43 protein-coding genes and 1 pseudogene (1 of these 44 only partly in view) are annotated in these 46,926 nt (G+C 66.0%); 23 read left to right on the top strand and 21 right to left on the bottom strand.

Translation table 11 applies throughout. From position 1 onward, the window contains the following. From A5658_RS07360 to A5658_RS07295, 14 genes and pseudogenes are all read right to left on the bottom strand, one after another. A pseudogene (locus tag A5658_RS07360) lies at positions 1-221 on the bottom strand (hydrogenase expression/formation protein HypE); the annotation flags it as partial. 17 nt (positions 222-238) lie between these two features. Continuing rightward, positions 239-913 (bottom strand): SIS domain-containing protein, encoded by a 675-nt coding sequence (locus A5658_RS07355; RefSeq protein ID WP_067332762.1) that lies wholly within the window; start codon positions 911-913, stop codon positions 239-241. Continuing rightward, the gene (locus A5658_RS07350; protein ID WP_067332761.1) at positions 913-1,629 is read right to left on the bottom strand and encodes a HypC/HybG/HupF family hydrogenase formation chaperone; all 717 of its coding nucleotides are present in this window, start codon (positions 1,627-1,629) and stop codon (positions 913-915) included. Before A5658_RS07350 ends, A5658_RS07355 begins: the two co-directional genes overlap by 1 nt. Continuing rightward, positions 1,626-3,959 carry a carbamoyltransferase HypF gene (hypF, locus tag A5658_RS07345; RefSeq protein ID WP_067332760.1) on the bottom strand — a complete coding sequence of 778 codons (2,334 nt, stop codon included), beginning with the start codon at positions 3,957-3,959 and terminating at the stop codon, positions 1,626-1,628. The genes A5658_RS07350 and hypF overlap by 4 nt, the downstream gene beginning before the upstream one ends. Beyond that, positions 3,952-4,197, bottom strand: coding sequence for a HypC/HybG/HupF family hydrogenase formation chaperone (locus A5658_RS07340; protein WP_067332759.1), 246 nt, complete (start codon positions 4,195-4,197; stop codon positions 3,952-3,954). The genes hypF and A5658_RS07340 overlap by 8 nt, the downstream gene beginning before the upstream one ends. Before the next feature lie 3 nt (positions 4,198-4,200). Further along, positions 4,201-4,701: a hydrogenase maturation protease gene (locus A5658_RS07335; RefSeq protein WP_156751313.1), complete on the bottom strand. Its 501-nt coding sequence runs from the start codon at positions 4,699-4,701 to the stop codon at positions 4,201-4,203. 123 nt (positions 4,702-4,824) lie between these two features. Further along, positions 4,825-6,168, bottom strand: a complete 1,344-nt coding sequence (locus tag A5658_RS07330) for a hypothetical protein (protein WP_067332757.1) — start codon at positions 6,166-6,168, stop codon at positions 4,825-4,827. Further along, a complete protein-coding gene (locus A5658_RS07325; protein WP_067332756.1) occupies positions 6,165-6,824 on the bottom strand; it encodes a DUF6084 family protein in 660 nt (219 codons plus the stop codon). Before A5658_RS07325 ends, A5658_RS07330 begins: the two co-directional genes overlap by 4 nt. Further along, complete coding sequence (locus tag A5658_RS07320; RefSeq protein ID WP_067332755.1) at positions 6,821-7,447, bottom strand: DUF5947 family protein; 627 nt, start codon at positions 7,445-7,447, stop codon at positions 6,821-6,823. The genes A5658_RS07325 and A5658_RS07320 overlap by 4 nt, the downstream gene beginning before the upstream one ends. After that, positions 7,444-8,382 (bottom strand): NifU family protein, encoded by a 939-nt coding sequence (locus A5658_RS07315; RefSeq protein WP_067332754.1) that lies wholly within the window; start codon positions 8,380-8,382, stop codon positions 7,444-7,446. The genes A5658_RS07320 and A5658_RS07315 overlap by 4 nt, the downstream gene beginning before the upstream one ends. A 3-nt stretch (positions 8,383-8,385) precedes the next feature. Next, entirely contained in the window at positions 8,386-10,185 is a 1,800-nt protein-coding gene (locus A5658_RS07310) for a nickel-dependent hydrogenase large subunit (protein ID WP_067332753.1), read from the bottom strand. Between the two features lie 42 nt (positions 10,186-10,227). Further along, positions 10,228-11,283, bottom strand: a complete 1,056-nt coding sequence (locus A5658_RS07305) for a hydrogenase expression protein HypE (protein WP_067332752.1) — start codon at positions 11,281-11,283, stop codon at positions 10,228-10,230. 336 nt (positions 11,284-11,619) lie between these two features. Further along, on the bottom strand, positions 11,620-12,396 hold the full coding sequence (gene hypB, locus A5658_RS07300) for a hydrogenase nickel incorporation protein HypB (protein ID WP_067332751.1): 777 nt from the start codon (positions 12,394-12,396) through the stop codon (positions 11,620-11,622). 12 nt (positions 12,397-12,408) lie between these two features. Continuing rightward, positions 12,409-12,744 carry a hydrogenase maturation nickel metallochaperone HypA gene (locus A5658_RS07295; protein ID WP_067332750.1) on the bottom strand — a complete coding sequence of 112 codons (336 nt, stop codon included), beginning with the start codon at positions 12,742-12,744 and terminating at the stop codon, positions 12,409-12,411. Between the two features lie 156 nt (positions 12,745-12,900). Here A5658_RS07295 and A5658_RS27435 point away from each other — a divergent pair, with 156 nt between their 5' ends. After that, positions 12,901-13,110, top strand: coding sequence for a zinc transporter Slc39a7 (locus tag A5658_RS27435; RefSeq protein WP_082992995.1), 210 nt, complete (start codon positions 12,901-12,903; stop codon positions 13,108-13,110). 119 nt (positions 13,111-13,229) lie between these two features. After that, positions 13,230-13,457: a DUF6400 family protein gene (locus A5658_RS07285; protein WP_067332801.1), complete on the top strand. Its 228-nt coding sequence runs from the start codon at positions 13,230-13,232 to the stop codon at positions 13,455-13,457. Positions 13,458-13,689: 232 nt separating this feature from the next. Here the strand turns inward: A5658_RS07285 and mtr are convergent, their stop codons facing one another. Together mtr and A5658_RS07275 are read right to left on the bottom strand one after the other, a co-directional pair. Then, positions 13,690-15,072: a mycothione reductase gene (gene mtr, locus A5658_RS07280; RefSeq protein ID WP_067332748.1), complete on the bottom strand. Its 1,383-nt coding sequence runs from the start codon at positions 15,070-15,072 to the stop codon at positions 13,690-13,692. Between the two features lie 11 nt (positions 15,073-15,083). Then, complete coding sequence (locus A5658_RS07275) at positions 15,084-16,094, bottom strand: alpha/beta hydrolase (RefSeq protein WP_067332747.1); 1,011 nt, start codon at positions 16,092-16,094, stop codon at positions 15,084-15,086. Positions 16,095-16,224: 130 nt separating this feature from the next. On the opposite strand from A5658_RS07275, the gene mqo reads away from it, so the two are divergent. From mqo to A5658_RS07240, 7 genes are all read left to right on the top strand, one after another. Then, a complete protein-coding gene (gene mqo / locus A5658_RS07270) occupies positions 16,225-17,718 on the top strand; it encodes a malate dehydrogenase (quinone) (RefSeq protein WP_255361320.1) in 1,494 nt (497 codons plus the stop codon). Beyond that, positions 17,715-18,182, top strand: coding sequence for a GNAT family N-acetyltransferase (locus tag A5658_RS07265; RefSeq protein ID WP_067332745.1), 468 nt, complete (start codon positions 17,715-17,717; stop codon positions 18,180-18,182). The genes mqo and A5658_RS07265 overlap by 4 nt, the downstream gene beginning before the upstream one ends. Then, positions 18,179-19,390, top strand: coding sequence for a uroporphyrinogen-III C-methyltransferase (gene cobA / locus A5658_RS07260; protein ID WP_067332744.1), 1,212 nt, complete (start codon positions 18,179-18,181; stop codon positions 19,388-19,390). The genes A5658_RS07265 and cobA overlap by 4 nt, the downstream gene beginning before the upstream one ends. Positions 19,391-19,573: 183 nt before the next feature. Continuing rightward, complete coding sequence (locus A5658_RS07255; protein ID WP_369830495.1) at positions 19,574-21,028, top strand: MFS transporter; 1,455 nt, start codon at positions 19,574-19,576, stop codon at positions 21,026-21,028. A gap of 51 nt (positions 21,029-21,079) precedes the next feature. After that, on the top strand, positions 21,080-22,825 hold the full coding sequence (locus tag A5658_RS07250; RefSeq protein ID WP_067332742.1) for a proline--tRNA ligase: 1,746 nt from the start codon (positions 21,080-21,082) through the stop codon (positions 22,823-22,825). Between the two features lie 114 nt (positions 22,826-22,939). Then, a complete protein-coding gene (locus tag A5658_RS07245; RefSeq protein ID WP_156751304.1) occupies positions 22,940-25,747 on the top strand; it encodes a WD40 repeat domain-containing protein in 2,808 nt (935 codons plus the stop codon). Next, positions 25,744-29,319, top strand: a complete 3,576-nt coding sequence (locus A5658_RS07240; protein ID WP_067332737.1) for a TIR domain-containing protein — start codon at positions 25,744-25,746, stop codon at positions 29,317-29,319. Before A5658_RS07245 ends, A5658_RS07240 begins: the two co-directional genes overlap by 4 nt. On the opposite strand, the gene A5658_RS07235 is transcribed toward A5658_RS07240, so the two are convergent. Further along, positions 29,316-29,774 (bottom strand): ferritin-like domain-containing protein, encoded by a 459-nt coding sequence (locus A5658_RS07235; RefSeq protein ID WP_067332735.1) that lies wholly within the window; start codon positions 29,772-29,774, stop codon positions 29,316-29,318. The genes A5658_RS07240 and A5658_RS07235 overlap by 4 nt on opposite strands. Next, complete coding sequence (locus tag A5658_RS07230) at positions 29,771-30,286, bottom strand: hypothetical protein (protein WP_067332733.1); 516 nt, start codon at positions 30,284-30,286, stop codon at positions 29,771-29,773. The genes A5658_RS07235 and A5658_RS07230 overlap by 4 nt, the downstream gene beginning before the upstream one ends. Positions 30,287-30,456: 170 nt before the next feature. On the opposite strand from A5658_RS07230, the gene rimP reads away from it, so the two are divergent. From rimP to A5658_RS07175, 12 genes are all read left to right on the top strand, one after another. Next, positions 30,457-30,987, top strand: a complete 531-nt coding sequence (rimP, locus tag A5658_RS07225; RefSeq protein ID WP_067332731.1) for a ribosome maturation factor RimP — start codon at positions 30,457-30,459, stop codon at positions 30,985-30,987. Next, positions 30,984-32,027 carry a transcription termination factor NusA gene (gene nusA / locus A5658_RS07220; RefSeq protein ID WP_067332729.1) on the top strand — a complete coding sequence of 348 codons (1,044 nt, stop codon included), beginning with the start codon at positions 30,984-30,986 and terminating at the stop codon, positions 32,025-32,027. Before rimP ends, nusA begins: the two co-directional genes overlap by 4 nt. A gap of 57 nt (positions 32,028-32,084) precedes the next feature. Further along, the gene (locus tag A5658_RS27425) at positions 32,085-32,468 is read left to right on the top strand and encodes a YlxR family protein (RefSeq protein ID WP_082992992.1); all 384 of its coding nucleotides are present in this window, start codon (positions 32,085-32,087) and stop codon (positions 32,466-32,468) included. A gap of 66 nt (positions 32,469-32,534) precedes the next feature. Continuing rightward, positions 32,535-35,234, top strand: coding sequence for a translation initiation factor IF-2 (gene infB / locus A5658_RS07215; RefSeq protein ID WP_082992991.1), 2,700 nt, complete (start codon positions 32,535-32,537; stop codon positions 35,232-35,234). Positions 35,235-35,264: 30 nt separating this feature from the next. Continuing rightward, positions 35,265-35,759, top strand: coding sequence for a 30S ribosome-binding factor RbfA (gene rbfA / locus A5658_RS07210; RefSeq protein ID WP_067332726.1), 495 nt, complete (start codon positions 35,265-35,267; stop codon positions 35,757-35,759). After that, positions 35,734-36,732 (top strand): bifunctional oligoribonuclease/PAP phosphatase NrnA, encoded by a 999-nt coding sequence (locus A5658_RS07205; RefSeq protein WP_067332724.1) that lies wholly within the window; start codon positions 35,734-35,736, stop codon positions 36,730-36,732. Before rbfA ends, A5658_RS07205 begins: the two co-directional genes overlap by 26 nt. Next, a complete protein-coding gene (locus A5658_RS07200) occupies positions 36,729-38,045 on the top strand; it encodes an MATE family efflux transporter (protein ID WP_067332718.1) in 1,317 nt (438 codons plus the stop codon). The genes A5658_RS07205 and A5658_RS07200 overlap by 4 nt, the downstream gene beginning before the upstream one ends. Further along, entirely contained in the window at positions 38,042-38,584 is a 543-nt protein-coding gene (locus A5658_RS07195; protein ID WP_156751302.1) for a sugar O-acetyltransferase, read from the top strand. The genes A5658_RS07200 and A5658_RS07195 overlap by 4 nt, the downstream gene beginning before the upstream one ends. A gap of 113 nt (positions 38,585-38,697) precedes the next feature. Next, entirely contained in the window at positions 38,698-41,298 is a 2,601-nt protein-coding gene (locus A5658_RS07190; RefSeq protein WP_082992990.1) for an AAA family ATPase, read from the top strand. A 102-nt stretch (positions 41,299-41,400) separates the two neighbouring features. Further along, a complete protein-coding gene (locus A5658_RS07185) occupies positions 41,401-41,955 on the top strand; it encodes a hypothetical protein (protein ID WP_067332716.1) in 555 nt (184 codons plus the stop codon). A gap of 17 nt (positions 41,956-41,972) precedes the next feature. Beyond that, positions 41,973-42,527: a hypothetical protein gene (locus A5658_RS07180; RefSeq protein WP_156751301.1), complete on the top strand. Its 555-nt coding sequence runs from the start codon at positions 41,973-41,975 to the stop codon at positions 42,525-42,527. A 46-nt stretch (positions 42,528-42,573) separates the two neighbouring features. After that, the gene (locus A5658_RS07175) at positions 42,574-43,131 is read left to right on the top strand and encodes a hypothetical protein (protein ID WP_067332712.1); all 558 of its coding nucleotides are present in this window, start codon (positions 42,574-42,576) and stop codon (positions 43,129-43,131) included. 20 nt (positions 43,132-43,151) lie between these two features. Here the strand turns inward: A5658_RS07175 and A5658_RS07170 are convergent, their stop codons facing one another. Then, positions 43,152-43,901 carry an enoyl-CoA hydratase gene (locus A5658_RS07170; protein ID WP_067332710.1) on the bottom strand — a complete coding sequence of 250 codons (750 nt, stop codon included), beginning with the start codon at positions 43,899-43,901 and terminating at the stop codon, positions 43,152-43,154. A gap of 39 nt (positions 43,902-43,940) precedes the next feature. Between A5658_RS07170 and A5658_RS07165 the strand changes: the two genes are divergently transcribed. Both A5658_RS07165 and A5658_RS07160 read left to right on the top strand, forming a co-directional pair. Beyond that, the gene (locus tag A5658_RS07165) at positions 43,941-44,189 is read left to right on the top strand and encodes a DUF2277 domain-containing protein (protein ID WP_067332708.1); all 249 of its coding nucleotides are present in this window, start codon (positions 43,941-43,943) and stop codon (positions 44,187-44,189) included. Next, entirely contained in the window at positions 44,186-44,752 is a 567-nt protein-coding gene (locus A5658_RS07160; RefSeq protein ID WP_067332705.1) for a DUF1802 family protein, read from the top strand. Before A5658_RS07165 ends, A5658_RS07160 begins: the two co-directional genes overlap by 4 nt. Positions 44,753-44,761: 9 nt before the next feature. Here A5658_RS07160 and A5658_RS07155 read toward each other — a convergent pair whose 3' ends face one another. Together A5658_RS07155 and A5658_RS07150 are read right to left on the bottom strand one after the other, a co-directional pair. Beyond that, on the bottom strand, positions 44,762-45,748 hold the full coding sequence (locus A5658_RS07155; protein ID WP_067332703.1) for an alpha/beta fold hydrolase: 987 nt from the start codon (positions 45,746-45,748) through the stop codon (positions 44,762-44,764). Continuing rightward, positions 45,748-46,926: the 3' portion of a CocE/NonD family hydrolase gene (locus tag A5658_RS07150; protein ID WP_067332701.1), read on the bottom strand. It continues 468 nt past the right edge of the window; 1,179 of the gene's 1,647 nt are visible here — the last part of the coding sequence; the start codon falls outside the window, past its right edge; it ends in the stop codon at positions 45,748-45,750. The genes A5658_RS07155 and A5658_RS07150 overlap by 1 nt, the downstream gene beginning before the upstream one ends.

The following is a 46,926-nucleotide window of genomic DNA, read 5'->3' as shown; positions in this document are numbered from 1 at the left end:
GCGCCGTCGCCAAGCGACTCCAGGTGCGGATTGCGGAATGCCTCTACGAACACTGCGTCGACCAGCGCGGCCGAGGCCTTTCCGCCCGCTCCGTGCGCCAGGTTGACGTGGTCGTCGAGCAACCTGGGGCGGCGCCTGCGGAACGACTCGATCCGCTCGATCACCTCGCCCTCAGCGAATCCCGGCCCGGACGACAGGTATTCACCTGCTGACTTACTCATGCGCCGCTCTCCCGTGCTCATGCGGCCCCCATACCTAGACCATCGGCATGTTGCTGGGTGGCCAACCACATTCGGTAGCCCAGCAAGGCTTGGGCTTCCTGGATCCGGTGCACGCTTTGCGAGCGAACGATGAAGCAGGCATCTACATTTGGGTTGTTCATGAAGGCGCCGCCGTCATATCCAGCGAAACCGATGGTGTATAGACCCCGCTGGTGAGCCTCGGCCAGCGCGGTGAGCAGGTTGGGTGAATTGCCGCTCGTCGACATCGCGATCGCGATGTCGCCCGCCTTAGCTCGTGCGATCAACTGGCGGGCGAACACCAGCTCGAATCCGACGTCGTTGCCCAGCGCGGTCACAATCGCCTGGTCGGCAGCCAACGACCAAGCGGGTAAAGGCTTTCCGGCGGGCGGACGGGAAAACAGCCCGGCCAAGGTGGTGGAATCGGTACAGCTGCCGCCGTTTCCGAAAGTGAACATTCGTCCGCCGGCGACGAAGCGGCGTGCCATCTCGGTGGCTGCCTGGTCCAGTAAGGCAGCGTTGGCTTCCAGTGTGGTGCGCCGCAGCGCCACACTTTCGGCGGCCTTCGCCTGCGCTGACGCGGCGAGGTCGGTGAGCAACGACCGCGGGTTGTCTTCCTGTGCATCAATAAACGGGTACAGGAAGTTAGTGGGTTCTTCTGCGGGGCGGGCCATCAGGCGTCCTCCTCGATGCGGCTGATAGCGGTTCCGGCGTGCACCAGCAGCAGCTCGCCGGCCGCTACCGGGTCGACCAGCGTTGTCGCTACAAATTCCACGCCGCGTGCGGTGCGCACCGACGCCATCCCGTCGGCCGAGACCGTCACTACCTCGCCCACGCGTCCCTCGTCGCTGCACGTGACGCAAACATGTTCGGTGCATTCGGGTTTGAGCAATCCCGGGTGTTCGAAACACACGTGGGTGAGCTCCCACAAAAGGTGATAGAACAGCACAAAGCCGCCCGTTGCGGGTACCCACGGATCGGGGTCATCGTGCCACAGCACGTGATCAGCCGCGCCCGCCGGGGGCCGCGTTTCACCGCTGCCGATCCAGATCGTGGTCGCGCCCCAGGCCGGGCCGCGGCACATCACCGAACGCACGTCGAGATTATCGGCCGCACCCACCGCGATCACGATGTCGCCGGGCCGAACCGAGACCCGCACGAGGTCAACTAGATTCGGTCCGGTCAGTGCGACAGCGGGCAGTGCCCGCTTTCCGACGATCACCGGATGCACGAACTCGACCGCGATGTGCAGCGCATGCGGTTCCCACGACGGCGCGACAGACCACATCGTGGCGCCGGCCGCGAACCGCTTGGCGAGCGTGAAGGCGGTAGCCGCCAGATCCGCGGCCAATTCGGCGCCAAGCCCGTGGTCGATCGCCGTTGTCGTCATCCCTGCTCAGCCTCTTCCAGCGCGATCAATACGGAAATCGCGGCCTGGCCAAGCGCCAGCCCGCCGTCATTGGGCGGCACTGTGTGGTGGGTGAGCACCTCGAACCCGGCCTGCTGCAACCGTTGTCGGCACTCCCGCAGCAGCAATACGTTCTGGAACACCCCGCCAGTCAGGCCCACCAACCGCACCGGGCCGCCGACCATTCGCGCCACCTCGACGACGGCGACCGCGACCGCCTGATGGAATGCGGCGGCCAGTACCGCCGGTCGTACACCGGCGCGCTGCGCCGACACCATCGTCCGAAGCATGCCGGCGGGGTCGATCGCTCCGTCGGGCCGCACCGTCAGCTGCAGCTGCGGCCCGGTCGTGTCGCTGATCGAGGTGGCCAGCGCCTCGAGCTCAATGGCGGCTTGGCCTTCGTAATCAATTCGGTGTCGCACCCCCAGCAGCGACGCGACCGCATCGAACAGCCGTCCCATGCTCGAGCACGGCACACACCCGGTGCCGGATTCCAATTGTGAACGCAGAAAACGTATTTCAGCTGGCGTCGGTGCACCTACCGGAGGTAAATCCGGCGCCCAGTCGATACCGGCCATCCATAGCTGAGCCAACGCCATCCGCCACGGATTGCGCACAGCGGCATCGCCGCCCGGCAGCGGCACCGGAATGAGATGTCCGGCGCGGATGAAGCGGTGACTGTCGTGCCCGAGCCTGAGAATCTCCCCGCCCCAGATCGTCTGGTCGCACCCATAGCCTGTGCCGTCGAAGGCAACCCCGATCACGGGTTCACCGATTCGTCCGTGCTCGGCCAGCAACGACACCACGTGTGCGTGGTGGTGCTGAATCAGATCGATCGGTCGATTGCCAGCACGCCGCTCTGCCCAATTGCGGGTGTGGTATCCGGGGTGCAGGTCGGCGGCCAACCGCTCCGGCTCGCGGCGGATTTCGCTGAGTTGGCCCACTGCGCGCTCGAACGCCGACAGGGTTTGCAGCGTCTCCATGTCACCGATGTGACCGGACAGGTACGCGCATGCACCGTCGGTGAGGCAGAAGGTGTTCTTCAGCTCACCACCTACGGCCAGGACCGCTGGCCCTTCACGGCCGAGGTCGATGGGCAACGGCGCGTATCCCCGGGACCGTCGGATCGGTAGTTCCCGACCATCCACCACGCGCACCACCGAGTCGTCACACGGCACATGGATCGGCCGGTTATGGTCGAGCACAGCATCGCACAGGGGTGGAAGCCGTTGCACTGCATCATCTTCGGTGAAGCTGATGGGATCATCGGATCGGTTGGCGCTGGTCAGTACGAGGGCATCGGCTGCCGGTGCATCGACACCCCGGACGGGCGCGAGCAGCAGATGGTGAATCGGCGAGTACGGCAGCATCAGCCCGACGAGCGGGCTACCGGGCGCGACTGCGTCGGCGACCGGCGCTTTCAGCCGGCGCCGCAACAGCACGATGGGCCGTGCCGCACTCGAGAGCACCGCCGCCTCGGTATCGTCGATGTATGCGTAGCGCCGTGCGACGTGGAGATCCCGCACAAGCATGGCAAAAGGCTTGGCGCCACGCATTTTTCGGGCCCGCAGTGCAACGACGGCCGCCTCGTCGTCGACCCGGCAGGCCAGGTGATAGCCGCCGACGCCCTTGATCGCGACCACCGCGCCATCGGCCAGCAGTTGCTGAGTGGCCCCTAGCGCCGCATCGGATCCGTTGACCCGGTCGCCGTGCACGTCGAGCCACAGTGACGGTCCGCAGTCCGGGCAGGCGATCGGCTGGGCGTGGAAGCGGCGGTCGGCCGGATCGTGGTACTCCTCGGCGCAGCGCTCGCACATAGCGAATGCCGACATCGTGGTGGTTGGTCGGTCGTAAGGCAGGGCGCGGATGATAGTGAACCGGGGACCACAGTTGGTGCATGTCACGAAAGGATGCCGGTAGCGGCGGTCGTTCGGGTCGAACATTTCGTTGATGCAATCAGCGCAGACCGCGATGTCGGGTGGAATCGGAGTGGTAGCTCCGCCGACCGGCCGGCTTTCCACGATGCGAAAGCCACTGTCGCACGACGTTTCAGCGGTGAGATCGACGGCGTGGACGGCGCTGATCACCGCCAGCGGCGGCGCATCCGTCCGGAACCGCCGCAAGAACTCGTCGATGCGAGCCGCCGGTCCCTGCACTTCGAGGAAGACCGCGCCCGAATCGTTGCCGACGAACCCGGTCAGGCCGAGCTCGGTGGCGACCCGGTAAACGAATGGGCGGAAACCCACGCCCTGTACGACGCCGGTCACAGTAAACCGTTGCCGCAGAGTGGAGTTCATCAGCATGTCAGTCATCGTCAGGACCCCGGCCCATCAGTTTGAGCCCGGACATCGCCTGATCAGCCCCGGCTTGGTCGGTCTTTTCGACGACGAACCCCATGTGAATGATGACCCAGTCGCCGGGCGCAAAAGTCTCCTCCGGCAGCATGCCGACGTTGACCCTACGTTGCTTTCCGGCGACGTCGACGAGTGCTAGCTGGTCCTCGTAACCGTCTAGCATGCTGACCACCTGGCCGGGTATGCCCAAACACATTGTTCAGCCCCGCCCTTCCACCGATGCTGCCGGTGATTGAGCACGCAAACCCGCTATGACCTCGCCGACGGCGTGAATCGCCTGTGGCACAGCGTCCGCCACAGCATCGGTGAGGCCGATGCCCTCGTCGACACCGCCGGCTTCGCAGCCGATGACCACCGTGTAGGGCGGGATGCCACCGAGCGCCTTCAGGCTGGCGAACACCGCGGCGGGATCCATACTGTGGGCATCCAGCGCGGCTGTGGCCGGCTGTAATTCGTGGTCCGCCTCGAACACGTGCAGTGCGCCCGGATTGCCCTGGTCTGGGACCGCGTCGACGATCACCAGAGCATCCCAATCGTCAAGCAAGTCGTAGGCCAAGTGCATACCCCCGATGCCGTAGTCGACGACCCGCACGTCCGGCTCATCCTGCCGGACCGGGATGTGGCGGACTACCTCGGAGCCGAACCCGTCGTCGCCGAGGAAGATATTGCCGATGCCAGCCACCAGGATGCGCACTGGAATGAAATCGTCAGGTGCGCTACATGTGCCGGATCTTAAGGTACCGCCGGGCATCCGGGAGGGAGATCAACCCCATCACGACTCCCGCCACCGCAAACAATGCCAGGATGCCGATAAACACCCATCCTACGATTGCCATGTTGTATTCCTTTCTATGGTGCTGGTTTCGAGTGGTTCGACTTCATCGGGGGAGAAGTACAGGTAACGCCCGTACCAGTCGTGTAGGTCAGCCGCCGGATCGTCCTCGACAACAACACCGATGTGCTGGTTGCCATCGACGTCTTCGTGCACCGTGGTGACGCGAGCCGTCTTCCCCGCGAAGAACAGGTCTTGCGCGTCGGCCCGTCGCGCCGGATGCAAAAGCACCCGACTGCCCCTCGCTACCGGCACCCCGTTGACCAGAACCGCATCGAGTTCGGGTTCTACGGCGTTGTCGGCCAACGGATCCCACCAATCAATTCCGTCCGGAACCTCCGGGATCAGGCCGACGGGCTGCCGTGGATCCCGCAGGGCGCCGTGCAGCCGTGACATGGCGTCGGGCGACATGGAGTCACAGCGGTCGATGATCTGCGCCGCAAGCGGGTCGGTGGCGCGTGCCTGTGCCTTCTCCTGGTCCGTCATTGTCATCACGCGCAGGGTCAGGATCTCGTCGATCTCGGTGCAGTCGTACAACGCAGTCTCGCTCTGTTCGGCGACCTCGGGGTGGTCGTAGAGAATGATCGGCGAGATCAGCAGGAGATTCCCGGCGCCAGGCGGCCCGGCGAGCACCGGGAAACAGCGATGCTGGCTGCACCGAGATACCGCATCGGCGGCGGGGGCCGGCGGCTCGAGCAGCGAGACGAACTGACCGCCAACGGCTTCCGCAATGACATGGGTGCCGATCAGGGATCGGGATATCGCGTCGTCTTTGCTTGCGGCAGGGGCGCCGGTGTTGGCCACCCGTACCGCGACCCGGTGCAGCATGCCGTCCGGCTCGACATCCACGGTCAACGTGGCGCTCACCTCGCGCCGGATCCGGACCAGCCGGCCGCCTTCGACGGGTTCGAGGTCAGTCGCCGCGGCGGCCGCCAGCTCAAGCGTCCATGACTGGGTCGAAGGGTCGAGGGCGAACGGGCCGAACGACCTTTCACACTCGACGGCTTCGTCCCAGGTCAGCCACGAACCGGACGGGGCGACCAGTTCGTCGACAGGTTCGAAGCACCCACCGCCGTCGTTGCGTTCGACCCGGCGGTGCTGCAGCTGCAGGAAACGCACCACCAGGGTGATCGCCTGCGCTCGGTCGACGAGGAACTGCGTCGCGATGCTGTCCTCTTCACCGATCCCGGCCTCGGCCGCGCCCGCCGGACTCAAAACACCCCACTGCCAACGTGATTGGTTCCTGCTCGATGTCGCGCGGTACGGGTAAAGCAGGTAGCCCTCGTAGAGGACGGCGTCGGCGACGGCTCGGGCCCGGTCCCAGTCCGCGGTCATCGCGCCTCCTGGTGTGCGGCGCTGAGCAGCGCGATGACCGCGTCCTCGATGTTCAACAGGCCGCGGGCTGATTTGTAGGCTGCCAGCGCGGCCACCGCGTCATGAGACAGCCGCACCCAGCCGGTGTTCGGGTAGTGCAGGCGGACGAGGTCCCGCCACACCGCCAGCGGCATGTCGTAGTGATCCTCGCAGTCCCACGACACCTGCTGAACGGAGAAGCCGCGCTGACCCGCCGTAAATACCGTTCCGCTGAACAGGAATTGCAGTGGTAGGGCGCCGTCGCGCAGCGCGTGCAGGTATTTGGCGGCGGCGACCTCGAAGTCGTATGTGCACTCCAGGGGCAGCGTGATCTCGGTGGCTTCGGTGAACGCCGGCACCATCGCCGTGCAGTGCTGCCACAGGAAGGTGCGTTGAGTGGTGGCCCAGCGTTCCCGCGGCCCGAACAAATCGGTCAGCCCCGCAGCTTCGTCGTCTGAGTAGCCGCGTCTCAATGGCTCGATGCGGACTTGGCAGCGCAGCGCGATCGCATGCACCGGTTCCTCGTGGGGAGCCGAAACACGGATGCGCGCGGCCAATATCGGGACGGCCGCATAGGGTTCGGCGACGATGTCGAGGACGGTGAATGCCAAACCGCTCACCGGGTTCGGGCCGGTCATCGGGATCGCTCGGTACTACGCGCCGCCAGTTGATCGAAAAACGCGTCGACAAACTCGCGAGCTTCTTGCCCACCGTCGAAGCCGCGCCACAACATCCGCAGCCCGCCGACGAACTGGTAGCAGGCGTCGATCGGGACCAGATAGCAATCGGGTTGGTCATCGTCGGCCACCCGCACCAGCAGGGCCTCGACGTCGTCGGCGAGTAGGCCGACCCGCGGGTCGGCCGAATTGATCGCAGTCCACGCCTCGAGGTCGAGATCGGATTCGGTTGCCCCTGCAGGTCCCGGATAGAACGCAACGGTGCGATCGAGTGCAGAGTTGCGGAAGAAGAACGCCAGTCCGACCGGGATCTGCAGCAGTTCCCAGATGCGACGATCCAACGCAAAGTCGGGAAATGACAGATATCGGTCCGGGACCGCCCGATAACGCAGCTGCGCGTGGCTGTCGGTGAACAGCAGATAACAGCCGCGGCATACGCACATAAGTTGCCGCCCAGCCACATTCACCACGTGCTGATGCTCGTCGGCGATGCCCTCCGAGCACATTTCGCACACTTGCCCGGCCGGCAGCGAGGACTGTCGACTGTTCGTGATGCGGGTCAGGACGTCATAAGGGGTGCTCATGCCGACGCGCCCATCGGCTCGGCCGGTACCGCGATAGACAGCACGCCGTCGCGCAGCAGCAGCGGGATGGGGTCGAGGTGGTTCTCCGCGCCATCATCGAGGCCCAACCCCGCGTGCACGACGTCGAAATGGGCGTGGCAGCGCGGACATCGCAGCACTGGCTCGGCGGCCGTGGTCCGCCGGTGCAGTGCAGCACCGGCCATGGATCCGCTGCAGGCCGGGCACTGATCACGGTAGGCGTACAACCGGTCGTCAACCCGGCACGCAAGCACCACAATGCCGCCGACCGAGAAGCCGCCGACTTCACCGGGGGCCAAGTGGGCCAGGTCGGGCAGCTGATACCAGGCGACCCCACGATTGGGCAGCGGCTTTGAATGCACTTGAGCCATCAGCGATTCCGCTGGGATTACCGTCGCGGCCGCGGCTACTCCGGTTTCGGGGGCCACCAGTTCGATGGACGAAATCTCCGGTGCAGCAGCCCGAATCGCATCCTCGACGGCCAACTCCAGCGTCACCGCCGATGAGGGGCAACTCTTACAGCTTCCGGCGAACTGCAGTTGTACGGTGTCGTCGACGATGTTCAGCAGGTGTACATCGCCACCGTGCGAGCCCAGGTACGGCCGGACCCGGTCGAGCGCGTCGGAAACGCGGCGATACACGTCGTGCGGGTGCAGGCCGTGCACGAGCAAGAGACTGCCCACCAAGTCGTCGGCGGCCACGCGGTCCAGCAGGCCGGGGGCCGCCTGGTCACCGACGGCAGCCAGGATCCGTTGCAGGCCCGCGCCGTAGAGCTCGACTACTTCGCGAACCAATTGTTCGGCGCGCTCCCGCGCGACCGCCCCGCCGGTCGAGGTAGCGTCCAGCAGAGTCTGGATCCGATCGCCCGCCGAGCGCCATTGCGCGTCCCCCTTCAACTCCTCGGGGCGATCAGCCATACGTCACTCCCCGGTCGCCGCTTGGGTCGGTGAATGTAGCCGCTCCAGCGTCTTGCCCTTACCTAGATACATGTGCACACCGCAGGGCAGGCAGGGATCGAAGCTGCGCACCGTGCGCATGATGTCGATGCCCTTGAAGTGCTCCCGGTCGTTCTCCTCGAAGATCGGCTGTCCTTGCACCGCGTCCTCGTAGGGTCCCGGGGTGCCAAAGCTGTCGCGCGGGTTGGCATTCCACGGGGTGGGCGGATACGGGTGGTAGTTGGCGATCTTGCCGTCCCGAATCACCATGTGGTGGCTGAGGACTCCGCGCACGGCCTCGGTGAACCCGCAGCCGATTCCTTCCTTGGGTACCTCGAATTTCTCCCAGGTCTTGGTGCGGCCGGCCCGGATTTCGACCAGCGCCTTCTCGGCGAAGTGCAGCGCGCATGCGGCCGCGTAGGCCTGGAAGTATGTGCGCGCCCGGTCGCGCTCGATCGTATTGGACCCGTGCTGGGGAATCTTCCACTCGAGCTCAACCGGTCCCTTGAGCGCGGTCTTGGGAAGGTTGATCTGCACGGAATGGCCGGTCGCTTTGACGTAACCGATGTCGACCAGCCCGGCCAGCGCGGTCGACCACAGCCTGGCCAGCGGCCCGCCGCCGGTGTCCAAAGCCAGATGGTCCTTGCCGTCGAACCAGCGTGGGGACATCACCCAGCTGTAATTGCCGCCGTCCATGTCCCGTTTCTGCGGGTGTGGATTGGTGTGCTGGTTCCACGGGTGCCGCCGGTCCACCGGATTACCCAGTGGGTCCGTCTTGACGAACATCTCCTGATCGGTCCAGTCGTCGTAATACGAACTTCCCAAGAGGATTCGGATACCCAGGTTGATGTCGATCAATGAGTGCGTCACCAGCTCGCCGTCGACGACCACACCGGGAGTGACGAACATGGCGTTGCCCCAACGCTCCATGTCCTTGTAGGCGAAGTTGCACACGTCAGGGTCCTGGAACGAACCCCAGCAGCCCAACAGGGTGCGGCGCAGACCGACGTTCTCGTAACCCGGGATCGCCTCGTAGAAGAAGTCGAAGAGGTCGTCGTGCATCGGCACGACCTTCTTCATGAACTCGACGTAGCGCATGAGCCTGCTCATGTAGTCGGTCATCAACTGGATGGTCGCGGTGGTGCCTACACCGCCGGGGTATAGCGTCGACGGGTGCACATGCCTGCCCTCCATGAGGCAGAACATTTCTCGGGTGTACCGGCTGACTTGTAGTGCCTCCCGGTAGAACTCGCCACTGAACGGGTTCAGTGACCGCATGATGTCGGCGATGGTCTTGTACCCGTGCTCGCCGGCATGCGGAGCGGCGGTGTTCTCGGCCTTGGCCAGTACGCTTGGATTGGTCTCAGAGACCATCTTTTCGCAGAAGTCCACACCGACGAGGTTCTCCTGAAAGATGTTGTGGTCGAACATGTACTCCGCGGCCTCGCCGAGGTTCACGATCCACTCACCCAGATGCGGCGGTTTGACCCCGTACGCCATGTTCTGGCAGTAGCACGAGCAGGTGGCGTGGTTGTCACCGCAAATTCCGCAGATTCGGCTGGTGATGAAGTGCGCGTCGCGAGGATCCTTGCCCTTCATGAAGATTGAGTAGCCACGGAAGATGGACGACGTGCTGTGGCACTCGACCACTTCGCGGTTCTCGAAGTCGATCTTGGTGTAGATACCGAGGCTGCCCACGATCCGGGTAATTGGATCCCAGGCCATTTCGACTAATTGGCCGGGCTCGCGCTTCGCGTGGGACGGCTGGGGGATGATCGTTGTCATCGAACTTAGCTCCCTATCTTCAGCTGAGAAGTCGCTTCCGCCCTACCAGGTGCGGCGTGCGCCGGTCGTGAGTGTGTCGCCCTTGTGCCGCCAGCGCGGCTCCTTGTCAAGGGTGCGGTTTGTGATGCCGCGCAGGCTGCGTATCACCGAGCCGTACAGTCCCGAGGCGGTGGTGGAGACTTTGCCGCCTGGTGGCTCGTCCATGAACGGCATGAACTTGTCCGGGAACCCCGGCATCGTGCATCCGATGCAGATACCGCCGACATTCGGGCAGCCGCCGATGCCGTTGATCCAGCCGCGCTTAGGCACATTGCATTTGACCACTGGCCCCCAACAGCCAAGTTTGACAATGCATTTCGGTGATCCGTACTCGGTGGCGAAATCACCCTGTTCGTAGTAGCCGGCCCGGTCGCAACCCTCATGCACGGTGTTGCCGAAGAGCCACTGTGGGCGCAGTGCGTCGTCGAGCGGAATCATTGGTGCTTGCCCGGTGGCCATGTAAAGCAGGTAGGTCAGGGTCTCGGACAGATTGTCCGGATGAATCGGGCAACCCGGGACGCAGACGATAGGGATTCCGGCCTTGCTCTTCCATTCCCAGCCGAGGTAATCCGGCACGCCCATCGCGCCGGTAGGGTTGCCGGCCATTGCGTGGATGCCGCCGTACGTGGCGCAGGTCCCCACCGCGACGACCGCTGTGGCTTTCGGGGTCAGTCGGTCGAGCCACTCACTCGTTGTCATCGGCTGCCCGGTAGCCGGGTTGTTGCCGAAGCCACACCAATACCCCTCGTTCTTGAGCGCCTCGTTGGGTATCGACCCCTCCACGACGAGCACGAACGGTTCGAGTTCGCCGCGGTCGGCTTTGAAGAACCACTCGAGGAAGTCATCCGCCCCGCCGGTGGGGCCGCACTCGAAATCGATCAGTGGCCAGTGCACGGCAACTTTCGGGAGTCCGGGGAGCGCGCCGAGCGCGATCTCCTCGACACTGGGTTGAGTGGCAGCAGTCAATGCCACCGAATCGCCATCGCAACTTAGACCCGCGTTGATCCATAGAACGTGGATCAAAGTTTCTTCCGCTTTGACTGCTGCTTCTGTTGGCATACCGCAGCTTTCCGGAGCCCGGGCTAAAGGCCCCTGGCGCCGAAGGAGTCGACCGTCGGCCCGCTTATGCGGCGCTATTTTCTGGGTTTACTCTCGCCGATCTACCTTTGTCAACGATGTTCTGGCAAATTCGGAAGGCCGGTACGGCTTTCCGGGTTTCCGCTTGATTTCGACTGCGGCGGGGTAGCCTCGGGGATCGATCGCCGTCGGGGGCCATCAGGGTGCGTGGCGATGAGCAACATAGATAGCATCTTGCGAATCAGTTGCATGTGTTGATATTTCAAATGATTATCGGTGGGTGCCCGGTCGCACCGCCCATACGCCTGCGCGCGGCGGTCACGGTGTCGCGGATGCCACGAACCGTCGCAGCCAGCCGAACCAACCGGCCATACCGACACCCGTGCGCGCACTGACTGGCAAAGTCGTCGCGGTCGCATTGACCTCGCGGACGCGCGCAATATACGAATCGATGTCGACGTCCAAATACGGCACCAGATCGATCTTGTTGAGCAGCACCACGTCAACGGCACGGAACATCACCGGGTACTTGAGTGGTTTGTCGTCACCCTCGGTGACTGAATAAACCATCGCCTTGGCATGCTCGCCGACGTCAAACTCGGCCGGGCACACCAGGTTTCCGACGTTCTCGATGATCACCAAGTCCAAGTCGGCCAGCTCCAAGCCCTGCAGCGCGCGGTTGACCATCGGCGCGTCGAGGTGACATTCCCCGCCGAACCCGTTGCCGGTGTTCAGTAAAGATATCTGGGCGCCCCGACCACCGAGCTTGGCGGCGTCCAGGTCGGTCGCGATGTCACCCTCGATAACGCCGACGGCGATCTCGCCGGCGAACTCGTCGAGGGTGGATTGCAGCACCGTCGTCTTACCGGAACCGGGGGAGCTCATCAGGTTGATTGCACGGACTCTGTTGTGTTCGAACAGTTTTCGATTAATGTCGGCCCGAATGTCGTTCTCGGCGAAGATCGCCTCCAGCACGTCAATCCGCTGGGCGCCGGTGCTGTAACCACCGTGATCGCCGTGGTCATGGGCATGCCCGTGATCACTGTGCTCGTGGGTATGCACTGTTCCGTCGTCGTGCCTATGAAATCTACCCATTGTCAACACCTTTCATGAGACATCCAATGATGTCACCAGGAACTCGTCGCCGTGCAGCACTTCGACATCGGCGCTCTCGCAACGTGGGCATAACAACGACCACCGCGAGTCGAGCGTCGACTGGTCGCCGCAGGAGTGGCAGATCACCTCGGCGGTGACCAACTCCAATTCCAACTCGGCGTCCGGCATGTCCTCGTAGTCGCGAAGCAGTGACCAGCAAAACGACAGCGAATCCGGAACTACCTGGCGAAGCGCGCCGATCCGGACGCGGACGATGTCGACGTGCTGCCCGGCTGCGTAGGGCCGCACGATGTTGGCTATTGCCTGACACAGCGACATCTCGTGCACGAGCCGCTACAACTCGCGTGTGCGCAGCGCTAGTGGGGCAAGGCCCATGAGCACTGTTTTACACCCCGGGCGCCTCGAGGAACAGGCACTAAGCCGTTCCCATGGGGTCATCGCGGGGAGCACAATGGACTCATCCAGATCTGCCACGACAGGGAGATGACAGTGACACATCCAGATGGTCACGACGACCCGCACACCCACGAACACCGTCACGACGAGGTCACGCACACGCATCCGCACACCAGCCACGAGCATGAACACGTCGAACATGAACACTCGCACTCCCACGCTGAGGGCGCCGAACACACCCATCCGCACGTGCACCAAGCCGACCTGCAACAAGAGCACGACCACTCGCACAGCTGAAGTTGGCCGCGGCTCGGCTGTGACCGATCTCAACCGCCGACTGTGACCGGGGCCATTGCGGACGGGGTGGCGCGCCACCGAGTCTGTGGGCTCGATCAACATTCGTGCAGGAGAACCCGGTGGCTGTGGAGTTCGCATACGACCTCACCCTTGACGAGGCGCGCCGGCGGGCCGCCATTCTCGAGGCGATTGGCGACGATTGGGACCCGCTGACGGTCTTGGCCGAAGAGCGCCGAGCCTACGAAATGCTCTATTCCGATCTGGATGCTGAGCAGCAGCGAATTTATGACGACCTGGTGGCCGCCGGCGTGCTACCGGGCCGCGCGGTTGGCCATGTTCCCGATTGATCCCACCGCCGATCCGGCGCGACGCGCCTGGTTCGACTGCCCGCAGTGCGACCACGGTGTCGGCTGCACCGATTGCCAACGCAAGCGCAACTGCAGAGTCCACTGGCAGTTCCTGCTGAGCAGCCAGGCATGGATGCTGCATTTGCAGTGCCCCGGGTGCGGCCATCTGTGGTCCCGAGATAGCAAGCCGCGCGGCCCGTCGTCATCCAGCGCTGCCTAAGCGACGCCGCCGTCAGTCCGACAGTCCCAGCAATGCGTTTTCGACGACCTCGGGCAGCGCCGGGTGGATCCAATACTGGCCCCGGGCCATGTCGTGCACGCTCAACCCGAAAGACATTGCCTGAACCAGCGGCTGGATGATCGACGAGGCCTGGTGCCCCATGATGTGCGCACCGAGCAACCGGCCGGATTTGGAGTCCGAGATGAGCTTGACGATGCCGGTGGTGTCCTCCATGGCCCAGCCGTAGGCGACGTCGCCGTAGTCCTGAACCTTGCAGGACACGTCGAAACCCTGTGCCACGGCTTCGTTCTCGGTCAGTCCCACGTAGGCAACCTGCGGATCGGTGAACACTGCGGCGGGGACATTGCGGTGATCGGTGGCGGCCATGGACGCCGTGTCGTCCCAGTCGCACAGCAGATTGCGCTGGACGACGCGCGCCTCGTGGTTGGCGACATGCTTGAGCTCGTACGGCGACGACACGTCGCCCAACGCGAACACGTTGCGCGCGGCGGTTCGTTGGTATTGGTCGACGACGACGCGGCGACCGTCGAGTTCGATGCCGACCTTCTCGGCATCGAGCAAATCGCCGTTGGAACCCCGTCCGGTGGCCACCAGTAGGGCATCGGCCTGCAACTCGGAGCCGTCGTCGAGTTCGAGCATGATGCCGGAACTGTTTTCGTGCGACCCGAGAATGTTGCGGTGGCTGCGGACTTCCCATTTGCTCGACGCGATTCGGGTGAACCGCCGCGACAACGTGTCGTCGAGATGCCTTAGCAGCGAGCCACCGCGGATCACGATCGTGATGCGGACCCCCAGCGCGGAGAAGATGTGTGCGAATTCGCATGCCACGAAACCGCCGCCGACGATCACCAAATGCTCGGGTAATTCGGCGATCCGCATGATGTCGTCGCTGGTGTAGAAGTGCACCCCGCAGTCGAGGATGGCCGGCGGAATCTCGGCGCGGGCACCCGCGGCGATCACCACCCGTTCGGCGCTGAACTCCGCGCCGTCGTCGGTCCGCAGCACGTAGTGGCCGTCGTCCTGCACACGCGAGAAGCGGGTGTGCGAGTCGTAGACGTCGACGTTGGGTTGAGCTCGCCGGTAGTCCTCGCCGCCGATTGCGATCGGGTCGATGCGGCCGAAGACCCGCGAAACGATGTCGTCCCACCGCACACGGTCGATGTGGGCGTCGATGCCGTAACGCGCTGCGTGGCGGATGGTTTCGGCGACTTCGGCCGCGTAGACGAACATCTTGGTAGGAATGCATCCGACGTTGAGGCACGTTCCGCCGAAGGTTCCCTGCTCGCAGATCGCTACCCGCTTCTTGGCATAGCGGTCGTCGAGAATGCTGTTGCCGGAACCGGTTCCGATGATCGCGAGGTCGTAGCTTTCCACCCGATAGCCTCTCAGCCGTTCCGGGAGGCGACGTCGGACGCCGCGCCCAGGTAGTCATCCAGCCAGGAATCCAGCCGCTGGTAGGCAGCCTGCCGTGGCTGCGGCATCGACAGGAACACATCATGTTTGGCGTCGACGATCGGCACGATCGTGCTGAGGTTGCCGATGCAGCCGGCCCAGCGGGCGATGTGCTTGACGTCGAGAACGGCGTCGCCGCACTGCAGCGCGACGGCATCGGAGGACTCGATCACGCTATGGTCGGAGCGCAAGATCAGGTTCGGCACGCCGACATCGAGGCCGCGGTGCAGCTTGATCTGCCCGCTTCGTACCGCTGAGAGCCAGCCGAACGTAATCGGGAAGCCGCCCAACGGTTTCCACTGCAGGTTGTAGTCGAATTCCCCGTGGTAGTCGCGATGCAAGCTGGCGCCGTAGCCTCCGGCGGTCTCGCTGGGAGACCGGGCCACCCGCTTGTCACCGAAGCGTGCGATCCCGGCAATCAGCGCCCTGGTCGGTGGCCAGCGCAGCGGCATGGGGCCGGGCAGGTCGAGGAACGGGCTGTTGAGCACCAACCCGGTCACCCGCTTGCGCGCGGTCGCGCCGGCTTGCCGCATCCGATCCAGCCACAGCGAGACGATCAACCCGCCCGCCGAGTGGCCGTAGACCAGCACCCGTGCCGATCCCGTCTCCTCGCCGATGATCTCCAGCGCGCGATCGAGCTCACGGTCGTAGCGCGCCAGGTCGGTGGTGAAGTGCGGCGTCAGGCCCGGCCGCGACGAGCGACCGCACTTGCGCAGATCCAGCGCGTAGAACGCGATGCCGCGGGCGGCGAAGTGGTCGGCCAGCTCGGTGTGGAAGAAGTAGTCGGTATACCCGTGGACCGCCAGGACGGCGTGGGCAGCCGGCGCCGCGCCACCACGACGTAACAGGGTCGCGTCGATCGTGCCCTCGCCGTCGGGGTCGTCACCCAGCGGGATGGTGAGTTGCCAGTAGCCGGACAAGACGTCGGAGCGCCAGCCAGTCACGCTCGCCAGCTTAAGGCGTGGCGCTGGGCACGGGGATCCTGACACCGAGCTCGCCGGACAGCGGGCCGGATCGGGTGCGGATAACCTGACCATCAGTGCAGCTCCTCTCGTGCAAAGGATGATCAGCTCGGTGCCAAGCCCGCAGTCAGGGACAACCCCCGCGCTCGACGCCCTGCTGATCGGGACCGGGATCATGAGCGCGACACTGTCTGCCCTGTTGCGCCGCCTCGAGCCCGACTGGGCGATCGGCGTCGTGGAACGACTCGACGCCGCCGCGGCGGAAAGCAGCGGCCCGTGGAACAACGCCGGAACCGGGCACGCCGGACTATGCGAGCTGTTCTACACCCCGCAGCGCCCGGACCGGTCGATCGACATCACCAAAGCGGTGCGAGTGAACGAGCAATTCCAGGTGACCCGCCAGTTCTGGGCTTACGCGGCCGAGAACGCGATGGTCTCCGACGTCCGCGGCTTCCTGAACCCCGTCCCGCACGTCAGCTTAGCCCAGGGCGCCGAGCGCGTCGACTATCTGCGCCGCCGCCGCCAGGCGCTGGCGGACAATCCGCTGTTCGCCCGCAACGAATTGATCGAGGGCGCTGACGAATTCGCCTGCCGACTGCCGTATATGGCGACCGGACGGGACTTTTCCGAACCCGTCGCACTCAACTGGGCCGTCGAAGGGACCGACGTCGACTTCGGAGCGCTGTCGCGGCAGCTGATCGGTTATGGGGTACGCAACGGCACCACCGCATGGTTCGGCCACGAGGTGCGCAACTTGTCCCGTCGACGCGATGGCGGCTGGACCGTGACGATTTGCAATCGGCGCACCGATGAGACCCAAAAGCTGGATGCCGCTTTCGTTTTCGTGGGCGCCGGGGGAGCGGCCCTGCCCTTGCTGCAGAAGTCCGGCATCAAGGAGGCCAAGGGATTTGGCGGCTTCCCCATCGGTGGTCGATTCCTGCGCAGCGGCCAGTCGGCGATCACGGCTTTGCACCGGGCCAAGGTCTACGGCCTGCCCGAGCCGGGCGCGCCCGGGATGACGGCGGCCCATCTGGACACCCGACTCGTCAACGGCAAGCCGTGGCTGATGTTCGGGCCGTTCGCCGGCTGGTCGCCGAAATTCCTGAAACACGGGCACCTCAGCGACCTGCCACGATCAGTCCGGCCCGGCAATATCGCTACGGTCGCCGGGGCGGGCGTCGGCCAGCTGGAGTTGCTCCGTTATCTGATCGACCAACTCGGCAAGTCGACGTCGAACCATGTCGAAACCTTGCGCGAATTCGCCCCCAGCGCAAAGGATTCCGATTGGGAGCTGATCACCTCCGGGCAGCGGGTCCAGGTGATGCGGCCAGACAAACGCCGCGGCGGTCGGCTCGAATTCGACACCACCGTCGTGGCCGCGGCCGACGGCAGCATCGCCGGGCTGCTCGGGGCGTCGCCGGGAGCGTCGATCGCGGTGTCGGCAATGCTCGACGTGCTGCAGCGCTGTTTCCCCGGCCGGTATCCGTCCTGGCTTCCTATGCTCAAGGAGATGGTGCCGTCATTGGGGTTGTCCCTGTCCAACGAGCCCGCCCTATACGAGGAGCTGCGGTCGTGGACCACCAAGACGTTGGAGCTGGAGTCATGAGCGCGGCATTGCACCGGGCGCGGGCGAAAGACCTTGACGTTCCGACCCTTTACGCCATCCTCAAGTTGCGGGTGGAGGTGTTCGTGGTCGAGCAGGCGCGCCCGTACCCCGAACTCGACGGGCGTGACTTGTCCGCGGAGACGCGGCACTTCTGGCTGGAAGGCCCGGACCGCGAGGTGATCTGCACGCTGCGGCTGATGGAAGAGCACGCGGGCGGGCACAAAGCGTTCCGGCTCGGGCGGCTGTGCACCAAACGCAGCGCCCGAGGCGAGGGCCACACCACCCGGCTGCTGCGCGCCGCGCTGGCCGAAGTCGGCGATTACCCGTGCCGGATCAACGCTCAGGTATATCTAGCGGACATGTATGCCCAGCACGGATTCGTCAGCGACGGCGACGACTTTCTCGACGACGGCGTCCCGCACGTGCCCATGCTGAAGCCGGCCGGCCCTGGAGCCCACGCGTGACCTCACCGGAGAACCCTTATCTGGCCGGGCTGCGACTGGCCGGCAAGAAGGTCGTCGTCGTCGGCGGCGGCAGCGTCGCACAGCGCCGTCTGCCACTTCTGGTGGCCAGCGGGGCCGACGTCCACGTCATCAGCCGCAGTGCCACCCAGTCGGTCGAGGCGATGACCGGAATCACGCTGACGCTGCGTGAATACCGCGACGGTGACCTCGACGGCGCCTGGTACGCGATCGCGGCCACCGACGACCCGCAGGTGAACGCCGCGGTCGTCGCGGAAGCCGATCGCAGCCGCATCTTCTGCGTCCGCGCCGACATCGCAATCGAGGGCAGCGCGGTGACTCCGGCCACATTCGACTACGCCGGTCTTTCGGTTGGCGTGCTGGCCGGCGGTGAGCATCGCCGCTCGGCGGCCATCCGCTCCGCGATCCGCGAGGCGCTGCAGCAGGGTGTGATTGCGACCGAAAGCTTCGAGAGCAACGACGTGGTGCGCGGCGGTGTGGCGTTGATCGGCGGCGGGCCGGGCGACCCCGAGCTCATCACCGTGCGGGGCCGACGGCTGCTCGCGCAGGCCGACGTCGTGGTCGCGGATCGGTTGGCCCCACCCGAGTTGCTCGCCGAGTTGCCGCCCCATGTCGAGGTGATCGACGCGGCCAAGATCCCGTACGGGCGGGCCATGGCTCAGGACGCGATCAACGCGGTGATGATCGAGCGGGCCCGGGCCGGTCACTTCGTGGTCCGGCTCAAAGGCGGCGATCCGTTCGTCTTCGCCCGCGGCTACGAGGAAGTGTTGGCCTGCGCCGAGGCCGGGATCCCGGTGACCGTGGTGCCCGGCGTGACCAGCGCCATAGCGGTCCCCGCATCCGCCGGAGTGCCCGTCACACACCGCGCGATCAACCACGAATTTGTGGTGGTCAGCGGCCATGTCGCGCCGGACCACCCCGAATCGTTAGTGAATTGGGATGCATTGGCCGCCATGACCGGGACCATTGTTTTGCTGATGGCGGTCGAACGTATCGAACTGTTCGCCGAGGTTCTGCGAAAGGGAGGCCGACCTGCGGATACACCGGTGTTGGTGGTTCAGCAGGGTACGACGGCGGCGGAGCACACTTTGCGGGCCACTCTGGCGGACGCGCCGGAGAAGATCCGTTCGGAGGGCATTCGACCTCCCGCGATCATCGTGATCGGCTCGGTGGCGGCCTTCGGCATTTAAAAGATCCCTAAGATTACTGTAGGGTAAGTTCTTATGACGGCTCTCAACGATGCAGAGCGGGCTGTCCAACGACGGACAACTGAACCCTCGAAGCGAGCAGTTCACATGCCCGATACGCACCCCGAAAAGACCGCCCCAGAACACGACGTCCCGTCCACGCCGGCGAAGGCGTCGACGCCGTGGATGCCGACGCGGCGATTCTTCTCCGCCGTCATCGCCATCGCCGGTATGCAGCTGATGGCGACCATGGACGGCACCATCGCGATCGTCGCGCTTCCCAAGATCCAGAACGAGCTGAGCCTGTCCGACGCCGGCCGTAGCTGGGTGATCACCGCCTACGTGCTGACCTTCGGTGGCTTGATGCTGCTCGGCGGTCGCCTCGGTGACACCATCGGCCGGAAGCGGACCTTCATCGTCGGCGTCACGCTGTTCACCATCGCCTCCGCGCTGTGCGGGATCGCCTGGGACGACGTCACGCTGGTGATCGCCCGGCTGCTGCAGGGTGTCGGCGCGGCGATCGCCTCGCCGACCGGCTTTGCATTGGTGGCCACCACCTTCGCCAAGGGGCCGGCCCGTAACGCCGCCACCGCTGTGTTCGGAGCCATGACCGGTGTTGGGTCCGTCGGCGGCCTGGTGATCGGTGGGGCACTCACCGAGTTGTCGTGGCGGCTGGCGTTTCTGGTAAACGTGCCGATCGGGCTGGCAATGATCTACCTGGCCCGCACCACGCTGCGGGAGACTAGCCGCGAACGGATGAAGCTCGACGCCGCCGGCGCTGTGCTGGCCACCCTGGCCTGCACCCTTGCCGTGTTCGCCTTCTCGACGGGCCCGGAGTCCGGCTGGATCTCGTGGCCCACGCTCAGCTGTGCCGGACTGGCTCTCGTCGCTTTCGGTGCGTTCGCCATCGTCGAGCGCACGGCGGAGAACCCCGTCGTGCCGTTCCAGCTCTTCTTCGACCGCAACCGGCTGGCCACCTTCGCGGCGATCTTCATGGCCGGTGGCGTCTTGTTCACCGTCACCGTGCTGGTCGCGATCTACGTGCAGGACATCATGGGCTACAGCGCGCTGCGCGCAGGGGTTGGCTTCATCCCGTTCGCGATCGCGATGGGCATCGGGCTCGGCGGTTCGTCGCAGCTGGTGTCACGGTTCCAGCCGCGTGTCCTGGTCATCGCCGGTGGCGTGCTCGTGGTCGGCGCAATGATCTACGGCTCGCAGTTCAACGGCAGCATGCCGTACTTCCCGAACCTGATCGTGCCGGTCGTGATCGCCGGTGTTGGTATCGGGATGATCGTGGTGCCGGTGGCGCTCGCGGCTATCGCAGGCGTTGGCTTCGACCAGATCGGTCCGACCTCGGCCATCGCTCTGATGCTGCAACAACTCGGTGGCCCAGTGGTTCTCGCGGTGATCCAGGCCGTGATCACCTCGCGCACGCTGTACCTCGGCGGCACCAACGGCCCGGTGAAGAACATGAACGCCGCGCAGCTGCATGCGCTCGACCACGGCTACACCTACGGCTTGCTGTGGGTGGCAGGCGTCGCCATCATCGTCGGCGTGGTGTCTTTGTTCATCGGCTACACCGCCGAGCAGGTCGCCCACGCGCAGGAAGTCAAGGACGCGATCGACGCCGGCGAGCTCTAGCTTTTCGGGCGACCACGCTTCACCGGGCTACGCCCGTTAGGCTTGCGCGCTGTGATCACCCGGATGTCCGAGCTGTTCCTGCGCACCCTGCGCGACGACCCCGCTGAAGCCGAGATAGCCAGCCACAAGCTGTTGATCCGCGCCGGCTACGTCCGGCCGATCGCGCCGGGCCTCTACAGCTGGCTGCCGCTGGGGCTGCGGGTGCTGCGCAACATCGAGCGGGTGGTGCGCGAAGAGATGAACGCCATCGGCGGCCAGGAGATCCTGTTTCCGGCCCTGCTCCCACGCGCGCCCTACGAGACGACGAACCGGTGGACCGAGTACGGCGACGGCATTTTTCGGGTGCAGGATCGCCGCGGCAACGACTACCTTCTTGCGCCGACCCACGAAGAGCTCTTCGCGCTGACGGTCAAAGGGGAGTACAGCTCCTACAAAGACTTTCCGCTGACCCTGTATCAAATCCAGATCAAGTACCGCGACGAGGCGCGTCCGCGCGCGGGCATCCTGCGCGGCCGCGAGTTCGTCATGAAGGACTCCTACTCCTTCGACCTCGACGACGCCGGGCTCAAAAGCGCCTACCACGCCCACCGCGAGGCATACCAACGCATCCTCAGTCGGCTCAGCGTCGACTACGTCATCGTGTCCGCCGTGTCCGGCGCGATGGGCGGCTCGGCCTCCGAGGAATTCCTCGCCGAAAGCCCGGTCGGTGAGGACACCTTCGTGCGCTGCCCGGAGTCGGGCTACGCCGCCAACGTCGAGGCCGTCATCACCGCGCGACCGGAAAGCCTGCCGATCGACGGCCAGCCCGAGGCGGTCGTGCACGACACCGGCAACACGCCCACCATCGCGACGCTCGTCGAGTGGGCCAACGGAGCTCTCGGCCGGACCGTCGGTGCTGCCGACACCTTGAAGAACGTCCTGCTGAAAGTGCGTGAGCCGGGCGGTGACTGGGAGTTGCTGGGCATCGGGGTGCCCGGCGACCGCGAGGTCGACGACAAGCGGCTGGGCGCCGCGCTCGACCCGGCCGAGTACGCCTTTCTCGACGACGCGGACTTCGCCAAGTACCCATTCCTGGTCAAGGGATACATCGGCCCGAAAGCCTTGCTGGACAACGGGGTTCGCTACCTGGTCGACCCGCGGGTGGTGGACGGCACCAGCTGGATCACCGGCGCCGACGAAAAGGGCAAGCATGTGGTCGGCCTGGTGGCCGGTCGCGACTTCGCCGCCGACGGCACCATCGAGGCCGCCGAGGTGCGCGACGGCGACCCGTCGCCGGACGGCGCGGGATCACTGGTCGCCGCGCGCGGAATCGAGGTCGGCCACATCTTCCAGCTCGGCCGCAAATACACCGACGCCTTCACCGTCGACGTCCTCGGCGAAGACGGCAAGCCGGTGCGGCTGACCATGGGTTCCTATGGCCTCGGGGTGTCGCGGCTGGTGGCGGTGATCGCCGAGCAGCAGCACGACGAGCTCGGCCTGCGCTGGCCGGCTGAGGTATCGCCCTTCGACGTGCACCTGGTGATCGCCAACAAGGACGCCGAAGCGCGGACCGGGGCCACCTCGTTGGCCACCGACCTGGATCGGTTGGGCCTCGAGGTGCTGCTCGACGACCGCACCGCGTCGCCCGGGGTGAAGTTCAAAGACGCCGAGTTGCTCGGCGTGCCCTGGATCGTCGTGGTCGGCCGCGGCTGGGCGGACGGAAAGGTCGAGCTTCGCAACCGATTCAGCGGCGAGATTCGGGAGCTGGTGGCCGGCGCCGGTCTGGCCACCGAGATCACGACAGCCGTCGCCGGTTAGGCACACGGCGATCGAAACTAGCGCCGCTGGCGAGCGTCCGGGGCGTTATGCTTCGGCCACGACCCGTCGTTCACGCCGGTCGTAAACGAAACCCCCGACTGCCCGGTGGTGTTGATGGCCGACGCAACGCGCCAAGCCGAGGAGCCCGCTGCCACGGCGTCGCCGAAGTATGACGCCTACCTGTCCTACGCCGCGCACGATCGAGCGGTGGCGGTGGGCACGCAGCGGGGACTACGTCAGATCGGTCGTCACCCGGGCCGGTTGCGCGCCCTGCGCGTGTGCCGCGCCGACATCAACTACACCGATCCCGAGGGGCCGGTCAAAGCTTTTGCGGCGCTTGATGACTCGCGTTTTCTGGTCGCGGTGCTCTCGCCTGAGGCAGCGGCGTCGACGCGGGTGAACCAGGAAATCGGCCACTGGCTCGAACATCGCGGCCGGGAACAACTGCTGTTGATGCTGGCCGGCGGCCACTTGCAGTGGGACGAACGAGCGGCGTGTTTCGACGCCAAACTCTCCGACGCCGCGCCACCGGTTCTGCTCGTGCCTGGATCCCTGCCCGCCGAACCCTTTTTCATCGACGTCAGTCAGGACGCGCCCTGGAATCCTCGCAATCCGGCGCTGCGGCAGAAGATCACCGCGATCGCCGCACCGGTCCACGGCAAACCCAAAGATCAACTCGCTAGCGACGACCTGCAAGCCCAGCAGCGCTATCGCCGATTGCGTGCCGCGGCGATCACCGCGCTGGCGCTGCTGAGCGTGGTTGCGGTCGTCGCCGCGGTGGTCGCCGCAGGCCAGTGGAAGCACGCCGTGCAACGGCGCCAGGAAGCGATCAAGCAACGCAACCAGGCGATCTCGTTGCGACTGATCTCCGAAGCCGCCGACATGCTGGCGCAGAAGCGGCCCGGCGGCGATGTGCGCGCCCTGCAGGAGTTGCTGGCCGCGCGTGCGCTCAGCAGCGACCCCGACCAGGGACCCCTGCAATACGCCGCAGGCGTGCGCGCCGACACCACCAAAATCATCCAACTCGGTACGCCCGTAAGGGCAGTGGCCTTCAGTCCGGGCGGCCACCGGGTCGCCACCGGGGGCGACGACAAAACTGTGCGACTCTGGGACGCCGACACCGGCAAGTCACTTCGAGATCCGCTGACCGGCCACACCCAAGCGGTCACGAGCGTGTCCTTCAGCCCGGACGGACACCGTGTGGCATCCGCCAGCGCAGACCACACCGTGCGGGTGTGGAACATCGAGACCGGTCGACTCCTGCAGACGTTGACCGCGCATACCGCCGAAGTGGAGAGTGTGGCGTTCAGCCCCGACGGGCACCACATAGCGAGCGCCGGCCACGCAATCGTGCTGTGGGACAGCGACACTTACCGACAAATCGGGGATCCGTTCGGCCGCGAGGCTGGCGTCGTGCACAGCGTCGCGTTCAGTCCCGACGGGCGCCGCCTGGTCTCCGGCGGCGCCGACTCGCTGGTGCGGATCTGGGACATCGAAAGCCGCCAGTTGCAAGGAGATCCGCTGACCGGGCACACCGACTCGGTCAACAGTGTCGCGTTCAGTTCCGACGGGCACCGGATCGCCAGCGCCAGCTCTGATTATCACGGACGGGTGTGGGACGCCGACAGTCACCAACCGGTCGGGGACGCTTTCAATGATGCCGCCAACCCGATCCGGGCGATCGCGTTCAGCCCGGACGCCCGGCGCATCGTCTCTGCCGGCGACGACAGGGTTGTGCGGCTCAGGGACCTCGATCCCGGCCCTGAATTTCGCGCGACACAACTCGCCGGTCACGAGGCAGTGGTCTACGGCGTGGCATTCAGCTCCGATGGGCAACGCATCGCGAGCGGCAGCGCGGACGGCACTCTGCACATCTGGGACAACTCTCGAGTCCTGACCGCCACCTTTTCAAAGGCGTTGGCGTTCAGCCTCGACGGGAAAATCCTCGTCAGTGCCGGCAGCTCACACCAAGATTCTCTGACCGTCTCAAGGTGGGAGGTAACAACGGGCCGGCTTGTCGGAACACCGACGGAAATGCACATTCCGGGTCTGAACCACGAAGCCGCCAACAGTAACGTGGCGCTCAGCCGCGATGGTCTTCGCATCGCGGCCGCCATCGGGAACGACCTGCAGGTGTGGGCCGCCGATACGGGTGTTCCGGTCACACCGCTGCTCACCGGGCACAGCGGGGAGGTTCTGAGCGTGGCGTTCAGCCCTGACGGGCGCCGAATCGCCACCGGTAGTACCGATCACACGGTCCGGGTGTGGAACGCCGTCACGGGGCGTGCGATCGGACACCCGTTGATCGGACACGCGGCCGAAGTCGACGCCGTGGTCTTCAGTCCGGACGGGCGCCGCGTCGCCAGCGGCAGCGACGATCACACCGTGCGACTGTGGGACGTGGACGCCGGTCAACCAATCGGGGATCCGCTCTTCGGTCACACCGCCGAAATCAAGAGCGTGGCTTTCGCACCCGACGGCCATCGACTGGCGTCGGGCGGCTACGACAACAGCCTTCGGTTGTGGAATGCCGACACCGGCCAACAAGTCGGAGACCCACTCGCCGGGCATACCGACGTCGTGCTGAGCGTGACATTCAGCCCAGACGGACATCGGTTGGCCAGCGCGAGCTGGGACAACAGCGTGCAGATGTGGGACGCCGACACCGGTCGGCGCCTGGGGGATCCACTGACCGAGCATGCCCTGCCGGTCAGGGACGTCGCCTTCAGCCCCGATGGAACCCGGCTTGCCAGTGGCGGATTCGACGAATCCATCCGGCTCTGGCCCGGAAGTGCCACGCCACAAACCCTGTGCGACAAGCTCACCAGCAATATGAGCCGTACACAGTGGGATGAGTGGGTATCGCCCGACGTCCGCTACACCGCTGTCTGCAAGCTGCCCGTCATGGACGACACGCGATGACCGACGCCGTCGCCGCGGAGAACCTGGCACAGCCGTCTGAGTACGACGCGTTCTTGTCCTACACGCATCGAGATCGACAGGCCGCCACCGGAATCCAGAAAGGCCTGCACCAGATCGGTCGACGCCTGGGCCAATTGCGGGCACTGCGGGTTTTTCGCGACGACACCGATCTGACGGTCAGGCCCGACCTCTGGGGTGGTATCACCGAGGCGCTCGATCGGTCCCGCTTCCTCGTGGTGATGCTCTCGCCGCAGGCCGCCGAATCACATTGGGTGAACAAAGAAATCGGCTACTGGCTCGAGCATCGCGGCTCCGATCGGTTGTTGCTGGTGTTGGCCGGTGGCCGGTTGCAGTGGGATGCAGGCCAAGGCCGGTTCGACCCTGATCTGTCGGACGCGGCCCCGCCGGTGTTGACCGAGCCCGGTGCGCTGGCCATCAAGCCCCTGTACATCGACATCAGCGAACAGCCGGAGTGGGATCCGAAGTACCCGCCGCTGCGCGAGCAGATCACCGAAGTGGCCGCTCGAATTCATGGAAAGTCCAAAGATCAACTGGCGTATGATGATCGGCGCGAGCTCAGACGTGGACGCCGTCTGCGGGAGAGTGCAGTCGGCGCTCTGGCGGTACTCACGGTCATCGCTGTCGTGGGGGCGGTCGTCGCTGTCATACAGCGCGGGCACGCCGTGGATCAAGAGCGCGAAGCCATCCGGCAGCGAAATCAGGCGACGGCGCTTCGCCTGACTGCGGAAGCCGTTGACATACTCTCCCAGCGTAAGCCCGGTGGCGATATGCGAGCCATGCAGGAACTACTCGCCGCCCGCGGTCTTACCGCCAATCCCGACGAGGGTGCACTGTTGTACGCGGCGGCTTCCCGCGCCGACACCGTGAAGATCATTCCCACCGGCTCAATGGTCTGGAGTGTGGCCATCAGTCAAGACGGGCGCCTCGTCGCCACCGCGGAAGACGATGCGAGCATTCGGGTTTGGAGCACTGAGTCCGGTCAGCTCCTGCACACCTTGACCGGCCACACCCGCAGGGTGAACAGCATCGCGTTCGGTCCCGGTGGGCACCAACTGGTTTCCGGCAGCCAAGACTCCACCGTGCGGCTGTGGGATGTCGACGCAGGGCGCCAAATCGGCGACCGGCTCAGCGGTCACACCCGGCCCGTGCTGGGCGTCGCGTTCAGTGCCGACGGCCGCCTCCTGGCCTCGGGCAGCGAAGACAACACGGTGCGACTGTGGGACGCCGATACCAGAGTTGCGGCCGGCGATCCGCTCACGGGCCACGAGAACAGGGTGACGAGCGTGGCGTTCAGCCCCGACGGACACCGGGTGATCTCCGGAAGCGGCGACATGACGTTGCGTTTGTGGGATGCCGATACCAGGCAACCGATCGGCGATGCGTTCACCGGTCACAAGTCGCTCGTGGTCGGGGTGGCATTCGGTCCCGATGGGCACCGAGTGGTGTCGGGCAGCGTCGGAGGCGCCGATACGTCGATGCGGTTGTGGGACGTCGATACCCACCACCAGATCGGTGAGCCGCTGCAGTGGGGCCTCAGCAATGTCCTCGGTGTGGCTTTCAGTCCGGACGGCAGACGCGTGGCCTCCGCGAGAGATGACAACACCGTTCGGCTGTGGGACGCCGACACCACGCTCCCGCCCGGGGTGAATCTCGGCGACCCGCTTGTCGGGCACACCCGTCAGGTCACCAGCGTCGCCTTCAGTCCCGACGGACGGCTTCTTGCCAGCGGTAGCCAGGACGGCACTGTGCGGATCTGGAGCAACACTCGAATATTGAAGGGGCCCAACGCCGTCATGAGTGTGGCGGTCAGTCCAGATGGTCACCGCCTCGTCTCCGGCGGTGACGACAACACCGTGCGACTGTGGAACTCCGACACCGGCGAGCAGATCGGGCCGCCATGGCGCGGTCATACCGACTTGGTACGCAGCGTGGCGTTCAGCCCGGATGACCGTCGGGTCGCCAGCGGCAGCTTCGACGGCACAGTGCGGTTGTGGAAGTCGGAGAATGGCGAGTGGCGCAGTGATGCGCTGACCGGTCAGACTCGGGCGGTCTTGGGTGTTGCGTTCAGTCGAGACGGGCACCTGCTGGCATCGGCAGCCGGCGACGGCACGGTCTGGCTGCGCAACGCGGACACGCTTCATACGATCCGAGTTCTCTCGGTCGGCAATAGCCAGCCCGTCAATGGGGTGGCGTTCGGCCCCGGAGCGCGCTGGTTCGCAACCGGCAGTGCCGACCAGACGGTGCGGTTGTGGGATGTCGCCACGGGCCGGCAGATCGGCCCGCCCTTGACCGGCAACGAGGCCGAGGTACTGAGCGTGGTGGTGAGCCCTGACGGGCACAGGGTGGCCAGCGGTGGCAAGGACCATACGGTGCGAGTATGGAATGTCGAGTCTGGCCGGCTGCTCCACACGCTGACCGGCCACACCGACGAAGTGTTCAGCCTGGCGTTCAGTCCGGACGGGCACCGCTTGGCCAGTGGGAGCAAAGACGCGTCTGTGCGGTTCTGGGACGTCGACGCCGGCCGTCCTCTCGGTGACCCGCTGGTCGAGGGAATCAGCCCCGTCGGTGGTGTTGCGTTCACCCCGGATGGGCGCCAATTGATCAGTGCCAGTTGGGATTCCACTATTCGATCCTGGCCTGCTACCGCCACCACGGAGACGCTGTGCGACAAGGTGACGATGAACATGAGCCGCCACCAGTGGCGTGACTGGGTCTCGTCGGAAATCGGCGACACGCCGCAGTGTCCCAGACTTCCGTCGGCGATCGACGACAGCCGCACCATCGTGTCCGAAGAGACTCGCATGCCGATCGACGGGCTCAATCAGCCCACCGCTCTCGCCGTCGACAAAGCAGGCAACATCTACGTCGCCGACACCGGCAACAACCGCGTCGTCAAGTTCGGCGTCTCCACCACGGATGTCACCGCGCTACCGATCGACGGACTGGGCCATCCCGACGGGGTTGCCGTCGACCGGGCGGGCGACGTGTACGTGGCGGACAGCGACCACAACCGAGTACTCGAGCTGCCTGCAGGCGCCCACGCCGCCAGGCGATTGCCCTTCAGCGGACTCAATGAACCCAGCGATGTGGCCGTCGACGCGACCGGCACCGTCTATGTCGCCGACTACGGCAACAAACGAGTGCTTCGGTTGGCTGCGGGATCGTCGGCGGCCACCGAGCTGCCGCACGCCGGCGCACAGCCCAATGCTCTGGCGGTCGACGAGGCCGGAAACGTATATCTCGCGGGCGGGGAGCACAACAATGTGCTTAAGCTGGCCCTCGGCCAAAAGTCATGGTCGCCACTGCCTTTCGGCGGCGGCATCACCGACATCGGCGGCATCGCCGTGGACCCGGCAGGCGTTGTGTATGTGGTCGCCCAGCGGTCGCAGCACTACGTGGTGCTGGAACTGCCGCCGGGAGCCGACAAACCGAGCCAACTCCCCTTCAGCGGGCTGGACAGGATCTGGGCGGTGGCAGTGGGCCACGCGGGGAGTGTCTACGTTGTCGACAAAGAAACCGGCTGGGTGATCCAGTCGCCGGCGCTGAACTAGTCGGCTCCGGGGAAGGCGGTGGTGATCGGCCAATTGCCTTGCGCCTGTTTCCATTTGGCGGCCAGCACCGCGCTCTGGGTGAGCGCCGTGACGGCGAACGTCCGGTCGTCGTTGCTCTGCGCCTGCTCGAGGAAGGCGCGCCAGCTGGCCTCGGTGTCGGTTTCCATCCGCACGGCCAGCTTCTCGGCGTCGGCCGGGGTGATGACCGGCGTCGGCAGCTGGTAGCCGGCGGCTGCCACCGGCGCGGCCACCGAGCGACCCGTCAGCATCGAGATCACCTGGTCGCGGCGCTCGCGATGCTGACTCAGCGCCGACGACACCAACGCGTTCACTTCCGGCGTGCAGCGTGCCGACACGACGCCGTAGCCGTAAACGACGGCATGCTCGTTGGCCAGCGCGGCACACAGCGCCTTGTCGGCGGGGGTGTCGCCACTCGACGGCTCGGTCGAGGTCACGACGCGGCCGTTTCGAACGCCAGCGCGACCGTGTACGACGCGGTGCACGACGCGGCGATCGACCCGAGCAACCCGGCGCGATACCCCGATGAGGTGATCGCCAGCTCACGGGCGCTGTCTGCCGATGCCTTGAGCGACTTGACCACATCGGCCAGCGGCGGCGCGGGGGCTGCGGCGGCCGATGTGGTGGTGGTAGGACTCGTCGTCACCGACGACGGCGGTGCGAGACGCTGGATTTCGGTTGTCAGGGCCTGGATGTGCTGCGAGCGTTCGGTGGCGACCTGTTTCAGCGCCTTATTGACCTGCTCCGATGCGCCGGCGGCCGCAGCGGTTGCCGAGTCGCTGTCTTGACGGGCAAGGCTGACCTGGGCCTCGAGTTCGTCGACCGTAGGTGGTGCGGGCGGTGAACTGCATGCGGGAGTGGCGATCGCCAGCGCAGCGAGCGCTACGCCGCCCGTCAGCACCCGTCGTCGGCTGACGACCGGGTCGAAATCAGGCTCGGCGGGAAGCATTGCCACATCCTGCCATTGCCGCCAGGTGGGCTTGTAACACCAGGTGACCTCGCTGCGATCACGTCTTACAGGGCATTCCTGGCGTATCGTTGGAGGCCGTTCCGCGGGATCGCTGAATTTTCGGTGTCGCAGGGCTGACTGACCGGACAACTCAAGATGAGGAGCTCGCCGTGGCCACCGGGCTACCGTCGCAGACGCAGGTGATCGAGCTGCTCGATGGTGAGTTCGCGCGCGCAGGTTACGAAATCGAAGATGTGGTCATCGATCAGCGGGCGCAGCCGCCGCGGATTACGGTCATCGCCGACGGCGACACGGCACTGGACTTGGACACCGTCGCCGAGCTTTCTCGCTCGGCCTCCAGTCTGCTGGACGCCCAGCGCGACATCGGCGGTGCCTATGTCTTGGAAGTCAGCTCACCGGGCGTCGATCGCCCGCTGACGAGCGAGAAGCACTTCCGCCGCGCGCGGGGCCGCAAGGTCGAATTCACCCTGACAGACGGATCGCAGGTCACCGGACGGGTGGGCGAAACCCGTGACGGCGCGGTGAATGTCGTGGTTCGCAACGGCCGGGACTGGACGCTCCGGCTGATCGCATTCGACGAGGTTGCCAAAGCGGTTGTCCAGGTTGAGTTTTCGCCCCCACCGCGACGAGAACTGGAATTGGCGACGGGCGATCAAGGTGCAGAGACGGAGGGCAAGTGAACATCGACATGGCCGCTCTGCACGCGATCGTGGTGGAGCGTGGCATCTCCTTCGACGACCTGCTCGAGGACGTCAAGGCCGCGGTGCTGAGCGCCTACCGGCACACCGAGGGCCATCAGCCGGACGCCCACATCGACATCGACCGCAAATCCGGTTCGGTGCGCGTGCTGGCCCGCGAACTCGACGAAGACGGCAACGTGCTCAGCGAGTGGGAAGACACCCCGGAGGGATTCGGCCGCATCGCCGCGACCACCGCACGTCAGGTGATGTTGCAGCGGCTCCGCGATGCCGAGAACGAGCGCACCTACGGCGAGTTCTCGACTCACGAAGGGGAGATCGTCGCCGGGGTGATCCAGCGCGACAGCCGGGCCAATTCGCGGGGGCTGGTGGTCGTGCGGATGGGCAGTGAGACCAAGGGCTCCGAGGGTGTGATCCCCGCCGCCGAGCAGGTTCCGGGCGAGACCTACGAGCACGGTGACCGGCTGCGCTGTTATGTGGTGGGCGTCAGCCGCGGGGCGCGCGAGCCGGTGATCACGCTGTCGCGCACCCACCCCAACCTGGTCCGCAAGTTGTTCTCACTGGAGGTCCCCGAGATCGCCGACGGCTCGGTGGAGATCGTCGCCGTCGCGCGCGAGGCTGGCCACCGCTCGAAGATCGCGGTCGCATCCCGGGTACCGGGTCTCAACGCCAAGGGCGCCTGCATCGGTCCGATGGGTCAGCGGGTGCGCAACGTCATGAGCGAGCTGTCGGGGGAGAAGATCGACATCATCGACTTCGACGAGGACCCGGCGCGGTTCGTCGCCAACGCGTTGTCGCCGGCCAAGGTGGTGTCGGTCACCGTGATCGACCCGAACGCGCGGGCCGCCCGAGTGGTGGTACCCGACTTCCAGCTGTCGCTGGCGATCGGCAAGGAAGGGCAGAATGCCCGCCTGGCCGCGCGGCTCACCGGCTGGCGGATCGACATCCGCGGCGATTCACCCGACGGCGACACCGAGCATTCCGAGGACGCCGGGCATCACGGAATAGCACACGAGGGTTAGCCCGCCTCGGCCCCGCAGGGGGTTCTGACCACCAGTTGGGTGCAGGTAAACTAAGCCGTGATCCAGCGCGAGTCTTCAGCCTCGGCGCATCGACGTACCGAAGGACCGGTACGGACGTGTGTCGGTTGCCGAAAGCGAGAGTTGGCCGTCGAACTGCTCCGAGTGGTGGCTGTGTCGACCGGGAACGGCAAATACACCGTGACCGTTGACCCAGCAGGTACTCTGCCGGGGCGGGGTGCTTGGCTGCATCCCGTTCCACAGTGCGCCACAGAAGCAATCCGGCGGCGAGCTTTCGCTCGAGCGCTGCGCATCGCTGGCGCACCGGAAACATCAGCGTTGGTCGAGCACATAGAGTCTTTGAAAGAAGCCTCTGGGTGCCCCGGCCATCCCGCCAACAGAACAGGCAGCAAAGAACATGAGCACACCGTGAAGTCACGATGACCATGCGTCATAGCTAAACCCGAGGCGCGGCCTACCACCGCTGTCGCCTCATAGACAGGAGATGTAGTGGCAGGCAAGGCCCGCGTACACGAGTTGGCTAAGGAACTCGGTGTTACCAGCAAGGAAGTTCTCGCCCGGCTAGGGGAGCAGGGCGAATTCGTTAAATCCGCATCCTCGACAGTCGAAGCGCCGGTCGCGCGTCGACTGCGCGAATCGTTCGGCGGCGGCAAGCCCGCGCCCGAGAAGGCGTCCGGCAACGGTGCGACGGCCACAAAGCCAGCCGCCAAAACCCCGGCGGCCAAGCCCGCTCCGAAACCGGCCGCCCCGGAGCCAACACCGGCGCCCGCGCCGGCCGAGCCCGCCGCCAAAGCGCCGGCGCCCGCTGCCGAACAGCCGCCGGCGCCCGCGGCGAGCCCGGGACCGAGCCCGACCCGACCCGGACCAACCCCCGGTCCCCGCCCGGCCGCCCCGAAGCCGGCGGCCCGCACCCCGCGCGTCGGCAACAACCCGTTCTCCTCGGCCCAGCCGGTCGAGCGTCCCGCAATGCCGCGCCCCCAGGCGCCGCGCCCGGGCGCCCCGCGTCCTGGCGCTCCGCGCCCCGGTGGCGCCTCACCGGGCAACATGCCGCCGCGCCCGGCCGGCGCTGCGGGTCGGCCGGCCCGTCCCGGTGGTCCGCGTCCCGGTCCTGGCGGTCGGCCAGGAGCTCCCGCCGGTGGTGGACGTCCCGGCGGTGGCGGTAACTACCGCGGCGGTGGTGGTGGCGGCGGCGTCGGTGCCCCGCCTGGAGGTGGCTTCCGTGGCCGCCCCGGCGGTGGTGGCGGCGGTGGACGTCCCGGTCAGCGCGGCGGTGCTGCCGGTGCGTTCGGACGTCCCGGCGGCGCCCCGCGACGCGGTCGCAAGTCGAAGCGGGCGAAACGCGCCGAATACGAAAACATGCAGGCCCCGGTCGTCGGTGGCGTCCGGTTGCCGCACGGCAACGGCGAAACCATCCGGCTGGCCCGTGGCGCGTCGCTGTCCGACTTCGCCGAGAAGATCGACGCCAACCCGGCTTCGCTGGTGCAGGCGTTGTTCAACCTCGGCGAGATGGTGACCGCAACCCAGTCCGTCGGCGACGAGACGCTGGAGCTGCTGGGCAGCGAGATGAACTACGTCGTCCAGGTCGTCAGCCCCGAGGACGAGGACCGCGAGCTGCTGGAGTCGTTCGACCTCACCTACGGCGAGGACGAAGGCGGCGAGGAAGACCTGCAGACCCGTCCGCCGGTGGTGACCGTGATGGGTCACGTCGACCACGGTAAGACCCGACTGCTGGACACCATCCGTAACGCCAGCGTGCGCGAGGGCGAGGCCGGTGGCATCACCCAGCACATCGGTGCCTACCAGGTGACCGTCGACTTCGAGGGCACCGAGCGGCCGATCACCTTCATCGACACCCCGGGTCACGAGGCGTTCACCGCGATGCGTGCCCGCGGTGCCAAGGCGACCGACATCGCGATCCTGGTGGTCGCCGCCGACGACGGCGTGATGCCGCAGACGGTGGAGGCGATCAACCACGCGCAGGCGGCCGACGTGCCAATTGTGGTGGCGGTCAACAAGATCGACAAGGAGGGCGCCGACCCGGCCAAGATCCGGGCTCAGCTCACCGAATACGGCTTGGTGGCAGAGGATTTCGGTGGCGACACGATGTTCGTCGACATCTCCGCCAAGGCCGGCACCAACATCGAGGCGCTGGAAGAAGCGGTGCTGCTGACCGCCGACGCCGCCCTGGACCTGCGGGCCAACCCGGACATGGAAGCCCAGGGCGTGGCGATCGAAGCGCACCTCGACCGTGGTCGCGGACCGGTTGCCACCGTGCTGATCCAGCGCGGAACGCTGCGGGTCGGGGACTCGATCGTGGCCGGCGACGCCTACGGTCGCGTCCGTCGCATGGTCGACGAGCACGGCGACGACGTCGAAGAGGCGCTGCCTTCGAGGCCCGTCCAGGTCATCGGCTTCACGTCGGTTCCCGGCGCGGGTGACAACCTGCTCGTCGTCGACGAAGACCGCATCGCCCGTCAGATCGCCGACCGGCGCAGCGCCCGCAAGCGCAACGCGCTGGCGGCCCGCTCGCGCAAGCGCATCAGCCTGGACGATCTGGACGCGGCGCTGAAGGAAACCAGCCAGCTGAACCTGATCCTGAAGGGCGACAACTCCGGAACCGTCGAGGCTCTGGAAGAAGCCCTGCTGGGCATCGAGATCGACGACGAGGTGGCGCTGCGGGTCATCGACCGTGGCGTCGGTGGCGTGACCGAGACCAACGTCAACCTGGCGTCGGCGTCGGACGCGATCATCATCGGGTTCAACGTCCGGGCGGAAGGCAAGGCCACCGAGCTGGCCAACCGCGAGGGCGTGGACATCCGCTACTACTCGGTGATCTACCAGGCCATCGACGAGATCCAGAGTGCGCTCAAGGGCATGCTCAAGCCGATCTACGAAGAGAACCAACTGGGCCGCGCCGAGATCCGGGCACTGTTCCGGTCGTCGAAGGTCGGCATCATCGCAGGCTGCCTGGTGCAGTCGGGCGTGGTGCGGCGCAATGCGAAGGCCCGACTGCTGCGGGACAACATCGTGGTGGCCGAGAACCTCACGGTGTCATCGCTGCGACGGGAGAAGGACGACGTCACCGAGGTCCGCGACGGTTACGAATGCGGTCTGACGCTGACCTACTCCGACCTCAAAGAGGGCGACGTCATCGAGACCTACGAGTTGGTGGAGAAGGAGCGCGTCTGAGTATGAGCTCCGACAAACCGAACCTGCGGCATGGCTGACCCGGCGCGGGCGCGCCGGCTGGCCAAGCGGGTCTCTGAGATCGTCGCCTCGGCAATCGAGTACGAGATCAAAGACCCGGGTTTGGTCGGGGTCACCATCGTCGACGCCAAGTTGTCCGGTGATCTGCACGACGCGACGTTGTACTACACGGTGATGGGCTCCACGCTCGACGACGAACCCGACTACGCTGGGGCCGCCGCGGCGCTGGAACGCGCAAAGGGCGTGCTGCGCAGCAAGGTTGGGGCCGGCACCGGTGTGCGCTTCACGCCGACATTGAGCTTCAGTCGCGACACGGTCTCCGACTCCGTGCAGCGGATGGAGGAGTTGTTGGCACGTGCGCGCGCCGCCGACGCCGACGTGGCTCGCGTTCGGCGGGGAGCGAAACCCGCCGGCGACGCCGACCCGTACCGAGCGACCGACGATGACCCAGGGGCACCCACCACTAACGGGGAAGGCGCCGGTGACGACGATCAACTCGAAGGCTGAATCCACTGCGGCACAACGCGTCGACGCCAGTGGCGCCGCGAAGGTGCTGGATGCTGCGGCAACGGTCGCAGTCGTCTGTCATGTTCACCCCGACGCCGATACGATCGGCGCCGGCCTCGCCCTGGGCCTGGTGCTCGACCGGTGCGGCAAGTCCGTCGAGGTCAGCTTCGCCGCGCCGGCCGCGCTACCGGAGTCGTTGCAGTCACTGCCCGGCGGGCAACTCCTGGTCGATCCGGCCGTCATGCGTCGAGACGTCGATCTTGTTGTGACCGTTGATATTCCGAGTGTGAACCGGCTCGGCGACCTGCGCCACATGGCCGGTGAAGGGCATGACGTGCTGGTGATCGATCATCACGCGTCGAATCAGTTGTTCGGCACCGCGAATTTCGTTGAGCCCTCGGCGGACTCCACCACGATGATGGTCGCCGAATTGCTTGACGCCTGGGACAAGCCGATCGACACCGATGTGGCGCACTGCCTCTACGCGGGCCTGACCACCGACACCGGCTCGTTCCGGTGGGCAAGTCCGAGCGCGTATCGGTTGGCGGCGCGGCTGGTCGAGCTGGGTGTCGACAATGCCGGCATCACCCGGTTGCTGATGGACACCCATCCCTTCGCCTGGTTGTCGATGCTGTCTCGGGTGCTGTCGTCGGCACAGCTGCTTCCCGACGCCGCAGGCGGCCGGGGCTTGGTGTATGCCGTCGTCACCAATCAGGAGTGGATCACCGCTCGGCCGGAAGAAGTCGAAAGCATTGTCGACATCGTCCGCACCACCCAGCAGGCAGAGGTCGCCGCGGTGTTCAAAGAGATTGAGCCGCAACACTGGTCGGTATCGATGCGAGCGAAGGCCGATGTCGACCTGTCGGCGGTTGCATCGACCTTCGGCGGTGGCGGTCACAAACTCGCGGCCGGCTACTCGACGACGGGTTCGGCCGACGAGGTCGTGGCCGCGCTGAGCGCCGCCCTGGGGTGAACGAACCGGCCCGGTCGCAGCCCGGTGGCCGCCAGATCGCGCAGTTGGCGCTTCCGGCCCTCGGTGTGCTGGCGGCCGAACCGCTCTATCTGCTTTTCGATACCGCGATCGTCGGTCGACTCGGCGCGCTGAGCCTGGCTGGTCTGGCCATCGGGGGATTGATCCTCGGCATGGTCGGTTCTGACCTGACTTTTCTGTCGTACGGCACCACGGCGCGCTCGGCCCGCTACTTCGGCGCCGACGACCGGCCGGCGGCGGTCGCGGAAGGCGTGCAGGCGACCTGGCTGGCGCTGGGACTGGGTGTGCTGATCGTCGTCGCCGTGCAGGCCGCGGCGCTGCCGCTGGTCTCGCTCATCGCGGGTTCGAGCGACATCACGCATGCGGCACTGCCCTGGCTGCGCATCGCGATCATCGGCGCGCCCGCAATCCTGGTCTCGATGGCGGGAAACGGCTGGTTGCGGGGCGTGCAGGACACAGTTCGTCCATTGCGTTACGTGAGCGCCGGTTTCGGCCTCTCCGCGCTGCTGTGCCCGTTGCTGGTGTTCGGCTGGCTGGGCCTACCCCGGTTGGGCTTGGCCGGGTCGGCCGTCGCGAACCTGTCCGGTCAATGGCTGGCGGCTCTGCTGTTCTGCCGCGCGCTGCTTGCCGAAGGGGTGCCGTTACGACTCGATGGCGCTGCCCTGCGCGCGCAAATCGTGCTTGGGCGCGACCTGTTGGTGCGGACGCTGGCTTTCCAGGCGTGCTTCGTCTCCGCCGCCGCGGTGGCGGCCCGCTTCGGCGCCGCCGCGTTAGGCGCCCATCAGGTGGTGCTGCAGTTGTGGGAATTCCTTGCGCTGGTTCTTGATTCGCTGGCCATCGCGGCCCAGGCGCTGGTGGGCGCGGCGCTGGGCGCCGGTGATGTTGCGCTCGCGACGTCGACGGCGCGGCGAGTGACGGCGTGGTCGGCAATCGGTGCGACCGGCCTGGCCGTCGTGTTCGGCGCCAGCGCCTCGGCTCCTCGGCTGTTCACCGACGACGCCTCGGTGCTGGCCGCGGTCGGGGTGCCGTGGTGGTTCATGGTCGCCCAATTACCGTTGGCAGGAGTCGTTTTCGCGCTGGACGGGGTGCTGCTCGGCGCGGGGGATGCGGCGTTCATGCGGACGGCGACTGTGGTCAGCGCGCTCGTCGGCTTTCTGCCGCCGATCTGGTTGTCGCTGGTGTTCGGTTGGGGGCTGGCCGGGATCTGGTCCGGGCTCAGCTTGTTCATCGTTCTGCGGCTGGTTTTTGTCGGTTGGCGTGCGCTATCAGGTGATTGGGCGGTGGTCGGTAGGTGAGCAGTCAGCGTGACCGGATGCTGAGCGGCGAGTTGTACCGCGCCGACGATCCCGAACTGGTGGCGGGCCGTGACGCCTGCCGGCGGCTACTCGACGCGTTCAACGGGGGCGATGAGCGCGCGTTGGACGAGTTGCTCGGATCGCTGGGCGAGGGCTCGGAGATTCTGCCGCGGTTCCAGTGCGACTACGGCACGCATATCTCGATCGGGGCGGGCTGTTTCGTCAACTACGATGCGATCTTTCTCGACTGCGCATCGATCACCATCGGCGACCACGTGCAGATCGGTCCACGCGTCCAGCTTGTCACGCCCCGGCACCCCGTCGACGATCACGAATCCCGACGGGCGGGCTGGGAATCCGCCGCGCCGATCGTCATCGCCGACAACGCCTGGCTTGCGGCCGGCGTCATCGTGTGCCCGGGGGTGACCGTCGGCGAGGACTCGGTGATCGGGGCGGGAAGCGTCGTCACCAGGGACGTGCCCGAACAGGTGCTGGCTGCCGGTAATCCCTGCCGAGTCCTCAGGAGACTCGCGGATTAGCGGCCTGCACTGGTCTGCGGCACCACATCTGCGGCATTAAAGTAGTTGCTCATCATGCCCGGATGCTTCTTTGACGCGCGCTTGGCGGTCCTCGCGACGTCGCGAGGCTGATCATGGGACGGCTGCTCGAACGCGACGAGGAACTGCGTGAACTCGCCGGCTTGGCGCGGCGGGTGGGACGAGATCGCGGTCGCGTTGTGTTGATGCGCGGCGAAGCCGGTGTGGGCAAGACCGCGGTGATCAATGAATTGGTGGCCGGTACGGCCCCGGCGGTGCGGGTGCTGCAGGGCTGGTGCGATCCGCTGGCGACTCCACGGCCGCTGGGGCCGCTGATCGATGCGATGGCTGGTTTGGATCGCCGCGCGGCCGACGGTTTGGCCGCGGCGCTGGACGCGGGAGATACCGGCGGCGTGTACCGCCGCCTCCTCGAGGTGTTGCGCGGCGGGCAACGGTGGCTATGGGTGATCGAGGACATGCACTGGGCCGACGGCGCCACCCTGGATCTGTTGAGGTTTCTCGGGCGCCGGATCGCCGGATTGCCGCTGCTGCTGGTGATGACCTACCGCGACGACGAAGTGGGCCCGCGGCATCCGCTGACGGCTGCGATCGGGGACGTTGCGACCAGCGCCGCAATCACGCGTATCGGGTTGACGGCGCTGAGCCGGGATGCGGTCGCTGAGTTGTCAGCCGGCAGCGGGCTCAATGTCACCGATCTGTACCGACTGACGGGCGGAAACCCGTTCTACGTCACCGAAATTCTCGGCGCGGGACCCGGACGAGATGGTCTGCCGCATAGTGTCGCCGAGGCGGTGCTGGGCCGGTTGGCCCGACTCTCAGACGCTGGACGCGACACCGCACATGCGGTGGCGGTCTGTGGATCCCGCGCGTCACTGGCGCTCGTGCAAGCAATTTGCCCGCAGGCCCACATCGGTGTGGACGAATGTCTGCGTGTCGGTGTCCTGGTCGCCGAAGATGGCGTGCTCGGCTTTCGCCATGAGCTGGCCCGGCGCGCGACACTTGACCAGATTCCCATTCACGAACGTCGGCTGCTGCACCGAGGAGCGATGGACGCGTTGTCGGTGACCCCAATCGAGCCGGACAGCTTGGCGGCGTTGACTTTTCATGCTGACCAGGCCGGTGACGACGACGCCACGGTTCGCTACGGGATTGCCGGTGCACAGCGTGCGGCGGCTTTGGGCGCCAACCGGGAAGCCGCCGAACTGTACGCCCTTGCGCTGAGCCACGCCGACGGCGTCGCACCTGAGCAGAGGGTGGTGTGGATCGAGGGGCACGCGTTCGCCCGTTACCTGTACGGCGACGCCGACGAGGCGGAATCGCTGTGGCGGCAGGCGGTCGACATGCGGCGCGCGATGGGTGATCCCCTCGGGGAAGGTGAGGATCTCAGCCTGTTGTCGCATCTGCTGTGGGCGTCGATGGCTCGATTCCGCGAGGCCAGGCAGGCCGCACAATCCTCGCTAACGCTGCTCGAAGGTCGTGGTCCCACACCGCAACTAGCTAGATCCTTGGCAAACATGCTGTCGCTAGGGGTGCTGTCGTACGACCCGGCCTGTATCGAATATGCCTCGCGGGCAATCGACTTGGGAGAGGCTGTCGACGAGCCGGGCGTCGTGATGTCCGCACGTTGCCTGACCGCGCTGTGGTCGATTACCCAGGGCGGGCCCGGGTGGGAAGACATCGAAACGACCTGGCACGCTGCGATGTCGGACAAAGGATTGGCCGAACACGTCGGTATCGTCGGAGGCGCGATCGGCTGGACAGCGGCGCTGCACCACGACCTCGACCGCGCGCAACGCTACAGCGACGAGCTCGCAAAGTTCTGCGACGCGGACGATCTGGGCTATTACGAGGTGATGCCGGTCGTCACTGCGGCGATGGTGGCCCTGCAGCGAGGTGACTGGGCAGCGGCGATTGCCAGCGCCGAGGAGGCGTTCACTCGACGAGGACTGACCGACGTCAACTCGACGATGCCCCGGGTCGCAATGGCACTCGTACGCGCGCGCCGCGGCGAAAAGCACAACGGCCCGCCGCTGCATCCGCCCGCCGACGACGCAGAGCCGGGCGACTTCTTTTTCTTCAGCCCGGCCTGGGCCGCGCGTGCCGAAATCGCCTGGCTGGCTGGCGACGACGAGGCAGCGGTCGCAGAAGCCAAACGGGCGCTGGCTATTTCGGGAGTGAACGCGGATCCTTGGTTGACCGGTCGGTTGCAGCGTTGGCTACACCTGGGAGGCGTTGTCGTGCCCCCGATTCCGGATCCGCCGACGCCCTACCAGATGGAAGTCAACGGTGACTGGGGCGCGGCGGCCGCGGAATGGGAGCGGCTCGGGTGCCCCTACGATGCCGCGATCGCACGGTTGAGCGGCGATCTCGATGCGGTGCAGTCGGCGGCGGCCAACTTCCGCCGACTGGGCGCCCGGGCGGCGACCCGTCGCGCTCAGCAACGGCTCGCGGAACTTCGCGGACCCACCGCACCTGGCCGAGCCAGCCACAGCAAGAGTGACCCGGACGGGCTCACCCGGCGCCAGCGTGAGGTGGCCGTATTGCTGGCGGCCGGCAACAGCGACGCCTCGATTGCCGCGGCGTTGCACCTGAGCCCGAAAACCGTTGGCCACCATGTCGAAGCGATCCTCGACAAGCTCGACGTGGCGAATCGCGTGCAAGCCGCTCACAAGCTGAACCAGCGGGCGGCCGACTAACGAAGACGCCAATTTGGGGAATTTTCCCCATGTGCGCTTCTCCCTCTTCCACGGAGACTTCTCAGCATTAGCTCAGGTCAATGCGACTCATAGGAGATCTTCATGAACACCACGACCTCACGGCGTGGCAAGCACATCGCTGCAGTCGGCGCGGCCGCCGCCGGATTATTGTTCTGGGGGCTCAGCGAACTGGCTGTGTCGCCGGCGCACGCGGATCCCATCACCGACACGCTCAACAACGTCGACGTTGTTTTCAGCGCGGGCGAGCAGTTCTTGACCCTCGGGGACCAGTACTTGGCGGCGGGCGAGCCGACCTACGCGCTCGATGCGTACCTCACGGGAGTCGACAACACGCTGTTTGCGCCGCTGGAAAACCTGTACGTCGACGGGATTGATGCCCTGACGAACACTCCGGTGGCGTCCCCGTTTGACATCGATGCGATCAGCCCGGCCCCGGCCGATTTCGCAACGGCGCTGACGGATGCGCAGGCGTATTACGACATCGCTCAGGTCGACTTCACCCAGGCGACCAATCTCATGACTGTCGGCGACTTTCCCGCGGCTGAGCTGCTCGAGGTCGCGGGCAACAACGCGCTCTGGTTCGAGGCGCCCAACGCGCTCATCCTCGGTCTCACCGAGTCGGTATTCGGGTTCTGACGGGGACCGTGAACACCGTGACGTGCAACCACTTACGCGTTCGCTACCCGCTCGGCGCCGGTGCGGCTGCCGGCGGGATGCTCATCGCCGTGATGAGCCAGCTCGTTGTCGCGCCGACTGCACGCGCAGATGACCCCATCAGCGAACTCCTCAACAACGTTCAGCTGGTGACCGAAATCGGTAACTCGTATCTGAATGCCGCAGCGATGGACTTCTCGTCCGGCTATCTGATCCCCGGTACATCGGCCGGCCTCATCGGGCTGGACAATGTCCTGATCGCGCCCGAGGAAAACGTCTTGCTGGACACCGTCGATGCGCTGACGAACACGCCCGTGCACGCGGTCATCGGGTTCGAGCCGATCAGCGGCCCGACTGATTGGGCGTCGGCTCTGGTTCAAATACAAGGTTTCACCGATGCGGCCAACGTCGACTTCACCCAAGCTGCCAACTTCATGACTGCCGGCGACTTTCCCGCTGCCGAGCTACTCGACATCGAGGGATTCAATGCGCTCTGGGTCGAGGCGCCGAACGCAGCAATTCTTGGCCTTGTCGAATCGTCGCTCGGTTTCTGACGTCGTAGCTTGAACGGCTGTACTGCAACAACTTTGGGGACGAACAATGGTCATCGAGCACCACATCAAGCGCACGGCCATGACGATAAGCGCTGCGGTCGGCGGGATACTCATCGCCACGATAAGCCAGCTGGCGAGCGCGCCGAGTGCCCACGCCGACGATCCCATCGGTGAGATGTTCGACAACGTGCAAGCGACTATCACGTATGGCGAGGGCCTAATCAGTTTCGGTGCGGAGTCGCTCGCGGCCGGCGATATCCCCGAGGCCCTCAATGTTGACTTGGCGGGTATCGAGGCCTTGCTGTTCGGGCCGGAGGAGAACGTCTTCGTTGACTCGGTCGGCATCCTGACGAACAATCCGGTCAACTACGAAATAGATATCTCGTCGATTCAGGTACCTCCGACCGATCTGACCGATGCGGTAGCCGAAGTACAAAACATCAGTGTCGCGGCGCAGGGCCAAGTCATGGACGCCGCGCAAAGTTGGGCCCTGGGTGATTACGCACTCGCCGCATTCCACGACCTCGCAGCGGCCAATTTCCTGGTGTTCGACGCACCCAACGAAATGTTCATCGGTCTTGCCGAGGCGCTGTTCGGTATCTGACGAATCCGCTCGCAGCGCCCTCAGCGCACTTGCGCCCGACCGCGCTGCAGGACGGCCTCGCGGTTGGCGGCAATGTCGTCACCCGACGTCCGAAATGCCCGCGCCGCAGTCGCTTCCAGCCACAGCCCTTCGCTGGTCTGCGACTCGTCGATCCGGTGATAGGACGACAACAGCGCGCGCACGGCGCCCTGGTTGTTGCCGACGATGCTCTCCGCGACCTTGCGCGCGCTCGGCAACAACTGGTCGTGCGGCACCACTTCGGTCACGAGGCCGGCGCGCAGCGCGTCCTGCGCAGACAGGTAGTCGCCGGTCATGCTCATCCGACGGGCCAGTCCCACGCCGACTTTCTGGGGGAGCCGCACGGACAGGCCCCAGGTCGGCAGCAGACCCACCCGGGCGTGGGTGTCGGCGAAGCGTGCCTGCTCAGAAGCGATCAGGATGTCGCAGTACAGCGTCAGCTCCAACCCACCGGTCACCGCGGCGCCGTTGATCGCGCCGATCACAGGCTTGCTCAGCGCTGGCCAGCGCGGCGAGATGTCCGGCAACGCGGTCTGCTCGCCGAGTTCCTTGAGGTCCAGCCCGGCGCAGAACACCGGGTCGGTGCCGGTGACGATGATGACGTCGACGTCGTCGTCGGTCTCGGCGTCGGCCAGCGCGCCGAAGAACCGGTCCCGTAGTGCGGCGGACAACGCGTTCCGCGACTGCGGCCGGTTCAAGGTCAAGGTCCGCACGCGCTCGTCGGTGTCAATTAACAAGATGTCGTCACTCATGCAGCCAACCGTAGTCACCGGCCGTCCTATCGTTGAGGCATGTGCCGGAACATCACCGAATTGCGTGGACTCGAGCCGCCGGCGACCACCGACGAGATCGAGGCGGCGGCCAGGCAGTATGTCCGCAAGGTCAGCGGCTTCACCCGACCGTCTTCGGCCCATGCCGCGGCGTTCGAGGCGGCGGTGGTGGAAGTGGCGGCGACGACGACACGGCTGCTGCACGCCCTGCCGGAACGTCGCCAGCCACCCAAGACCGATCCGCCGTTGCGCCGCCTAGCCGCACGGTGACCGAGATCGCGACGACGCCGGCGCTCAAGGAGTGGAGCGCGGTGGTGCATGCGCTGCTGGACGGCCGGCAACAGGTGTTGCTGCGTAAGGGGGGCATCGGTGAGAAACGGTTCGACAGCAGTGTCGCCCGTGAATTCCTGTTGTTCCCGACGCTCGCGCACAGCCACGCCGAGCGGGTGCGGCCCGAGTTCCGCGATCTTCTCGACCCGGCGGCGTGCGACAGCAGTGACGATCGGCTCGTCGTGCGGGCGGCGGCGAAAGTCGTTGCGGCGCTGCCTGTCAACCGGCCGGACAATATCGACGCGATCGAGGACCTGCACATCTGGACCGCGGACTCGGTGCGTCGCGACCGCCTGGACTTTCGCCCAAAGCACCGCCTGGCCGTCTTGGTGGTCCAGACCTTCCCGCTGATCGAGCCGATCGAATTGCCCCGAACGCCCGACTACGCCGGATGCATCAGTTGGGTGCCGCTACCGTTGGCCGAACCGCCCCTGGGCGCTCCGGTGCACGACGAGGCCGCCCTGCGTGACGTTGCCGCCCACGTCCGTCAAGCGGTCGAATAGCATTGCCGCTCAAGGCGTCTGGTCGACAAGCACCGCGCCTTCGGGCCAGTCGCCTACCGTGCACAGCGATGTGGGCTCGGCAGCTGCGGTCAGTCGTACGACATCGGCCAGCTGTTCGGGAGCGTCGCATTGAAGATAGTGATCGGCGCTCGGCAGTATCCAATACCGGTTCAATCCCGGCTTGTCCCTGAGGAACTCCTGCCACACGTAATTCGCGACCCGGACCGGGGACACGTTGTCATGCAGACCCCAGACCAGACTGGTGTTGATACCGCTGGCGGAAAGCGCCTGCAGCCAATTGGTTTCGTCGGCAGCCCGCTCGTTGAGGTACTGAATGGTGTCCGGTAGCACCGCGACCTGGTCGTTGTGCGCGAAGCATTGTGCCAGTGCCGCGATCTCGGGATCGTCTAGGCCTCGTCGCGGCATAAACGTCGTCATGCCCATGCCGGCGGCCAGCATCTCCGGTGTGGTGGCGCGCGCGGTGCTGCGCGCCACGGTCGGATCCAGCAGCGCTCGTTGGAATCCGGTCAGATTGGCAAGGGGGAGATAGATGTTCGCGTTTGTGAAGATGACTTCGCGCGGTGGGTTGGCATCCTCGAGATCGTCGAAGATCGACAGCGCGATCATCCCGACGCTGCTGCCTCGGTCGTGCGTCAGCATCATGTAGTCGCTGAGCTGCCAGTGCGTCATGATCGCATGGACCAGAAGGCGCGCATCGTCGTACAGCGAATACACGTACGGCGCGGCGGGCTTGTCGGAAAGCCCGTAGCCGGGGAAGTCGAGCAGATGGATGTCGAAGTCGGCGCCGAGTTCACGGGTCAGCGCCAGGAAGTCGATGCTTGCCGTCGGGAAGCCGTGCACGCAGACCAGGGCCGGTGCTCCCGGTGTGCCGCACCGGCGGGTGAACACGGTGACGTCCGCCCCGGAATTCGCGGCGGTCGTCGACATCCAGCGGATTTCCGTTCCGCCGCTTCGCCATTCCTCGAACGCGCCCATCAGGAGCCCACCGGCAACACGATCCGGGACGTGCCGAAGTGCACCTCGTGGGTGGACGGCGCGAGCTGGCAGCCCGTCGACGACGGCTCCCCGTGGCCGAGGTTGCGGTCGTACCGTGGGTGGCAGCCGCCGGCGATCAACACCCGAATACGAGTCCCGGCCTTGAACCGGCGCGAGGTCGCGTCCAGCTCGAGGCGGACGTGGTCGGTCGTCTCGGTGAGTCGCTGGTAGGCGTCGCTGACGTTGCGGGAGCGGCCTTTCGCGTCGACCTCGCTGATCCGGACGAACACATCCACATACGGGTTGTCGGAGCTGTGCGCCAACTCGGCGATCGGGTTGCCGTGCACGACAAGGTCTTTGGTGAGTACGTCGGTGGTGAAGCTGAGCACGTCGCGTCGGTCCGCCAACACGGTGTCGTCGCGATAGCCGCTGTCGGGTGAGAGGAGCCGGCCCCCGATGGTGGGAGTCGGGTCGGCCGGGTCGTAGCGGAAGCTGGCCGAGGATCCGGCCGTCGGTGCCGTGTCGGCCAGGCCGCCGCCCGGCTGCAGATACAGCGCGCGTTCGGTGGTGGTCGGCGGCCAGTCGGGTAGTTCGCGCCAGCCTTCGTTGGCAACGTGGAAGCGAAATCGCCCGGACCGCGCAGGGGCTGGGCGACAGGCGAGGTGGGTGTCCAGCCAGTCCTGCGTTTCCCGGGCGATCGTGGGCAGACCGGCGAACAGCAGCTGGGTGTGCGTCCACGGGCCCATGGTCAGCGCGACATCCACGCCACGCTCGCGAAGGTGGCGGAATTGGTGCAGCGTCTGCGGCAGAAACAGATCCTGCCAACCGCTGAGCAGCAGCAACGGCACCTGGATCCGGTCGAGCGCGGAGTCGACCTTCAGCGGCCCCCAGAACGGGTTGTCGTCCGCCGGGGGAGTCAGCCAGGACTCCCACCACGGCGCCGCGTCGCCGAGCAGTGCCCGTCCGGCGGCGCCCAGCGGCGCCTCGCCGGCGGCCCGCGCCACGTTCTTCTGGGCCCGCAGTTGGCGGATCCCGGCGCGGATCCGGCCCGGATCCTCCTGGTGTGCCACCAGGTTGCTCCAGCCGAGGAAGTCGTTGACCGTGAACGAGCCGGTGCCCCAGGCCGACAGGCTCATGTCATGCGGGCCGGCGACGATCACGCTGGTGACGAGCTCCGG

Origin of the sequence: Mycobacterium sp. 1245111.1, from assembly GCF_001673405.1 — a bacterium.
In the GTDB taxonomy this organism is placed as follows: Bacteria; Actinomycetota; Actinomycetes; order Mycobacteriales; family Mycobacteriaceae; genus Mycobacterium.
This window is presented reverse-complemented; position numbering and strand designations above follow the sequence as displayed.

Bases quoted from the DNA above. Each gene is read 5' to 3' on its own strand.
- A5658_RS07355 (WP_067332762.1), bottom strand. From the start codon at position 913: ATGGCCCGCCCCGCAGAAGAACCCACTAACTTCCTGTACCCGTTTATT.
- A5658_RS07165 (WP_067332708.1), top strand. From the start codon at position 43,941: ATGTGCCGGAACATCACCGAATTGCGTGGACTCGAGCCGCCGGCGACC.
- A5658_RS07340 (WP_067332759.1), bottom strand. From the start codon at position 4,197: ATGTGTTTGGGCATACCCGGCCAGGTGGTCAGCATGCTAGACGGTTAC.
- A5658_RS07230 (WP_067332733.1), bottom strand. From the start codon at position 30,286: ATGCTTCCCGCCGAGCCTGATTTCGACCCGGTCGTCAGCCGACGACGG.
- rbfA (WP_067332726.1), top strand. From the start codon at position 35,265: ATGGCTGACCCGGCGCGGGCGCGCCGGCTGGCCAAGCGGGTCTCTGAG.
- A5658_RS07255 (WP_369830495.1), top strand. From the start codon at position 19,574: ATGCCGACGCGGCGATTCTTCTCCGCCGTCATCGCCATCGCCGGTATG.
- A5658_RS07350 (WP_067332761.1), bottom strand. From the start codon at position 1,629: ATGACGACAACGGCGATCGACCACGGGCTTGGCGCCGAATTGGCCGCG.
- A5658_RS07245 (WP_156751304.1), top strand. From the start codon at position 22,940: ATGGCCGACGCAACGCGCCAAGCCGAGGAGCCCGCTGCCACGGCGTCG.
- A5658_RS27435 (WP_082992995.1), top strand. From the start codon at position 12,901: ATGACAGTGACACATCCAGATGGTCACGACGACCCGCACACCCACGAA.
- A5658_RS07330 (WP_067332757.1), bottom strand. From the start codon at position 6,168: ATGACCGCGGACTGGGACCGGGCCCGAGCCGTCGCCGACGCCGTCCTC.
- A5658_RS07155 (WP_067332703.1), bottom strand. From the start codon at position 45,748: ATGGGCGCGTTCGAGGAATGGCGAAGCGGCGGAACGGAAATCCGCTGG.
- A5658_RS07170 (WP_067332710.1), bottom strand. From the start codon at position 43,901: ATGAGTGACGACATCTTGTTAATTGACACCGACGAGCGCGTGCGGACC.
- A5658_RS07265 (WP_067332745.1), top strand. From the start codon at position 17,715: ATGAGCGCGGCATTGCACCGGGCGCGGGCGAAAGACCTTGACGTTCCG.
- A5658_RS07310 (WP_067332753.1), bottom strand. From the start codon at position 10,185: ATGACAACGATCATCCCCCAGCCGTCCCACGCGAAGCGCGAGCCCGGC.
- hypB (WP_067332751.1), bottom strand. From the start codon at position 12,396: ATGGGTAGATTTCATAGGCACGACGACGGAACAGTGCATACCCACGAG.
- A5658_RS07320 (WP_067332755.1), bottom strand. From the start codon at position 7,447: ATGAGCACCCCTTATGACGTCCTGACCCGCATCACGAACAGTCGACAG.
- A5658_RS07305 (WP_067332752.1), bottom strand. From the start codon at position 11,283: ATGCCAACAGAAGCAGCAGTCAAAGCGGAAGAAACTTTGATCCACGTT.
- A5658_RS07240 (WP_067332737.1), top strand. From the start codon at position 25,744: ATGACCGACGCCGTCGCCGCGGAGAACCTGGCACAGCCGTCTGAGTAC.
- A5658_RS07325 (WP_067332756.1), bottom strand. From the start codon at position 6,824: ATGACCGGCCCGAACCCGGTGAGCGGTTTGGCATTCACCGTCCTCGAC.
- hypF (WP_067332760.1), bottom strand. From the start codon at position 3,959: ATGACTGACATGCTGATGAACTCCACTCTGCGGCAACGGTTTACTGTG.
- A5658_RS07175 (WP_067332712.1), top strand. From the start codon at position 42,574: ATGGTCATCGAGCACCACATCAAGCGCACGGCCATGACGATAAGCGCT.
- A5658_RS07190 (WP_082992990.1), top strand. From the start codon at position 38,698: ATGGGACGGCTGCTCGAACGCGACGAGGAACTGCGTGAACTCGCCGGC.
- A5658_RS07185 (WP_067332716.1), top strand. From the start codon at position 41,401: ATGAACACCACGACCTCACGGCGTGGCAAGCACATCGCTGCAGTCGGC.
- A5658_RS07315 (WP_067332754.1), bottom strand. From the start codon at position 8,382: ATGGCTGATCGCCCCGAGGAGTTGAAGGGGGACGCGCAATGGCGCTCG.